General features: G+C 70.5%; 52 protein-coding genes and 1 pseudogene (2 of these 53 running past the window's edge). 16 read left to right on the top strand and 37 right to left on the bottom strand.

What is annotated here, in order from left to right:
• From dcp to FHR56_RS20730, 3 genes and pseudogenes are all read right to left on the bottom strand, one after another.
• Nucleotides 1-1,727: the 5' portion of a peptidyl-dipeptidase Dcp gene (gene dcp / locus FHR56_RS19390; RefSeq protein WP_184502833.1), read on the bottom strand. Its footprint begins 433 nt before the window's first position; the window shows 1,727 of its 2,160 coding nt (coding positions 1-1,727); the start codon lies at nt 1,725-1,727; its stop codon lies beyond the left edge, outside the window.
• Between the two features lie 236 nt (nt 1,728-1,963).
• Nucleotides 1,964-2,929 carry an isoaspartyl peptidase/L-asparaginase gene (locus FHR56_RS20735; protein WP_237473338.1) on the bottom strand — a complete coding sequence of 322 codons (966 nt, stop codon included), beginning with the start codon at nt 2,927-2,929 and terminating at the stop codon, nt 1,964-1,966.
• A 216-nt stretch (nt 2,930-3,145) separates the two neighbouring features.
• Nucleotides 3,146-3,757: pseudogene (locus FHR56_RS20730) on the bottom strand (cyanophycinase); the annotation flags it as partial.
• 310 nt (nt 3,758-4,067) lie between these two features.
• Here FHR56_RS20730 and FHR56_RS19380 point away from each other — a divergent pair.
• From FHR56_RS19380 to FHR56_RS19370, 3 genes are all read left to right on the top strand, one after another.
• On the top strand, nt 4,068-4,640 hold the full coding sequence (locus FHR56_RS19380; protein WP_160947882.1) for a sigma-70 family RNA polymerase sigma factor: 573 nt from the start codon (nt 4,068-4,070) through the stop codon (nt 4,638-4,640).
• Nucleotides 4,621-5,676: a FecR domain-containing protein gene (locus tag FHR56_RS19375; RefSeq protein ID WP_160947883.1), complete on the top strand. Its 1,056-nt coding sequence runs from the start codon at nt 4,621-4,623 to the stop codon at nt 5,674-5,676. The genes FHR56_RS19380 and FHR56_RS19375 overlap by 20 nt, the downstream gene beginning before the upstream one ends.
• 113 nt (nt 5,677-5,789) lie before the next feature.
• Nucleotides 5,790-8,825: a TonB-dependent receptor gene (locus FHR56_RS19370; protein ID WP_237473333.1), complete on the top strand. Its 3,036-nt coding sequence runs from the start codon at nt 5,790-5,792 to the stop codon at nt 8,823-8,825.
• 660 nt (nt 8,826-9,485) lie between these two features.
• Here the strand turns inward: FHR56_RS19370 and FHR56_RS19365 are convergent.
• Together FHR56_RS19365 and arfB are read right to left on the bottom strand one after the other, a co-directional pair.
• Nucleotides 9,486-10,040: a lysophospholipid acyltransferase family protein gene (locus tag FHR56_RS19365; RefSeq protein WP_160947945.1), complete on the bottom strand. Its 555-nt coding sequence runs from the start codon at nt 10,038-10,040 to the stop codon at nt 9,486-9,488.
• 51 nt (nt 10,041-10,091) lie between these two features.
• A complete protein-coding gene (gene arfB, locus FHR56_RS19360; RefSeq protein WP_010340085.1) occupies nt 10,092-10,523 on the bottom strand; it encodes an alternative ribosome rescue aminoacyl-tRNA hydrolase ArfB in 432 nt (143 codons plus the stop codon).
• Nucleotides 10,524-10,685: 162 nt separating this feature from the next.
• Between arfB and FHR56_RS19355 the strand changes: the two genes are divergently transcribed.
• Complete coding sequence (locus FHR56_RS19355) at nt 10,686-11,210, top strand: DUF2059 domain-containing protein (protein ID WP_160947885.1); 525 nt, start codon at nt 10,686-10,688, stop codon at nt 11,208-11,210.
• A gap of 276 nt (nt 11,211-11,486) precedes the next feature.
• On the opposite strand, the gene FHR56_RS19350 is transcribed toward FHR56_RS19355, so the two are convergent.
• The 7 genes from FHR56_RS19350 to oleC form a co-directional block, all read right to left on the bottom strand.
• Nucleotides 11,487-12,254, bottom strand: coding sequence for a pseudouridine synthase (locus tag FHR56_RS19350; protein WP_343160768.1), 768 nt, complete (start codon nt 12,252-12,254; stop codon nt 11,487-11,489).
• Between the two features lie 171 nt (nt 12,255-12,425).
• Complete coding sequence (locus FHR56_RS19345) at nt 12,426-13,043, bottom strand: class I SAM-dependent methyltransferase (protein WP_160947887.1); 618 nt, start codon at nt 13,041-13,043, stop codon at nt 12,426-12,428.
• A complete protein-coding gene (ubiB, locus tag FHR56_RS19340) occupies nt 13,028-14,686 on the bottom strand; it encodes a ubiquinone biosynthesis regulatory protein kinase UbiB (protein WP_160947888.1) in 1,659 nt (552 codons plus the stop codon). The genes FHR56_RS19345 and ubiB overlap by 16 nt, the downstream gene beginning before the upstream one ends.
• Entirely contained in the window at nt 14,683-15,324 is a 642-nt protein-coding gene (locus FHR56_RS19335) for an SCP2 sterol-binding domain-containing protein (RefSeq protein ID WP_160947889.1), read from the bottom strand. The genes ubiB and FHR56_RS19335 overlap by 4 nt, the downstream gene beginning before the upstream one ends.
• Nucleotides 15,325-15,594: 270 nt before the next feature.
• A complete protein-coding gene (locus tag FHR56_RS19330; protein WP_003468167.1) occupies nt 15,595-15,753 on the bottom strand; it encodes a DUF1328 domain-containing protein in 159 nt (52 codons plus the stop codon).
• 62 nt (nt 15,754-15,815) lie between these two features.
• Nucleotides 15,816-16,826 carry a 2-alkyl-3-oxoalkanoate reductase gene (gene oleD / locus FHR56_RS19325; RefSeq protein WP_160947890.1) on the bottom strand — a complete coding sequence of 337 codons (1,011 nt, stop codon included), beginning with the start codon at nt 16,824-16,826 and terminating at the stop codon, nt 15,816-15,818.
• A gap of 100 nt (nt 16,827-16,926) precedes the next feature.
• Complete coding sequence (gene oleC / locus FHR56_RS19320) at nt 16,927-18,588, bottom strand: olefin beta-lactone synthetase (RefSeq protein ID WP_160947891.1); 1,662 nt, start codon at nt 18,586-18,588, stop codon at nt 16,927-16,929.
• Between the two features lie 146 nt (nt 18,589-18,734).
• On the opposite strand from oleC, the gene FHR56_RS19315 reads away from it, so the two are divergent.
• Nucleotides 18,735-19,109 (top strand): YkgJ family cysteine cluster protein, encoded by a 375-nt coding sequence (locus tag FHR56_RS19315; RefSeq protein ID WP_043095431.1) that lies wholly within the window; start codon nt 18,735-18,737, stop codon nt 19,107-19,109.
• Between the two features lie 186 nt (nt 19,110-19,295).
• Here FHR56_RS19315 and FHR56_RS19310 read toward each other — a convergent pair whose 3' ends face one another.
• From FHR56_RS19310 to FHR56_RS19285, 6 genes are all read right to left on the bottom strand, one after another.
• Nucleotides 19,296-19,775 (bottom strand): hypothetical protein, encoded by a 480-nt coding sequence (locus FHR56_RS19310; protein WP_160947946.1) that lies wholly within the window; start codon nt 19,773-19,775, stop codon nt 19,296-19,298.
• Nucleotides 19,776-20,024: 249 nt separating this feature from the next.
• The gene (locus FHR56_RS19305; RefSeq protein ID WP_160947892.1) at nt 20,025-20,930 is read right to left on the bottom strand and encodes an alpha/beta fold hydrolase; all 906 of its coding nucleotides are present in this window, start codon (nt 20,928-20,930) and stop codon (nt 20,025-20,027) included.
• Nucleotides 20,931-21,018: 88 nt separating this feature from the next.
• Complete coding sequence (locus FHR56_RS19300) at nt 21,019-22,191, bottom strand: Fic family protein (RefSeq protein ID WP_184502830.1); 1,173 nt, start codon at nt 22,189-22,191, stop codon at nt 21,019-21,021.
• 120 nt (nt 22,192-22,311) lie between these two features.
• Complete coding sequence (locus FHR56_RS19295; RefSeq protein ID WP_160947948.1) at nt 22,312-23,328, bottom strand: 3-oxoacyl-ACP synthase III; 1,017 nt, start codon at nt 23,326-23,328, stop codon at nt 22,312-22,314.
• 102 nt (nt 23,329-23,430) lie between these two features.
• Nucleotides 23,431-23,748 carry a DUF4156 domain-containing protein gene (locus FHR56_RS19290; protein ID WP_160947893.1) on the bottom strand — a complete coding sequence of 106 codons (318 nt, stop codon included), beginning with the start codon at nt 23,746-23,748 and terminating at the stop codon, nt 23,431-23,433.
• A 123-nt stretch (nt 23,749-23,871) separates the two neighbouring features.
• Nucleotides 23,872-26,748: a pitrilysin family protein gene (locus tag FHR56_RS19285; RefSeq protein WP_160947894.1), complete on the bottom strand. Its 2,877-nt coding sequence runs from the start codon at nt 26,746-26,748 to the stop codon at nt 23,872-23,874.
• A gap of 415 nt (nt 26,749-27,163) precedes the next feature.
• Here FHR56_RS19285 and FHR56_RS19280 point away from each other — a divergent pair, with 415 nt between their 5' ends.
• From FHR56_RS19280 to FHR56_RS19265, 4 genes are all read left to right on the top strand, one after another.
• On the top strand, nt 27,164-27,640 hold the full coding sequence (locus FHR56_RS19280; RefSeq protein ID WP_160947895.1) for a hypothetical protein: 477 nt from the start codon (nt 27,164-27,166) through the stop codon (nt 27,638-27,640).
• A 40-nt stretch (nt 27,641-27,680) separates the two neighbouring features.
• The gene (trmL, locus tag FHR56_RS19275; RefSeq protein ID WP_160947896.1) at nt 27,681-28,160 is read left to right on the top strand and encodes a tRNA (uridine(34)/cytosine(34)/5-carboxymethylaminomethyluridine(34)-2'-O)-methyltransferase TrmL; all 480 of its coding nucleotides are present in this window, start codon (nt 27,681-27,683) and stop codon (nt 28,158-28,160) included.
• A 188-nt stretch (nt 28,161-28,348) separates the two neighbouring features.
• Nucleotides 28,349-29,206 carry an AraC family transcriptional regulator gene (locus FHR56_RS19270; protein ID WP_160947897.1) on the top strand — a complete coding sequence of 286 codons (858 nt, stop codon included), beginning with the start codon at nt 28,349-28,351 and terminating at the stop codon, nt 29,204-29,206.
• A gap of 56 nt (nt 29,207-29,262) precedes the next feature.
• On the top strand, nt 29,263-29,670 hold the full coding sequence (locus FHR56_RS19265; protein WP_019796909.1) for a DUF2000 family protein: 408 nt from the start codon (nt 29,263-29,265) through the stop codon (nt 29,668-29,670).
• 24 nt (nt 29,671-29,694) lie between these two features.
• Here the strand turns inward: FHR56_RS19265 and FHR56_RS19260 are convergent, their stop codons facing one another.
• On the bottom strand, nt 29,695-30,399 hold the full coding sequence (locus tag FHR56_RS19260; RefSeq protein WP_160947898.1) for a DUF1349 domain-containing protein: 705 nt from the start codon (nt 30,397-30,399) through the stop codon (nt 29,695-29,697).
• On the opposite strand from FHR56_RS19260, the gene FHR56_RS19255 reads away from it, so the two are divergent.
• Nucleotides 30,392-31,090, top strand: a complete 699-nt coding sequence (locus FHR56_RS19255; RefSeq protein ID WP_237473334.1) for a TetR family transcriptional regulator — start codon at nt 30,392-30,394, stop codon at nt 31,088-31,090. The two genes, FHR56_RS19260 and FHR56_RS19255, sit on opposite strands and share 8 nt — an antisense overlap.
• Before the next feature lie 373 nt (nt 31,091-31,463).
• Nucleotides 31,464-32,036 carry an Ax21 family protein gene (locus FHR56_RS19250; RefSeq protein WP_010340063.1) on the top strand — a complete coding sequence of 191 codons (573 nt, stop codon included), beginning with the start codon at nt 31,464-31,466 and terminating at the stop codon, nt 32,034-32,036.
• Nucleotides 32,037-32,215: 179 nt separating this feature from the next.
• Here the strand turns inward: FHR56_RS19250 and FHR56_RS19245 are convergent, their stop codons facing one another.
• From FHR56_RS19245 to FHR56_RS19225, 5 genes are all read right to left on the bottom strand, one after another.
• Nucleotides 32,216-33,241, bottom strand: a complete 1,026-nt coding sequence (locus FHR56_RS19245; RefSeq protein WP_160947899.1) for an NAD(P)H-dependent glycerol-3-phosphate dehydrogenase — start codon at nt 33,239-33,241, stop codon at nt 32,216-32,218.
• An 18-nt stretch (nt 33,242-33,259) separates the two neighbouring features.
• Nucleotides 33,260-33,778, bottom strand: coding sequence for a protein-export chaperone SecB (gene secB, locus FHR56_RS19240; protein WP_160947900.1), 519 nt, complete (start codon nt 33,776-33,778; stop codon nt 33,260-33,262).
• A gap of 88 nt (nt 33,779-33,866) precedes the next feature.
• On the bottom strand, nt 33,867-34,301 hold the full coding sequence (locus FHR56_RS19235) for a rhodanese-like domain-containing protein (RefSeq protein ID WP_019797227.1): 435 nt from the start codon (nt 34,299-34,301) through the stop codon (nt 33,867-33,869).
• A 53-nt stretch (nt 34,302-34,354) separates the two neighbouring features.
• Nucleotides 34,355-34,774, bottom strand: coding sequence for a hypothetical protein (locus FHR56_RS19230; RefSeq protein ID WP_184502829.1), 420 nt, complete (start codon nt 34,772-34,774; stop codon nt 34,355-34,357).
• 45 nt (nt 34,775-34,819) lie between these two features.
• Complete coding sequence (locus FHR56_RS19225; RefSeq protein WP_160947901.1) at nt 34,820-35,290, bottom strand: YiiD C-terminal domain-containing protein; 471 nt, start codon at nt 35,288-35,290, stop codon at nt 34,820-34,822.
• 42 nt (nt 35,291-35,332) lie between these two features.
• On the opposite strand from FHR56_RS19225, the gene FHR56_RS19220 reads away from it, so the two are divergent.
• The 3 genes from FHR56_RS19220 to FHR56_RS19210 all read left to right on the top strand — a co-directional run bounded on the left by FHR56_RS19220 (nt 35,333) and on the right by FHR56_RS19210 (nt 38,466).
• A complete protein-coding gene (locus FHR56_RS19220) occupies nt 35,333-36,106 on the top strand; it encodes a uroporphyrinogen-III synthase (RefSeq protein WP_160947902.1) in 774 nt (257 codons plus the stop codon).
• 114 nt (nt 36,107-36,220) lie between these two features.
• Nucleotides 36,221-37,201 carry a uroporphyrinogen-III C-methyltransferase gene (locus FHR56_RS19215; protein ID WP_160947903.1) on the top strand — a complete coding sequence of 327 codons (981 nt, stop codon included), beginning with the start codon at nt 36,221-36,223 and terminating at the stop codon, nt 37,199-37,201.
• Entirely contained in the window at nt 37,198-38,466 is a 1,269-nt protein-coding gene (locus FHR56_RS19210) for a heme biosynthesis HemY N-terminal domain-containing protein (protein ID WP_160947904.1), read from the top strand. The genes FHR56_RS19215 and FHR56_RS19210 overlap by 4 nt, the downstream gene beginning before the upstream one ends.
• Nucleotides 38,467-38,923: 457 nt before the next feature.
• Here the strand turns inward: FHR56_RS19210 and FHR56_RS19205 are convergent, their stop codons facing one another.
• Nucleotides 38,924-39,493: a hypothetical protein gene (locus FHR56_RS19205; RefSeq protein WP_019798286.1), complete on the bottom strand. Its 570-nt coding sequence runs from the start codon at nt 39,491-39,493 to the stop codon at nt 38,924-38,926.
• Nucleotides 39,494-39,668: 175 nt separating this feature from the next.
• Nucleotides 39,669-40,949 carry an acetyl-CoA C-acetyltransferase gene (locus FHR56_RS19200; protein ID WP_160947905.1) on the bottom strand — a complete coding sequence of 427 codons (1,281 nt, stop codon included), beginning with the start codon at nt 40,947-40,949 and terminating at the stop codon, nt 39,669-39,671.
• Nucleotides 40,950-41,054: 105 nt separating this feature from the next.
• On the opposite strand from FHR56_RS19200, the gene FHR56_RS19195 reads away from it, so the two are divergent.
• Nucleotides 41,055-41,942 (top strand): hypothetical protein, encoded by an 888-nt coding sequence (locus tag FHR56_RS19195; RefSeq protein WP_160947906.1) that lies wholly within the window; start codon nt 41,055-41,057, stop codon nt 41,940-41,942.
• A 169-nt stretch (nt 41,943-42,111) separates the two neighbouring features.
• On the opposite strand, the gene FHR56_RS19190 is transcribed toward FHR56_RS19195, so the two are convergent.
• The 7 genes from FHR56_RS19190 to glnA form a co-directional block, all read right to left on the bottom strand.
• Nucleotides 42,112-42,750 (bottom strand): superoxide dismutase family protein, encoded by a 639-nt coding sequence (locus tag FHR56_RS19190; protein ID WP_160947907.1) that lies wholly within the window; start codon nt 42,748-42,750, stop codon nt 42,112-42,114.
• Between the two features lie 78 nt (nt 42,751-42,828).
• Nucleotides 42,829-43,404 (bottom strand): superoxide dismutase family protein, encoded by a 576-nt coding sequence (locus tag FHR56_RS19185; protein WP_160947908.1) that lies wholly within the window; start codon nt 43,402-43,404, stop codon nt 42,829-42,831.
• A 338-nt stretch (nt 43,405-43,742) separates the two neighbouring features.
• Nucleotides 43,743-45,173, bottom strand: coding sequence for a nitrogen regulation protein NR(I) (gene ntrC, locus FHR56_RS19180; RefSeq protein WP_160947909.1), 1,431 nt, complete (start codon nt 45,171-45,173; stop codon nt 43,743-43,745).
• Nucleotides 45,174-45,183: 10 nt separating this feature from the next.
• Nucleotides 45,184-46,221 carry an ATP-binding protein gene (locus tag FHR56_RS19175; protein WP_184502828.1) on the bottom strand — a complete coding sequence of 346 codons (1,038 nt, stop codon included), beginning with the start codon at nt 46,219-46,221 and terminating at the stop codon, nt 45,184-45,186.
• Between the two features lie 328 nt (nt 46,222-46,549).
• On the bottom strand, nt 46,550-47,989 hold the full coding sequence (gene amt / locus FHR56_RS19170; protein WP_160947911.1) for an ammonium transporter: 1,440 nt from the start codon (nt 47,987-47,989) through the stop codon (nt 46,550-46,552).
• Nucleotides 47,990-48,008: 19 nt separating this feature from the next.
• Nucleotides 48,009-48,347, bottom strand: a complete 339-nt coding sequence (locus tag FHR56_RS19165; RefSeq protein WP_010341076.1) for a P-II family nitrogen regulator — start codon at nt 48,345-48,347, stop codon at nt 48,009-48,011.
• Between the two features lie 325 nt (nt 48,348-48,672).
• On the bottom strand, nt 48,673-50,082 hold the full coding sequence (gene glnA, locus FHR56_RS19160) for a type I glutamate--ammonia ligase (protein WP_160947912.1): 1,410 nt from the start codon (nt 50,080-50,082) through the stop codon (nt 48,673-48,675).
• A gap of 226 nt (nt 50,083-50,308) precedes the next feature.
• On the opposite strand from glnA, the gene FHR56_RS19155 reads away from it, so the two are divergent.
• Nucleotides 50,309-51,100: an undecaprenyl-diphosphate phosphatase gene (locus tag FHR56_RS19155; protein WP_010341074.1), complete on the top strand. Its 792-nt coding sequence runs from the start codon at nt 50,309-50,311 to the stop codon at nt 51,098-51,100.
• Between the two features lie 77 nt (nt 51,101-51,177).
• Here the strand turns inward: FHR56_RS19155 and FHR56_RS19150 are convergent, their stop codons facing one another.
• The 4 genes from FHR56_RS19150 to FHR56_RS19135 form a co-directional block, all read right to left on the bottom strand.
• Nucleotides 51,178-51,789, bottom strand: a complete 612-nt coding sequence (locus tag FHR56_RS19150) for a YbhB/YbcL family Raf kinase inhibitor-like protein (protein ID WP_019798258.1) — start codon at nt 51,787-51,789, stop codon at nt 51,178-51,180.
• A gap of 20 nt (nt 51,790-51,809) precedes the next feature.
• A complete protein-coding gene (locus FHR56_RS19145; protein ID WP_160947913.1) occupies nt 51,810-53,885 on the bottom strand; it encodes a tetratricopeptide repeat protein in 2,076 nt (691 codons plus the stop codon).
• Between the two features lie 349 nt (nt 53,886-54,234).
• Nucleotides 54,235-55,227 carry an alpha/beta fold hydrolase gene (locus FHR56_RS19140; RefSeq protein ID WP_160947914.1) on the bottom strand — a complete coding sequence of 331 codons (993 nt, stop codon included), beginning with the start codon at nt 55,225-55,227 and terminating at the stop codon, nt 54,235-54,237.
• 67 nt (nt 55,228-55,294) lie between these two features.
• Nucleotides 55,295-55,410: the 3' end of a lysophospholipid acyltransferase family protein gene (locus tag FHR56_RS19135; RefSeq protein WP_160947915.1), read on the bottom strand. The gene runs 679 nt beyond the window's last position; the window shows 116 of its 795 coding nt (coding positions 680-795); its start codon lies beyond the right edge, outside the window; the stop codon is at nt 55,295-55,297.

Below are 55,410 nucleotides of genomic sequence, written 5' to 3'. Positions count from 1 at the left end.
TTCTTGATCTTCTCCACCAGGTCGGCCGGCATCGCCTCGCCGGTCTGGTAGTGCTTGGCGTAGTGCGCGAACACCTTCGGATCCGACGCCCAGTGCTCGTTGAACTGCGAGGGGAACTCGACGAAGTCGCGCGAGGTGGCGGTGCCGGCCAGGGTCGGGTACTTCACGTTGGAGAACATGCCGTGCAGCGCATGGCCGAACTCGTGGAACATGGTGGTGACGTCGTCGAAGCTCAGCAGCGCCGGCTGGCCCGGGGCGGGCTTGGTGAAGTTGCAGACGTTGTAGACCACCGGCTTGGTGCCGGTCAGGCCGTTCTGGCCGACGAACTCGTCCATCCAGGCGCCGCCGGACTTGCTGTCGCGCTTGAAGTAGTCGGTGTAGAACAGCGCCAGCGACTTGCCGTCCTTGTCGAACACTTCATAGACCTTCATCCCGTCGTGGTAGGTGGGGATGTCGGCGCGTTCCTTGAAGGTGAGGCCGTACAGCTGGTTGGCGGCGTAGAAGACGCCGTTCTGCAGCACGTTGTCCAGTTCGAAGTACGGCTTGATCTGCGCTTCGTCGAGGTCGTACTTGGCCTTGCGCACCTGCTCGGCGTAGAAGTCCCAGTCGGCGGCGGTGAGCTTGAAACCGCCCTTCTGCGCGTCGATCACCTTCTGCATCTCCGCGGCTTCGCTGCGCGCCTTGGCGGTGGCGGCGGGCACGGTGTCGGTGAGCAGCTTCAGCGCCGCGGCCGGGGTCTTGGCCATCTGGTCGCTGAGGCTGTAGGCGGCGTAGCTGTCGAAGCCGAGCAGCTTGGCCTTCTGCGCGCGCAGCTGCGCCAGGCGCTGCACGGTCTGGCGGGTGTCGTTGGCATCGCCCTTCTCGGCGCGCGACTGCGAGGCGGCCATCACCTGCTGGCGCAGGTCGCGGTCCTTCAGCGAGGCCAGCACCGGCTGCTGGGTGGTGTTCTGCAGGGCCAGCAGGTACTTGCCGTCGAGCTTGCGCGCGGTGGCGTCCTGCGCGGCCGAGGCGATGTCGCCGTCGGACAGGCCGTCGAGCTTGGCCTTGTCGTCCACCACCACCGCGCCGGCGGCGGTGGCCGCGACCAGCTTGGTGTGGAACTGCGTGGCCAGGGTGGTCTCTTCGACGTTGAGCTTGCGCAGGGTGGCCTTGTCGGCATCGGACAGCTGCGCGCCGGCGCGCACGAACTCCTGGTATTCGTACTCGACCAGGCGCTTCTGCTCCGGGTCCAGGTTCAGCGTGTCGCGCTGGTCGTACAGGCTCTTGATGCGCGCGAACAGCTTGGGATCCAGGCTGATCTCGTCCTGGTGCGCGGCCAGCTTGGGCGCGATCTCTTCCTGGATCTTCTGGCGGGCATCGTTGGTGTCGGCCTGCACCAGGCCGAAGAAGATGCGCGACACGCGGGTCAGGGTCTCGCCGCTGCGCTCCATCGCTTCGAGGGTGTTGGCGAAGGTGGCCGGTTCCGGGTTGTCGGCGATCTTGCGGATCTCGGCCAGGTGCTGCTTCATGCCTTCTTCGAACGCCGGCAGGTAGTCGCTGTCCTTGATCTTGTCGAACGGCGGCGCCTGGAACGGCAGCGTGCTGGGGGTCAGCAGCGGGTTGGCGGCGGCGGCGGGCTGCGCGGCGGCCGGAGCAGCGGGGGCGGCGGGCACGGGGGTGGACTCCTTACCGGAACAGGCGGCCAGCGCCAAGCTGATGGCAGCGGCCAGAACGACGTTACGCGACATGAGGTGGAACTCCTGGGAGGACCTGGGGCCAAGACAGCCGTGCACGTTACCGGGTTTGGATGGCAGCGGCATGTGCCATTGGCTCGGCCCGGCGCGGCAGCCAGCCGGCGTACAGATCGCCGGGCGCGGGCACGCGCGCGCCGCTGCATCGGCGGGCTGGCCGCGGTGGGACGCACCGGGCCGGATGGATCACGCACGCGCCCGGGCCGGCGGCACCGCCGGCCCGTGAGCACTCCTTACTGCCCGCCGGGCAGCGGCAGCGCCTCGTCCTTGAAGATGGCCACGTGCGGCACGCCGTCGGCGCCGATCCAGCCGCGGTACATGCCCTCGGTGTTGAACGGGAAGGCCACGCTGCCGTCGGCGCCCAGCGCGATGGCGCCGCCGTCGCCGCCGGCCTTGGGGATCTGCTGGTCGATCACCGCATCGGCGGCCTCGGCCAGGCTCTGCCCGGCGTACTTCACCCGCGCACAGATGTCGTAGGCGGCCACCGCGCGGATGTAGAACTCGCCCCAGCCGGTGCCGGACACCGCGCAGCGGCTGTCGGCGAAGGTGCCGGCGCCGATGATCGGCGAGTCGCCGACGCGGCCGTAGCGCTTGTTGGTCATGCCGCCGGTGGAGGTGCCGGCGGCCAGGTTGCCCTGCAGGTCCAGCGCCAGCGCGCCGACCGTGCCGAAGTGCTTGGCGGTTTCCAGATCGGCGTGCGCCTGCTTGTTGGCCTCTTCCTTCAGCGCCTGCTGCAGTTGCTGCCAGCGCTTCTCGGTGCGGAAGTAGGACGGGTCGACCAGGGCGATGCCGTGCTGCTTTGCGAAGACCTCGGCGCCATCGCCGACCAGCATCACGTGGTCGGACTGCTCCATCACCGCGCGCGCCAGTGCGATCGGGTTCCTGACCCGGTGCACGCCGGCCACCGCGCCGGCCTTGCCGGTGCGGCCGTCCATGATCGCCGCGTCCAGTTCGTTGCGGCCGTCGTGGGTGAACACCGCGCCCTTGCCCGCGTTGAACTGCGGCGAGTCCTCCAGCTCGGCGATCGCCGCGGCCACCGCATCCACGGCCGGCTTGCCCTGCGCCAGCAGCGCCTGCCCGGTGCGCAACGCCTGCTCCATCGCCGCACGCGCCTCGGCCAGGTCGGCGGCGCTGCTGCTGGCGCGCTCGACGCCGGCACCGCCATGGATCACCAGCGTGGTGGCGGGAATCTCGCGCATGCGCCCGTCCTGCACCGCGTAGTAGCGGTGGAACACTGGCGCCTCGACGCGGCCGTCGGGCAGGTGCAGGGTGGAGCCGGGGCCGACGCCAACCGTCTCGATGCGCGCGGCCTGCAGCGGCTGCCCGGCCGGGGTCGGCGGCGTCAGCGGCCCGGCGACCACGGTGGCCACGGCCTGCGGATCGGTGGCATAGACGCGCGCGGTGCCGTCGCCCTCCACCGCCACTGCGGCGCTCTCGTCCACGCCGAGACCGATCAGCGGCTCCCCCTTCGGCGCCAATGTGGCGGCCTTGGCGCGGAACGCGAACAGGCGGCCGAGGCGGTCGCGCTCGCGGAAGTGGGTGTCGGTGATGACCCGCTTGAGCAGGTCCAGGTGCAGGAAGTCGGTCTCGAGGGTGACCGCCGGCCCCAGCGGATCGGCCAATGCCGCCGGGCTGGTGAGGCTGCCGCCGTCCATCGCGCCGTACAGGTACTCGCCGAGCATCGCCAGGCCGGCGCTGGTGCCGCCCAGAGGCTTGCCGGCGCGCACGTGCGCGTCCAGCGCATCGGCCACCGGGGTGTTCTTCCAGTAACGCACGTAGCGCGACTGGTCGCCGCCGGCGATGAAGATGCCATCGGCGCGCGCCAGCGCGCGCAGCAGCGCCGGATCGCTGGAGGCGCCGCGGCCGCTGAACACGAAGGTCTCCACCGAAGCCACGCCGCCGACCTTGCGGTAGAACTCCTCGCCTACCTCGCCCGCCTGCGAGGCGCGCAGCACCACCACGTGGCCGTGCCCGGCCTTGGCCAGGAACCAGCGCAGCGCGTCATAGTTGCGGTCGCCGCCGCCCATCAGCAGCAGGCCGGGCGACACCGGACCGGGCGTGGGCGCGGCCGGGTCGCCGACCAGGTACTGGCGGTACTCGCGCGCGACGGCGGGCGTGGCCAGACACAGGCCCAGCAGCAGGGAGAGCCAGGGCCGGAACAGGCCGACGGAACGGGTCATGCGGATCTCCTCGGGAACGGGACGGGCAGGCGAGCGTGCGGCTCGCTGCTGAGAGGGGACGAACGGCGGCACGGTTTCCCCCCGCCACCGCCACCCTCCCACGTTCGCCTGCGCGGCACTTGCCCGCAGCTGCCGGCGATCGGCTAATGTGGGATCCATGTCCGCTTCCCTCGACGATTGGTTCGTCCAAGAAATCCTGGTCCACGAGCAGGCGCTCAGCGGCTACCTGCGGCGCTGCTGGCCGCATCGCGAGGAATGGCACGACCTGCGCCAGGAGATCTATGTGCGCGTCTACGAGGCTGCGGGCAAGTCCCGGCCGAGCCTGCCCAAGTCGTTCCTGTTCGCCACCGCGCGGCACCTGATGACCGACCGCCTGCGCCGCAATCGGGTGGTGTCGATCGAGGCGGTGGGGGATCTGGAGTCGATGCACGTCCTGGTAGATGAGCTGTCGCCGGAACGCTGGTGCGGCGGACGCCAGGTGCTGGGCCGGCTGGCCGCGGCCTTCGACCGCTTGCCGGACCGCTGTCGCAGCGTGGTCTGGTTGCGGCGGGTCGAGGAACTGCCACAGAAGGAGGTGGCCGTGCGCCTGGGGATCAGCGAGAAGAGCGTGGAGAAGCAGGTGGCCCGGGGCATGCGCTTGCTGGCCGATCATTTCCATGGCGACGAGGGCGCGACGGCGCCGGCGGCGCCGTTGCAGGCGCGCGCACGCGATGGACAGCAAGTGGATTGAGGCGCGTGCGGCGGCCTGGCTGGCGCGGCGCGACCGCGGCGACTGGACCGACGCACGGCAGGCGCGCCTGGACGCGTGGCTGGCCGCGGCCACCGCGCACCGGGTGGCGTTCCTGCGCCTGCAGGCGGCCTGGCAGGAAAGCGGGCGCCTGCAGGCGCTGGGCGCAGGCCAACGCGACGGGCAGGTGCCCGAACGCGGCCGCTGGCAGGGCCTGGGCGGCCGTAGCGCGGCGGCGCCGCCCGCCGCGGCGGCGGCCGCACCGGATCTGCGCGACCTGCGCTTCGCCCCGCGTTCGCCCGCGCGCCCGCGACGGCGCTGGCCGGCCGCGCTGGCGGCGACGCTGCTCGGTGCCGCGGTGTTGTCCCTGGTCTGGCGCCATGCCGTCGAACCGGTGCCGACCGCCTACGCCAGCGTCACCGGGCAGTTGCGGCCGGTGGCCCTGGCCGACGGCTCGCAGGCCACGCTGAGCAGCGACAGCCGCATCGCCGTGGCGCTGTCGCGCGCGCAGCGGCATATCGACCTGCAGCGCGGCGAAGCGTTCTTCGCGGTGAGCAAGGACCCGGGCCGGCCGTTCGTGGTCGCCAGCGGCGCGCGCCAGGTGGTGGCGGTGGGCACGCGCTTCGCGGTGCGCCGCGACGCCGACGCGCTGCGCGTGGTGGTGACCGAAGGCACGGTGCGGCTGGAGTCGGCCGATGCACCGCACGCGCCACCGTTGCTGCTGCCTGCCGGCAGCATCGCCCAGGCCGGCCCGCACGGGGTGCTGGTGCGCCGGGTGGCGCTGGCCGAGGCCGAGCGCGCGCTGGACTGGCGCAGCGGCTACCTGAGTTTCGACGACACCCCGCTACAGGCGGCGGTGGCCGAGTTCAACCGCTACAACACGATCAAGCTGCAGGTCGCCGATGCCGGCGCCGCGGCGCTGCGGGTCGGCGGCAACGTGCGCTGGTCCAACGTCGACGCCTTCGTGCGCCTGCTCGAACAGGGCTTCCCGATCCGCGCCGAGCGCCGCGGCGACACGGTGCTGTTGCACAGCCGGTAAGCCGCCCGCGCCGGCGTGCGCGATGGCGGGGGGATTTGCCGGTCTCGTTCGTCCTGGAGCTACGAAGGCGCGCTCCGCGCCCGTTTGGGGGAGAAAACTCGATGCGGTATCCGATGCGTGCCCTGCTGCTGAGCATGGCCTGTGCGAGCGCCTGCGCGGCGCAGGCGCAACCCGCTGCCGTGGCCGCCACCGGCACGGTGGACGTCCCCGCCGGCCCGCTGCGTGCGGCGCTGGACGCCTTGGCGCGGCAATCCGGCGTGCAATTGCTCTATCGGGCCGACCAACTGGGCGAAGCACGCAGTGGCGGTGCGCACGGCCGCCTGGATACCGCGCAGGCGCTGCAGCAGGTACTGCGCGGCAGCGGTTTCGTCGCCGAGCGCGACGCCTCCGGCGCGTGGCTGGTGCGGCGTCAGGCGCCGGCTCCGGCGCGCACGCCAGCGGCCCGTGTCGCCACGCCGACGCCTGCAGCTGTACCTGACGCCCCGGTGGCGCAACTGGACACCCTGCGCGTCACCGGCTCGCGCATTCCGCGCACGCAGGTGGAAGGCCCGGCGCCGATCAGCGTGATCAGCGCCGAGCAGATCAAGGCCAACGGCTTCACCTCGGTGCCGGACGTGCTGCGCGCGATGACCCAGAACGGCGGCGAAACGCAGAGCCCGCAGTCGGCCAGCGGCGCCGACTTCTCACCCGGCGCGCAGCAGGTGGACCTGCGCGGACTCGGCCCCAACCACACGCTGGTGCTGGTCAACGGCCGCCGCATCGCCGACTTCCCGATGCCGTTCAAGGGCCGCAGCAACTTCACCGACATCTCCAACATCCCGCTGGGCATGATCGACCGCATCGAGATCCTGACCGGCAGCGCCTCGGCGATCTACGGCTCGGACGCGATCTCCGGCGTGGTCAACTTCATCCTCAAGAAGCACGCCGACGGCACCACGCTGGACTACCGTTTCGGCGACACCACCCGCGGCGGCGGCGAGAGCTTCAACCTCAGCCTCAGCAGCGGCTGGTCGCGCGGCAACTTCGACGCGGTGTTCGGCGCCGAACTGGTGTCGCAGACGCCGCTGTGGGCCTATCAGCGCGGCCGCCAGGACAGCACCCTGGACGGCCCCACCGCACGCGCGCAGGTGCCGCGGCGCACCTTCCTGCGCACCGATTACGACGACAACTATCTCGATCCGGGCGCGGACACCTGCGCGGCGGTGTCCGCGCTCAACGGCGGCAGCACCGGCTACGCCACCCGCCCGGGCTATGGCGCGTTCTGCGGCAGCAGCGCCTCGATCGGGTACGGCACCATCACCAACAAGCGCCGCGGCCTCAACGGCTACGCCTCGCTGCGCTACGCCTTCGACAACGGCAGCGAGTGGTTCGCCGACGTGCAGGTGGGCTACCACGAGCTGTCGCTGTTCCGCGACGTGACCCAGTGGGGCTACATGGCCCCGGACGGCAACGAGCAGGGCTATTTCTACAACCAGGCCACCGGCCAGGTGGAAGCCTGGGGCCGCCAGTTCAGCCCGGAGGAAATGGGCGGCCTCGATGCCGGCACCATCCGCACACGGCAAAAGACCTTCAGCGTCACCACCGGGTTCAAGGGCCGCCTGGGCGCGGACTGGGACTACGAAGCCAGCCTCAGCCACTCGCAGTACCAGGCCACGATCAGCTGGCCGCAGATCGTCGCCGCGCGCGCCAACGCGCTGTTCCTCGGCCCGCAACTGGGCGTGGACGAGGATTCGGGGCTGCCGATCTTCGACGCCGACCCGCAGCGCCTGTACACGCCGCTGAGCCGTGCCGAGTACGACAGCATCGCCCGGCGCACGGTGTACCAGCCGCGCTCGCGCACCGACACCCTCGCCTTCACCGCCACCAACACCGCGCTGTTCTCGCTGCCCGGCGGCGATGCCGGCATGGCCGCGACCGCCGAATTCGGCAACCAGGCCTACACCCTGCGCCCGGATCCGCTGGCCACGCAGTACTACTACTACAGTTGGAAGGACTCCGACGGCCACGGCAGCCGCAACCGCTGGGCACTGGCCAGCGAGCTGCGCCTGCCGGTGCTGTCGACGGTGTCGCTGAGCCTGGCCGGGCGCTACGACCAGTACCGCTTCGCCGGGCGCTCGCTAGGCAAGTTCACCTACAGCGGCGGGCTGGAGTGGCGGCCGGTGCAGTCGCTGCTGGTGCGCGGCTCCTATGGCACCGCGTTCCGCGCGCCCGACCTGCACTACGTGTACGCCGGCCCCGGCAACGACGAGACCACCGGCGTGGACTACTACCGCTGCGCCAGCGAGGAGCCGGGCGTGGCGATCCAGGACTGCAGCTACAACGAGGAAGCGGTGATCCGCGGCCGCAGCGGCAACCGCGCGCTGGACCCGGAGAACAGCACCTCGTGGACCGCCGGCCTGGTGTGGTCGCCGATGGCCGACCTGGACCTGTCGCTGGACTACTTCGACATCGACATGCGCGACCAGGTGCAGGACCTGCGCGTGGACCAGGTGCTGCGCGACGAGGCCGATTGCCGCCTTGGCGTGCTGCAGGCGGCCTCCACCACCTGCCAGCAGGCGCTGGCGCGGGTGACCCGCAGCGCCGACGGCCGCCTGTACGGGGTCTACGTCAACCCGATCAACATCGCCCGCGAACGCACCAACGGCGTCGACCTGAGCGCGCAGTACCGTCTCGACACCGGCATCGGCACCTTCCGCCTGAGCGGCAACTACACCTGGGTGCGCCGCCACGACATCCAGGTGTATGCCGGCGAAGCGATGGTGGACGAGTTCGCGGTCAACAGCGGCTACGACATCCCGCGCACCAAGGCCAGCGCCAGCGTGTCGTGGGAGCGCAACGCCTGGACCGCGACGCTGCACGGCGAACGCCTGGGCCGGCTGCCGAGTTCCGATTCCTACGATCAGGTCTACGACCCGGAGAGCGGCGACAGTCCGTGGATCGGTGCCACCTACCGCTACAACGCCTCGCTGCAGTACCGCTTCACCGACCACGCGCAGCTGTCGCTGACGGTGACCAACCTGTTCGACACGATGCCGCCGCACGACCGCACCTACACGGCGTATCCGTACTACGACGTGTCCTGGTTCGACACCGTGGGCCGCAGCGTGTACCTGCAGTACACGCAGAAGTTCGGCGGCAGCGCGTTGTAGCGCGGGGCGTCCAAGCGATGATGTAGGAGCGGCTGCAGCCGCAACAGGCGTTACCGAAGGCCTGTCGCGGCTGCAGCCGCTCCTACAACAGACACTCGGCCTGTGCGTGCAGGCGCAAGGTCCAGCGCATTGGCACCGACGCGGCACCGATGCACTGCAGGGCGCATGTGGGAGCGACTTCAGTCGCGACGCATGGAACCGAAGCGGGCTGACCCCGTCAGTCGTCGGGACTGAAGTCCCTCCCACAAGGACGCCCGATCAATACCCCCGTAGGAGCGGCTTCAGCCGCGACCGGAGCGTTCCCGATGTCCCGGTCGCGGCTGAAGCCGCTCCTACGACATCGGTTGGTGCTGTTGAGTAAAACGACAGATGCGCGTCGGGACTGAAGTCCCTCCCACAAGCGCGCCCTCTGCTGGCGCCGCACCTGTAGGAGCGGCTTCAGCCGCGACGGGTAAAGCCCAAAGCTAACTGACCACCTTCATGCTTCGGGACTGAAGTCCCTCCCACAAGGGCGCCCGACCATTCCCCCCGTAGGAGCGGCTTCAGCCGCGACCGGGCCGTTCCCGATGTCCCGGTCGCGGCTGAAGCCGCTCCTACGACATCGGTTGGTACCGTTGGTCAAGGCGGCGGATGGGCGTCGCCGTCAGCCGCCGCTGCCGCTCACAACGTGTCGCGATGCTTGCCGCGCCATGGCCGGTACCAGGTGCGGATTGCGGCGATGTCGGCCTGCATGTCCTCGCTGGTGTACACCGGCTCGCCGAGGCCGACGGTACGGCTGGGATAGTCGAAGTACACCGGAAAAATCGGGACCTGCGCGCCGTGGGCGATCTTCCAGAAGCCGGTCTTCCACTTCTCCACGCGCTTGCGCGTGCCCTCGGGGGTGATCACGTACCACATGCGCTCGGCGCCGCGGATCAACGCCACCGCCTGTTCCACCACCCCGCGCGGCGAGGTGCGGTCCAGCGGAATGCCGCCGAGCTTGCGCAGCAGCGGCCCCAGCGGCCACCAGAACAGCTGGGTCTTGCCCAGCACGCGCACCTCGAAGCCGACCGCGAACTTGACCGCGAAGCCCAGGAACCCGTCCCAGTTGGACGAATGCGGCGCCACGATCATCACCAGCTTCGGCACGTTGGGGAACTCGCCCACGACCCGCCAACCGGTCACCCGCAGGGCGGTGCGGCCGAGCCAGCGCATGAAGCGGCTGGGCTTGACCATCGGCATGTTCGGCGGCGCTGCGGGCAGGCGGTAATCGCGTTCGGTCAAAAGTCACTCCCAGCGGCCGGGCGACCGGCCGCGTTTGATCTGGCTGCGCTCGCGCTTGGCGTCCAGGCGTCGCAACTTGGCGCCGTGCGAGGGTTTGGTGGCGATGCGCCGCTTCGGCACCGACAGCCCGGCGGCGATGAACTCGGCCAGGCGCTGGCGCGCATCGTCGCGGTTGCGGTCCTGGGTACGGAAGCGCTGCGCATCGATCACCAGCACGCCCTCGGCGGTGATGCGCCGATCGCGCCGCGCCAGCAGCCGCGCGCGCAGCGGCTCCGGCAACGACGGCGAGCCGGCCAGGTCGAAGCGCAACTCGACCGCGGTGGCGACCTTATTGACGTTCTGCCCGCCGGCGCCGCTGGCGCGCACGAAGCGCTCGACGATTTCGTCCTCCGGAATCGTCAGGCTGCTCGAGATGTGGATGGCCCCATTACCCATGGCGCGGATTGTAGGGCATCCGCCGGACCGCCTGATTTCCGGGCCGGGGAAGACTGAACGGCGCAGCCGGCGGTCGCCGGCCCGCGGCGCCCCGTCGGGCGACGGCAGGGCCGCGGCGATTGCCGTATTCTGGCCGCCGGTCATCGTCCTGCAGGATGCTCCATGTCCCCGACTCCGCGTTTCTTCCGTTGGCCGCAGCGCCTGCTGCTGGTCCTGCTGCTGGCCCTGGCCGCCGTCCCGGCGCTGGCCGAACCGCCCACCGATGCCGACGTCAACCGCCTGCTGTCGGCCTCGCGCGCGCAGAACATGCTCGACACCATGCTGCCGCAGATCGAGGCGATGCAACGCCAGCAGTTTGCCCAGCTCACCGCGCAGCACCCGCTCGACGCCGCCCAGCAACAGAAGCTGCAGCAGATCCAGGAGCGCACCCAGGCCACCGTGCGCAAGGCGCTGTCCTGGCAGGAGATGCGCCCGCTCTACGTCAACCTGTACAAGCAGACCTTCTCCAAGCAGGACGTGCTGGCGATGGCCGAGTTCTACGAGAGCCCGGCCGGCCAGAGCCTGCTCGACAAGACCCCGCAGCTGATGCAGAACCTGATGGGCGCAATCCAGCAGAAGATGACCCCGCTGTTCGCCGACCTGCAGAAGGACCTGGAACAGACGGTCAACACGCCGCCGGCGAAATAACTAAAACCGATCTTGCCGTCGTAGGAGCGGCTTCAGCCGCGACCGGGCGTTATCGAGGAAGCCCGGTCGCGGCTGAAGCCGCCCCCACGACAGCCGTCAGGCTTGCGGCGTTCCCTGCTGACATCGCATCCGGATGCATCACCCTCTCGATGCTGTGCCAGTTCCGACGTGGAAGCGCGATCACTTCCGGGTGAGCGACGTCGATCGTGACAGTGGCCGGTAAAAACGCGCTTACCGACGTCGCTCGCACACCCCACGCGCAGCATCAGGCAGCCGCTATCCTCCCGCATCCACCTGCCACGGCGCAGGATCCCAGCCGAACAACCCGAACGCCCGCACGAACGCCGCATCCAGCGGCGCCGTCACCGCGATCCGATGCCCGTCCGGGTGCGGAAACGCCAGGCGCTCGGCGTGCAGCAACATGCGGTGCACGCCTTGCATGCGGAAGATGCGGTTGTGGCGGCCGTCGCCATGGCTGGTGTCGCCGATCAGGTGATGCGAAAGATGCTTGAGGTGGCGGCGGATCTGCCGGAAGCGCCCGGTCACCGGGCTGCAGCGCAGCAGCGCATAGCGCGACGTCGCGAACTCGCCCGACGGCACCGGCAGTTCGCCGCAGGCCAGGCGCGCGAAGCGGGTCTGCGCCGGTTTCTTCAGCGGCTTGCCGGGGCCGCCGTCGAGATCGTGGTCGACGTCGAAGCGCTCCTCGGCCGGCCAGCCGCGGCAGATCGCCAGATAATCCTTGTCCACTTCGCCGCCCATCAGCGCCTTGCCCAGCGCACTGGCGGTGTCGCGGTCGAAGGCCAGCAGCAGGCAACCGCTGGTGGCGCGGTCCAGCCGGTGCACCAGGAAGATCGGCCGACCCAGCTGCGCACGCAGGCGGTCGGCGAGGAAATCGTCCTCGCCGCGGGCGAGCTTGCTGTCGTGGACCATCAGCCCGGCGGGCTTGTCGACCACGGCCAGCAGCGCGTCCTGGTACAGGATCTGCAAAGGAGGTTCGGCGGTATTCACCTGCGGATTATCCGTGCCGCACCGGCGCGCCACAATGCGCGTGGCGTGCCTGGAGTCCAGGCGCGCGACGCGTCGGCGCGCGACGACGCGGACACGCCCGCATGGCGGCGGATGCTAGATCGCGATCCCGCGCCTGCGCGGCGTGCCGCTGCGCCGCGGCGGCGGTCGCCCCTGCGCACCGGAAACCGCGCCTCACGGCGCCGATACCTACGCGTCTTTGACCGCCAGCAGTTCGCCGTTGCCGACCGGCAGCGTGGTGCAGGTGAAGGCCGCATCGGCCTGCAGCAGCGCCGCGAACGGCGCCATCTCCGCCGCGTGCGACAGCGCGTTGTCCACCACCAGCAACCCGCCTGGCCGCAGCACCCGGCGCAGTTGCGGCCACCAGTCGCAGTACAGCGTGCGCTCGGCGTCCAGGAACACCAGGTCGAACGCGGCCGACGCCGCGTCGGCCAGCCATGCGCCGGCATCGGCGTGGACCAGTTCGACGCAGCCCTCCACGCCGGCACGGGCGAAACTGCGCTGCGCCAGCGCGATCTTGTGCGCGGCGTACTCGAGCGTGACCACCCCGCCGCCAAGCGCCGCCGCAGCCTCGGCCAGCCACAGGGTGGAATAGCCGTTGGAGGTGCCGATCTCCAGCACCCGCCGCGCCCCCGTGGCGCGCACCAGCACCGCCAGCAGTTCGCCGGTTTCCGGAGTGATGTTGAGCAGGCGCTGCGCGCGCTCGGACTCGCCGGCGTCGTGGCGCGGCCCCTCGGCGCCGAGTTCGGTCCGCACCGCCTGCAGTTGCGTGCGGTCGAGCGTGGCCGCGGTCAACGCCGCCACCATGCCGACAGCAAGGCCGCCACGCCGGCACCGCCGCTGATCCACGCCCACAGCGACACCCCGCCCAGTTGCGGGCCGCCGGCGTCGAGCGCGTACAGCAGCGTGGCCACCGTGAGCAGGCCGACGCCGGCGATCGCCGCGACCACCCGCCGCTGCATGCGCCGCACCAGCAGGTTGAGTTCGAACAGGTCGCGCGAGCGCATCGACAGCTCATGCCGGCCCTCGACCTGCTGGCGCAGCCAGCCGTGGATCAGCCGTGGCATGTCCGGCGCGTGGGTCATGATCTCCGGCAGGCGCTTGCGCAGTTCGTGCAGCGCCCGCTGCGGGCTGTAGCGCTCGATCAGGATGCGTTCGAGCACCGGCCGCGCCACCGCCCAGATGTCCAGCTCCGGGTCGAGCTGGCGGCCGACGCCTTCGATGTTGAGCAGGGTCTTCTGCAGCAGGATCAGCTGCGGCTGCAGGGTCAGCTGGTAGCGCTGGGCCACGCGGAACAGCTTGATCAGCACCTCGGCCAGCGAGATCTGCGACAGCGGCCGGGTGAAGTACGGCTCGCACACCGAGCGCGCCGCGGCCTCCAGTTCGTCGATGCGCACGCTCGCCGGCATCCAGCCGGCCTCCACGTGCAGCTCGGCCATGCGCCGGTAGTCCTTGTTGAAGATGGCCATGAAGTTCTCGGCCAGGTAGTACTGATCTTCCTGCGAGAGTTGGCCCATGATGCCGAAGTCCAGCGCGATGAAGCGCGGGTTGTCGCGGCGCGCCGGGTCGCTGTCGACCCAGATGTTGCCGGCGTGCGCATCGGCATGGAAGAAGTTGTCGCGGAACACCTGGGTGTAGAACACCCGCACGCCCTTGGCCGCCAGCGCGCGGCGGTCGATGCCGGCAGCGTCCAGCGAAGCGATGTCGTCGGAGGGAATGCCGCGCACCCGCTCCAGGGTCAGTGCACGCTCGGCGGTGTGGGTCCAGATCACCTCCGGCACGTACAGATCGTCCGAATGCAGCCAGAAGCGGCGCAGCACGCTGGCGTTGGCGCCCTCGCGCTGCAGGTCCAGCTCCGCGGCCAGGGTGGTCTCGATCTCGGCCACCACCTCGCGCGGGCGGATCTTGTCGGCGCGCGGATGGGTGCGCTCGACCAGCGCGGCGGCCGATTTCAGCAAGGCGATGTCGGCGTCGATCTGCCGTTCGATGTCCGGGCGCAGCACCTTGACCACCACTTCGCGGCCGTCGTGCAGCGTGGCCGCATGCACCTGCGCGATCGAAGCCGAGGCCAGCGGCGTGGTGTCGAAACTGGCGAAGGCGACGCCGATCGGCTGCCCCAGCGCCTGCTCGACGATGCGCCGCGCGGCCTCGCCGTCGAACGGGCGCACCCGGTCCTGCAGCAGGGTCAGCTCCTCGGCCACGTCCGGCGGCATCAGGTCGCGGCGGGTGGACAGGATCTGCCCGAACTTGACGAAGATCGGCCCCAGGTCCTGCAGCGCCAGGCGCAGGCGCGCCCCGCGCGACTGCGCGGCGATGTCGGGGCTGGCGCGCGGCACGAACGGCTTGGCCAGGCGCAACCAGCGTTCGGCCGGGGTGCCGTCGAGCAGGTCGTCCAGGCGATAACGCAGGATCACCCGGCCGATCCGGCTGGCACGGAACATCGCCTTCATGCGCCGCGCTCCGGCTGCAGCCGCGCCACCCGCGCAGCCAAGCGTTCGATATCGTCGCGCAGCACGTCGACGTCGTCGTAGAAGGCCTCCAGCTCGGCGCGCGCGACCACGTCGCGCGACTCCTCGGTGACGTACTCGGCCGCGCTCTGCGCCAGATCCTGCGCACTGCGCCGGGCCTGCTGCAGGGCCGAACGCGCGGTGTTGGCCACCTGCACGCCGAGCACCTCGCCGAACACCTGCACGAACGGCCGCTGCCAGTCCGGATCGAAGCGCGTGGCCAGGTGCTGCAGGCGCCGCGCCAGTTCGGCGTCGCCGGAGACCCGCACCCGCCCACCGGGGCCGCCGGTGCGCCGCGCCTGCGCCAGGAACGGCAATTGCGCGAGCAGGCCGCCGAGCGTGCTGCGCACCGCCAGTTCCGGCTCCTGCGCCGGATCCACCGGTCCGACCCGCAGCTGCGTGCCGTCGACGCGGATCTGCAGGGCCAGCGCGGGCGCCTCCAGGGTCAGCGCCACGCGCTGGCCATCGAGGTCGCGCAGGGCATCGCCGGTTTCCGGGTCCAGCGCCAGCGCGCGATTGAGCGCCGCTTCCAGCGCGCGGCCGGCCAGGGGCTTGAGAGCATCGAAGGGGGATCCAGACATGCCCGCATTCTAGCGGCAGACACGTCGCAAGGCCGTGCGCAGGGCGAGACAGATGCTGCACCCGTGCCACCGCTCGCCGCTACTGCGCCTGCGCACCGCCCAGGTGCCTGCTCAGGAAGGCCAGCAACTGCGTTTAGCTGGCGCGCCGATGCGCTCTATCGGCGGCCACGTCGGTGGGGCCGGCACGCCGCAGCACGCCCTCCAGAAACGACTTGCCCGCGGCGCAGGGCACCGCGGGCAAGAAATCGACGTTCGATCGTCGCGGAAGGACTACACCTTGCCGCGGCGGAACATCGAGATCACCGCCAGGATCAGGAACACCACGAACAGGATCCAGGCGATGTTGGTCGCCGCACCGGCGATGCCGCTGAAGCCGAGCACGGCGGCGATGATGGCGATCACGAAGAAGATGATGGCGTAATGCAGCATGGCAATATCCAGAAGTTGTCGTGCCGAATCGGCGCGGCATCATCTTCGGCAAATAGCGGTCGTCAGCGGGTGACGGACGTGTCGTGGCGCCATGAGGACGCCAACCGCTGCAGGCCCTGCTCGATCGTCACCTGCGGCACGTAGCCGAAGTCGCGTCGCGCCGGTTCCATGCTGTACCAGTGCGGGGTGCACAACTGCTCGGCCAGAAAGCGCGTCAGCGGCGGCTCGCCGCGCAGGCGCAGCAGCGGCCACAGGGTCTCGCACGTGGCGCCGATGCGGTAGGCGGCCTTGAACGACAGCGTCTTGGTCACGGTCGGTGCACCGACCGCGGCGAGCAGCTTGTTGAGCAGTTCGCGCATCGGCAATGGCTCGCCGTTGGAAATGAAGTAGGCCTTGCCGGCGCAGGGCGCCCCCACCGCCAGGTGCTCGAAGGCGTCGAAATGCGCCTGCGCGGCGTTGTCGATGTAGGTGGAATCGACCTTGTTGTCGCCGCCGCCGACCAGGCGCACGCGCCCCGCCCGCGCGCGTGCGACCAGCTTGGGCAGGATCTGGTTGTCGCCCGGCCCCCAGATCAGCCGCGGACGCAGCGCCACCACGGCCAGTTGCGCGTCGTTGGCGGCCAGCACCATGCGCTCGGCGATCGCCTTGGTCGCCGCGTACGGCGCCTGGAACTCCTCGCCGTAGGGCACCTGGTCCGCGCCCAGGCCTTCGACCGGATGGGTGGCGCGGTGGGTCACGCTCGGCGTGGAGGTGTAGACCAGGCGCCCCACGCCACGCGCGCGGCAGGCGGCCAGCACGTTCTCGGTGCCGACCACGTTGGGCTGGTAGTAGCTGTCGTAGCTGCCCCAGGCGCCGGCCTTGGCGGCGTTGTGGAACACCGCATCGGCGCCGGCCAGCGCATGCTGCAGCGCCTGCGCGTCGGCCAGGTCGCCACGCACCTGGGCCACGCCCAATGCCTGCAGTTCCGGGTAGTGGCCGCGGTTGAAGCTGACCACCTGGTGCCCGCGCGCGACCAGCCCGCGGCACAGCGCCTGGCCCAGGAATCCACCGCCACCGGTCACCACGATCTTCATCGCCACACTCCATTGTCAGGGCGGCCATTCTGGGGCCGGCCTTGCTGCACGCCAACGTCGCCCAGCAGCACAGGCACGCCAGACCAGCTGCCGCGTGCACTCATTTACGCTGTTCCGCCGCCCACAGCGCCAGCTTTTCGCGGCCGATCTTGGCGTTGTGGCGGATGTCCACCGGGAACCCCGGGTGGCTCAGGAAGTCGACGATGCCGGCCGTGTGCGCATGCGCGGCGGCGGTGTCGCGCAGTTGCTGCTGCAGCGCCTGCAGTTCCGGGCCGCTCGACAGCATGGCGTTCACTTCGAGCTCGTAGCACAGCACCGGACGCTGCCGGCCCGGCTCGCCGATGCCGACCAGGGCGGTGCGGCCGATGCCCGGCAGCGCGTTGAAGATCGGCTCCACCTGTTCGGTATACAGCGGCCCCTGCGCGGTTTCCACGCGCTGGGTCTTGCGCCCGCAGAACCACAGACGGCCCTTCGCGTCGAAATAGCCGACGTCGCCCATGCGGTGCACGATGCGCTCGCTGCCGTCGTCCAGGCGCTCACGGATCTTGGCCAGGCGCGTGGCCGCGTCGCGGTTGAAATAGGTGTCGGTGGCAGTCGGGCCGGCCACGGTGATCTCGCCGACCGTGCCCACCGGAACTTCGCGCACGCCGCTCCACTCGGGAATGGCGGCATCGTCGATGGCGATGATGCGCACCTCGTTGGGCGGCACCACGGTGCCGATGCAGGTGCCGGCGCCGTTCTCAGTGGCCGCGCGCGTGTCCTGCAGCTCGCGACCCTCGATCACCGCCACCGGCAGGCACTCGGTGGCGCCGTAGGGCGTCCAGAACCGTCCATCCTCCGGCAGCAGGCTGCGGATCCGCGCCACCACGTCCGGCGGCACCGGCGCGCCGGCCGAGGTGGCGCAGCGCACGTTGGTCAACGGCTTGCCGTAGTCGGCCAGCACCCGCATCAACGCGGGCGACCCGAACAGTTGGGTCACGCCGAAGCGCTGCATCGCATCGTGCAGCTTGCGCGGATCGACCTTGGCCGGACGCGTCGGGTCCATGTCCGGGATCACCGAGGTCAGTCCCAGCGCCGGGTCGAACAGCGCGAAGGGCGGGAAGGTCGGCAGGTCGATGCCGCCCGGCTGCATGTCGAAGGCATTGCGCATCAGCTCGATCTGGCCGACGAAATGCCGGTGCCGGTAGACCACGCCCTTGGGCACGCCGGTGGAGCCGCTGGTGAACAGGATCGCGGCGACGTCGGCGGCGGCCGTATCGGCCAGTTGGCTGCCGGCGCCCTGGCCGGCGCGCTCGATCCGCGCCAGCGTGGTGCCGCCCCAGGCCCAGCGCCGGCCGACGGTGACGATCCGTTTCGCCGAGCGCGCCCAGCCGAGCAGGCATCGCGCCAGCTGCGCCAGCGGAATGCCGATGAAGGCCTCCGGCTGCGCCTCGTCCAGGCATTGCTTGAGCGCGCGCCGGTCGATGCCGGGGTCCACCAGCACCGGCACCGCGCCGGCCTTGAACAGCGCGAACATCAGCAGGAAGAACTCGGGCGACGGCCGCACCATCACCACCGTGCGGGTGCCGCGGCCGATGCCGTAAGCGCCCAGGCCGGCAGCGATGGCATCGCTGCGCGCATCCAGCTGCGCATAGCTCAGGGTCACGTCGTAGGCCGCCATGCCGCCGGGGCCGGGCCGGCCGGGGCAGCGCATGGCGATCTGGTCCGGGCGCTCGCGCGCCAGCCGCGGCAGCGTGGCCGCGATGTTGCAGGTCGTGGTCATGCGCCGATTATCGCCGATGCGCCGGGCCGCAGCCGACAGCGCGCCCGTGACGGCCACGGCTGAATGCCGCAGTGCTTGCAGCGCGCGCCGGTTCGGTCAGAATGCCGCGCCCCCCACCGCTGTTCGCCGCGCAAGGCCCGGCTGCCATGTCCCATCCCTGCCTCACCTGCGGCGCCTGCTGCGCCTACTTCCGCGTCAGTTTCCACTGGAGCGAAGCCGATCCCGCGCTGGGCGGCAGGGTCCCGTTCGAGCTCACCGAGCCGTTGCGCACCCATGAGCGGGTGATGCGCGGCACCTCGCAGGCGCAGCCGCGCTGCATCGCCCTGGACGCGGACATCGGCCGCTACAGCCGCTGCAGCATCCACGAGCGGCGGCCATCGGTGTGCGCGGCGGTGCCGGCCTCGCTGGAATTCGGCGAACGCAGCGCGCAATGCGACAAATCGCGGCTGGCGCACGGCCTGCCGCTGCTGACCCCGGCCGACTGGGACGGCGTGGTCGAACGCAATCTGCCGGACGCCTGAGCGGCGGCGGTCGCCAGGAGGGCGGGGAGGCCGTAGGAGCGGCTCTTGTTCCCGTCTGTGGGACCAGCGGCGAGCGGCGTTGCCGGAAAGCCAGGTCGCGGCGGAAGCCGCTCCTACGAGACGACGAGCCCCTGGCAGCATCCGGCGAGCGGCGCGACGCACGCGGCACCCGCGCGCCGCCTCGGCTCAGCGATGTTTCCAGGCAGTCGGCACCGGATTGGTCACCGTGTTCTTTTCCAGGGTGTAGGTGCCGTTCTGCTGGGCGATGGCCTCGCCGGTGTCGACGATCGCATTCTGGATGAAGACGTTCTTGTCCTCGCCGCGGATGAAGGTCAACTGGTGGAAGGCGGTCTTGTTGCCCCAGTCCTCGGACGGCAACGAGATGAAGCGGATCGTATAGGTCTGCTCGTCGAAGCTGCCCTGCAGCACGTACACGCCGTAGTGGTTCTCGCCCTGCGAGATGATCTTGTACATGCCGTTGCTGTAGTAATAGATCTCCGCATCGGGGAACGGCTTCTTGTCGTACAGCTTGCGGTAGTGCAGCACCTGCTTCCAGGTGGGCTGGCCGAATCCCACCGCCAGCGTCTTGCCGTCCGCGGACGTCGTCAGGTCCTCCGCATGCACGCCCGGCACGCTCATCGCCATCAGCAGCATCGCCATTGCCATCGCTTTCACTCTCGGTCTCCGGTCGGATTGCGTGCATCGTCCGCTTCGACGCAACGCGCACGTCGGCGGCGACTGTACACAGCCGCACATGTTGCAGCACGGCAATCGGTAGCAGTTTGCGTGCGCCCGTGTAGACGATGCACGGCGCAGCGGCGCCGTCATCGCGACGCATGTCGCGGCAATGCTCTCCGCATCGCTGCACGCCAATGCGGCGCACGGCTGCACGCCGGCACCCGCCGCGTAGCGCGCTCACGCCAGCGGATGCGCGTCCAGAAAGCGGCGGATCGCCGGCACCAGCACCTCGTGCTTGTCTTCCAGCACGTAGTGGTTGGCGTCCTCGAAGGCCATCACCTCGGCCTGCGGCAGCGCGCGGCGGAAGCCCTCCAGGAAATGATGGTCGAAGCAGATGTCGCGCAGGCCCCAGCCGATGAAGGCCGGTCGATCGGCGAACGACGGCAACGCCTGCTCGGCCCGCGCCAGCAGCGACCAGGCCTTGTCCGCGGGCGACAGCGGGATGTCCTGCATGAAGCGGATGGTGGAGATGCGATTGGCCCAGCTGTCGTACGGTGCCACGTAGGCGCGACGCACGTCGGCGGGCATGCGCCGCGACACGCCCAGCCACGACGCGCCCGAGGAGAACGCATTGAAGGTGCGGATGAACCACTCGCCCATGCGCCAATGCCGGCCCATCGCGATCTGCCACGGCATCGGCTTGGCCGCCGGCAGCGGGAACGCCGCGGTATTGGTGATGACCAGGCGCCGCACCTGCGCATGGTGCGACAGCGCCCAGCCGAAGCCGATCATGCCGCCCCAGTCGTGCACCGCCAGCGTCACCGGTCCGTCGATGCGCAGATGCCGCAGCAGCGCGTCGAGGTCGTCCACGCGCGATTGCAGGGTGTACTCGTAACCCGGCTGCGCGCCCGGCGCATCGTCCGGCTTGTCCGACAGGCCCATGCCGATGTGGTCGGGCACGATGCAGCGGTAGCGATCCGACAATCCGCTCACCAGCGTGCGCCACAGATAGCTCCACGACGGATTGCCGTGCAGCATCACCACCACCTCGCCATCGCGCGGGCCCTCGTCGAGATAGGACATGTGCAGCCCCGGGCGAACCTGGAAGCGCTGCGGGATGAAGGGGTAACCGGGGTAGTTCATGCGGGGGACCGATGCGATGTGGAGAGGGATGAGAACGGCGGCGCCGCGGCGCGTGGCGCATCGCCGTCGGCGTGCGGCACCGGAGGGCTCATAGTGGCTGCGCACCCTCGCTGAGGATGTCCAGATAGGCCTGATAGGCGAACACGCGGTGCCGCTGCTGTCCGGTGAGTTCGTTGACGATATCCAGATCCTGCAGGGTGCGGATGGCGGCACGGATCGTCGGTGCGCTGAGCGGCAAATGCGGCAGGACCTGCGGCACGCCGAGCAGCACACGACGCGCGAACTGCTCAAACACCAGGCCGACGTTGCCGGCGCGCGTTCCCAACCCGGCGATACGGGCACGGTCGGCCGCCAGCAGCGCCAGCAGGCGCTGCGCGGTGGTGACCGCCTGTTGCGCCGTGTCCGCCACGCCCTCGAGAAAAAAATCCAGCCAACCTTCCCAGTCGCCCTCGGTGCGCACCGCATTGAGGCGCTCGTCATAGCGCGCGCGATGACGCTTGAAGAACAGGCTCAGATACAGGCTGGGTGCGCGCAGCACACCTTCGTTGCACAGGATCAACGCGATCAGCAGCCGGCCCAACCTGCCGTTGCCGTCGCTGAAGGGATGGATGGTTTCGAACTGCACATGCGCCAGAGCCGCCTTGACCAGCGGCGAGACATCGCGGTCCGGCGCGTGCAGGAAACGCTCGAAGGCAGTCAGCGCCGCATCCAGCGCCTCCGGCGGCGGCGGCACGAAATGCGCCAACGCCGGCGAGGCACCGCCGATCCAGACCTGGCCCGAACGGAACTCGCCCGGACGTTTGCCGGCACCACGCCCACCTTGCAGCAGCAGGGCGTGCATCTCGCGGATCAGGCGCAGCGACAGTGGGAAGTCGTCCTGGCGCAAGCGTCGCAACCCGTGGTTCAACGCGGCGACGTAATTGGAGACCTCCTCCACGTCGTCCAGGGGAACACCCGGCGCCTCGTCCAGCTCGAACAGCAGCAAGTCGGACAGCGACGACTGCGTGCCCTCGATCTGCGAGGACAGCACCGCTTCCTTGCGCACGTAGTGGTAGAGGAACAGCTCCGGGTCCGGCAGCATCAGGGTGATGCCATCCAGGCGACCCAACGCCTGGTCGGCCTGTTCCTTGCGCGCGATCAACGGCGGCGCCGCCAACTGCAGCGGCGGCTCGGGCGGCAGCGGGTCAGGAACGAACGCCTGATAACGGCTGCCGGCCAGCGATCCGGGGACGTAGTGTCCGGTACAGCGTCGAAGCGACATCGGGCAATCCTTGCCGTGGCTGGGGAAGGCTCTTAGGAAAGAAATCTAGCAAATTTCTTTCTAAACACCCAACTTGAGGCGCGCAAGGAAAATCCGCGCGCCTGCCCTGCGCCCTGTCGCTTACCAAACCACCTCGGCCATCGAGCAGTTCAGGCCCGAGCCGATGCCCATCAGCGCGATCCGGTCGCCCTTCTTCAGGCGGCCCAGCTCGCGCAGCTTGCTGAGCACGATCGGCACGCTGGCCGGGCCGATGTTGCCGTATTCGCCGAAGATGGTCATGACCTTCTTCTGGTCGATCCCGAAGCTCTTCATGAAGGCCTTGGTGTGCGGAAGGCTGACCTGGTGGATGACGAACTGGTCCAGTTCGTCCACGGCCCAACCCAGCGCCTGCCGGGCAGCGGCGAAGGTCTTCTGGCCCAGCTTGAGGCCTTCGATCAGCAGCATGCGGGTGTCGGTGACCATGCGGTCCATGTTGCCCCGGCACAGGGTGTTCCACTGCGTGGCCGAGCGGGTCACGCCACCGCGGTAGCGCGGCGCATCCGGTGCCAGGTCGGTACGCGCCATCACCATCGCCACGGCACCGCAACCCAGGGTCAGGGTCGCCATCTCGTCGCGGAAGGCGTCAGCGGTCAGGTCCTGCGAGGCCATCCGCTCCAGGGTCTTCTCGTACACCAGGTTGGCGGTCTCGCCATCGACCACCATCGCGTAGTCGATCTCGCCACGCTCGATCATCCGCGCCGCGATGTCCATGCCGTTGATGAAGGCCAGGCAGGCATTGGCGACGTCGAAGGTCATGCACTGCTCGCTCACGCCCAGGTTGCCGGCGACGATGCTGGCGGTGGACGGCTCCAGGTAATCGCGGCTGACCGAGGTGTTGACCAGCAGCCCGACCTGCCCAGCCTCGATGCCCGCATCGCTCATCGCCTTGCGCGCCGCCAGCGTCGCCACGTCGGAAGCCTGCAGGTCCTGGTCCCACATGCGCCGCGCGTGGACGCCGGCGATGTCGCCGAGCACGTCGGCACGGATCCGCAGCCGGTCCAAGGTAGGCTGCAGGCGCGCGTTGATCTGCTTGGAGGTCAGCGTGTGCGGCGCGTCGATATGCGCCAGTCCCGCGATCGAGACGTTGGTGAAGAGCATCGAGGTGTACGCCAGGGTCAGGCGAGGGGGCGCCAATTCTAGCGGTTACACCGTTTTACCGCATCTTTAACAAATCCCCGGAAAGCGTATGGTCTGAGCGGTTCAGCGACCGCCGCACTGGTAGGCGGTGAAGCTCTGGTCGCCGTCGACCGGGTCGCCCATCGCCTGCACGGTATTGGCGCCCACGCCGGGCGCCTCGTTGCGGGCCAGGGTCTCCAGCTCCTCGCGCACCCGCAGCGGGTTGCGTTGGTAGAAGCCGACGCTGCTCTTCACCGACACCACCACCTCGCCGCGCTTCTCGCAACCGCTGGCGGCCTGCCCGGGCGGCAGGACCCGCACCCCTTTGCCTTCCGGCGCCATCGGCACCCAGGTGCAGCCGGCGAGCATGGCAAGCAGGACGAAGGCGATCGGTAGACGCATGGAGGGGCCCATTGGCAGGTGAATCCGGATTGTGCCGCAAAACGCTGAATCGGCCATGACACCGTCGGCGCGCCGCCACCCGCAGGCGGCGCGCCGGCCATCGTCGATGTGCACCTGCTCCGATCAGCGCGGCGCCGGGGCCGCCGCCGCACCGCCCTGCGGCACCCCGTCGGCATCGATCACCGTGACCTCGCCCAGCTTCAGCGCGCGCACCGGCGCCTCGATCTGCTTCAGGTCACCCACCACCACCCAGGTCAGGCTGTTCGGGTCGAGCATCGACGCCGCCTCGCGCACCTGCGCCGGGGTCATCGCCTCGATCTCGGCCTTGCGCTTGAACACGTAGTCGTCGGGACGACCATAGCGGACGATGCCGCCGATCGCCCCCATCACCGAACTGGCGGTCTCGTAGGCACCGGGCAGGCTCAGGGTCTGGATGTTGCGGATGCGCGCCACCTCCTCCGCCGTCGGCGGCGCCTTGCCGTTGGCGAAGGCGCTGATCTCCTTGGCCATTTCCTGCAGCGCCGGCGCGGTCTTGTCGATCTGCACCGGCGCCGAGGCGGTCCACGGCCGCTGGCCGAGCGCGCTGGCCGCGCCGCTGCGCGCGCCGTAGGACCAATGCTTGTTCTCGCGCAGGTTCATGTTCAGGCGCGAGGTGAAATCGCCGCCGATCACGCCGTTGGCCATGTCGAAGCGGACCGACGCCGCATCGGTGGTCGGCGGCACCAGTTCCGAGGCGAACAGGTTGGCCTGCACGGCGCCGGGCTGGTCGATCAGGTACACGCGCGGCTTGGCCGGCCGCGCCACGCCGGCCGCGGCCGGCACCGACGGCGCCTGGCCCTCGCCCTTCCAGTCGCCGAACTGCGCGTCCAGCAGCGGCACGATCTCGCCCAGGGTGGTGTCGCCGACCACGATCAGGGTGGCGTTCTCCGGACGCACCCAGTCGCGGTGGAAGTCGACCAGGTCCTCGCGCTGCAGGACCGCGATCGCCGCTTCGGTGCCGGTGCCGCTGAACGGGATCGCGTACGGATGGCCGGCGCCGTACAGCAGCGGCGGCAGCACCCGCATCGCCACGCCGTTGGGCTGCGCCTTCTCCTGGCGGATGCCGGCGATCCAGCTGGCGCGGATCCGCTCGATCTCGTTCGGCGCGAAGCGCGGCCGCCGCAGCATGTCCGCATACAGCGCCAGCGACGGCGCCAGGTTCTCCTTCAGCGCCGACAGATAGGCATTGCTGCCGTCCAGCGAAGCGCCGGCGGACAGCGACGCGCCCAGGGCATCGGCCGCATCGGCGAACGCCAGCGCATCGCGCTCGCCGGCGCCCTCGTCGAGCATGCCCATGGCAAAACTGGCCGTGCCCGGCTTGCGCCCCTGGTCGGCGCTGTAGCCGCCGCGGAACTCGTAGCTGAACTGCACCACCGGCACGTCGTGGCGCTCTGCCAGGATCACCGTGCTGCCGTTCTTCAGCGTGGCGCGCTGCAGCGCCGGGAACTTCAGCTGCGGGAACTGGGTGGTCTTGGGCGGGCCGGCGCTGCGATCGACCACGCTGGGCAGGACGCGGTATTGGGGATCGACCGGCGGCGGGTTCAGCGGCGCCGGTTGCGCCGTCGGTTCCTCGGCCAGGGCCACACGTTCGCCCGGCTGGATCAGCAAGGTGTAGTCGCCCTTGCCCAGCCATTTGCGGCCGACCGCGGTGAGATCGCGCGGGCGGGTGGAGGCGATGGTCGCCAGCGAGGTGCGGAAGCAGCCGGGGTCGCCGGTGTAGACCGCGCACTCGGCCAGCACGTCAGCCTTGCCGCCGAAGCCGCCGATGCGTTCCACACCGCGGATGAAGCCGGCGCGGAACGCGGTCTTGGCGCGCGCCAGTTCCGCCTTGTCCGGGCCCTTGTCCAGCAGCCGGCGCACTTCCTCGTCGATCGCCGCCTCGACCCTGGCCGGGGCCACGCCCTGCTTGACCATGGCGATGATGCCGAAGCCGGAGCCGAGTTGCGACGGCCACACCGAGGCGCTGATCTGGTCGACCAGCTTGTCCTCGTGGACCAGGCGCCGATCCAGCCGCGAGGACTTGGCGCCGCCCAGCACCTGCGCCAGCAACTGCAGGCGGTCGACATCCTCGGTGCCGGTCTGGGCCACGTTCCAGACCCGGTAGATCCGCGTCTGCGGCACCTTGTCGGTCATGGTCTCGCGGGTGGACTGGCTGCGCTGGGCCACGTCGACCTTGGGCTGGGCCATGGTCGGGCCGGCGGGAATGTCGCCGAAGTAGCGCGCCACCTTCTCCTTGGCCGTGGCCACGTCGATGTCGCCGGCCAGCACCAGCACCGCGTTGTTGGGCCCGTACCAGGTGCGGAACCACTGCTTCACGTCGGCCAGCGAGGCCGCATTGAGGTCGTTCATCGAGCCGATGACGGTGTGGTGGTACGGGTGGCCGGCCGGGTACAGCGCGCGGCTCAGCCGGCTCCAGGCCTGGCCGTATGGCTGGTTCTCGCCCTGGCGCTTCTCGTTCTGGACCACCCCGCGCTGTTCGTCCAGCGCGGCCTGGTCGATGGCGCCGAGCAGGTGGCCCATGCGGTCCGACTCCATCCACAGCGCCATGTCCAGCGCAGTGGTCGGCACGTTCTCGAAGTAATTGGTGCGGTCGCTGTTGGTGGTGCCGTTCTGGTCGGTGACGCCGACCTGCTTGAACGGCTCGAAGAACTCGCCGTGGTGGTTCTCGCTGCCCTGGAACATCAGGTGCTCGAACAGATGCGCGAACCCGGTGCGCCCGGCCGGCTCGTCCTTGGCGCCCACGTGGTACCAGAGGTTGACCGCCACGATCGGCGCCTTGCGATCGGTGTGCACCACCACCCGCAGTCCGTTGGGCAGGGTGAATTGCTCGTAGGCGATATCCACCGACGTGGCGGCGGCAGGCCTGGCCGCCGCCGAAGGCGGCGCATAGCTCAGTGCGCCGAGCGCGGCGGACAGGGCGAGGGCCAGCAGGGTGCCACGCGGGCGGGTCGAGACGGTCATGCGGATCCTTCTTCCTTGGGGGCCAATGAAACAGCCGGTGAACGCCGATCGTACCGGGCGTCCCGCACGGCGCGTATTCCGCCGTTGTCGCTGAGGTCCTGCTTCGACGGCATCGCGACCGCACCGCCAGCGGGTCGACGGCCGCCACCACGGGCACCGCGGTGTCCGTGTCCGGCGTACGCGAGCGCCCGGGTGCCCGCCCGCGGACACCCCAGGGAGATTGATTATCCTTCAAATACAGGCACTTGGAGTTGGCACGCGGCCTGCTTGAACACCCTCGAACGCAAAAGCCGACACCGCATCAGTGAATGCAAGCTTAACGAATCAAAACAACACGAAAAAGTTCTTGCAGCCCCTGATTAGGTGTACTACCTTACTACCACACCACTGCTCAACAACACCAACGAGGCCCGCCATGAAAACCACCACCCTGCTCCTGACCGCCGCCATCGCCGCCCTGTTCGCCGCCCCGTCCTTCGCCGCCACGCAGATCGCCACCCTGGACACCCTGCAGGTGCGTCCGTCGGCCGAACAGATCGCCCAGCGCAACGTCGAGCAGACCAGCGGCATCGCCACCCTCCCCGCCGTGCAGGTGCGTCCCTCCGCCGAGCAGATCGCCCAGCGCGAGGCCGAACTGTCCAGCCACATCGCCACTCTGGCCGCGGTGCAGGTGCGCCCGTCGGCCGAACAGCTGGCCGAACGCGACCTGGAACAGGCCGCCGGGCAGCACGTGGTGACCCTGGCCACCGTGCAGGTGCGTCCGGACGCGGACATGGGCAGCATGCTGGCGATCGGCGATGTGGTCGGCGAGACGCTGGACACCGCGATGCTGCAGCTGCAGCCGAGCCTGCAGAAGCTGGGCCAGGACCTGGCGGTCGGCCTGGTGCGCTGACCCGCCCCAAGCCCGCCGCGCCGGCGCGTACACTGCGCCGATGATCGCCACCCCAACGCTGCACGTTCTGCTGTACCAGCCCGAGATTCCGCCCAACACGGGCAACGTCATCCGCCTCTGCGCCAATACCGGCGCGCAATTGCACCTGATCGAGCCGCTGGGCTTCGACCTCGGCGACCGCCAGCTCAAGCGCGCCGGCCTGGACTACCACGAATACGCCCGACTGCAGGTCCACGCATCGCTGGAAGCGGCCCTGCAGGCCATCGCCCCGCGCCGCCTGTTCGCCCTCAGCACCCGCAGCAGCACCCGCTACGACACGCCCGCCTTCGCCGACGGCGACGCCTTCCTGTTCGGCCCGGAAACCCGCGGCCTGCCAGACGCCGTGCTGGAGCAGGTGCCCGACGCGCAGCGCCTGCGCCTGCCGATGCAGCCGCACAACCGCAGCCTCAACCTGTCCAACGCGGTGGCGGTGGTGGTGTTCGAGGCATGGCGACAACTGGGCTTTCCCGGCGCCGAGTGAGCGCCGGGCACGCAGCGCCCTCAAGCGAAGCGCTTTGATCCGTGTGGACGAACAGATCCGCAGCCTGCCCCTGGCAATCGCGTCGCGCCTCGCTCGAAGCCCGCTGACGCTTCTACACTGGGTCCCGGCGGCGCAACCTCTGCATGCAGCGAGAACGCCGCCTGTCGTGCTCCTACTGGACTCCGCCAATGGCACCGCACACCCACCCCAACGCCAGTGACTGGGTCAGGATCCGCCGCGACCGGGAGACCGGCATAGAAAGCGTGCATGCGCACTTCCACGGGCATGCCTACGATCCGCACGATCACGATGAGATGCTGGTCGGCGTGACCCTGCAGGGCGTGCAGCGCTTCCGTTGCCATCGCTCGCTGCACACCAGCACGCCCGGGCGTGCCATGCTCATCGAACCTGGCGCGGTCCACGACGGGCATGCGCCCGCCGAGGACGGTTTCACCTACGCGATGCTCTACCTGCCGCAGCGCTGGGTGGCGGGGGCACTGCAACGCCTCGGCCAGCAGGACGGTTCCGCGCTGCATCCGGCGTTCCGCACGACTCTGGCCGACGACGCCGCACTGAGCGCGGCGATACGCCAGGCCTTCCTGGCGATCCATCAGCACGAAGGCCGGCTGGCGCGGGACCAGAGCCTGGACCGCATGATGCGCCTGCTGTCCCCGCAACTGTCGGCCGAGGCGCAGCGCCCTTGCGCGTCGACGCCGGCGGTGGCGCGCGCCAGGGATTTTCTGCACGCGCAGATGGAGCGCGACGTCGGCCTCGATGAGCTTGCCGACTGCGCCGACCTGGATCGGTTCCGCCTCACCCGGCAATTCCAGCGCACCTTCGGCCTGTCGCCGCATGCCTACCTGGTCCGACTGCGCTTGCGCGCGGCCCGTGCCCTGCTGGCGGATGGACAGGAACCGGCGGAGGTGGCGCTCAAGGTCGGATTCGCCGATCAGAGCCATCTGGGCCGCTGGTTCAAGCGCGCCTATCGGCTCACGCCGGCCGCGTACCGGCGGCAGTGCGCCGGCGGTGCTGCACAGGCGTTCTAGAACGCAGCGACGGCGCCGCGGACCATGGCCGCAACGTCCCCACCGCGGAGTTTCCCGTGTTCGACACCAAAGTAGCCCTGATCGTCCGCAACGACCTGGCGATCTGGCAACGCCTGAACGTCGCCGCCTTCCTGGCCACGGGCATCGCCGCGGCCGCTCCCGACGCGATCGGTGACCCTTACGTCGATGCCAGCGGCCAGCGCTACGGTCGCCTGCTCGGCCAGCCGATGCTGATCTTCGAAGCCGATCTCGGCGGGCTTCAGGCCGCGCACCGCGTGGGGCTGGCACGCGAGATCACCGTGCTGCCGTACGTGTTCGCCATGTTCTCGACCGGCCACGATGCGGCCAATCGCCAGGCGTTCGCGGCGGAAGATCCTGGCGATCTGAACCTGGTGGGACTCGGCCTGCGCGGACCGAAGAAGGCCATCGAAAAAGCCACCAAGGGCCTGGCGCTGCATCGTTAGGCGCGCGCAGGCACACGCGCAGCGTCAGGAGAGATCGTGCAGATCCTTGCCCAGCACCGGCCCCAGGCTCCAGTCGGAGAAGCGGACCTTCAATCCCTCGCGTTCGGGCGTGCACGTCATCGGGCCGACGAGGTAGGAGGACGCCACCGGGAACGGGCACAGCCGCACCAGCGGCCAGTACTTGCCGTCGCGCGAGACCTGCAGGCGCAGCACGCCCTTGTCCACGGTCGCGCGCATCCAGAAATCCGAGGCGTCGGCTTCGTACGGGCCGGTGGCCCAGTCCGAGCGGCCATCGGTCAACACGCTACTGAGCATCGGCCGCCCATCGCTCAATTCGATGCCGGCCTTGACCCAACGGCGCTCGTCGATCCGGACCATGAGGCCGGCCTGATCGTAGAGCTGTTCGAACTTCCCACGGATGCGCAGCTGGCAGGTGAAGCGCGCGGGCGCGGCGATGCCGAGGAAATGTCCGCTGTCGCGGGTGAATCCGTAGTGGGTTTCGCGCCAGAAGTCGCTGCCCTTGTCGGTGACGACCTCGAGCACGCCGCCGGGCAGGATCCGATGGACCTTGGGCGCGTTGAGCCAGGTGCCGGCCTCCCAACCGGACGCCGGCGCAGCGCGCGCCCCGGCGGCAGGCGCCCCGGTGGCCAGCACGACGCCACCGGCGGCAAGCCCGCCCAGAGTCGCCCGGCGGCCGATATCCACGTCCCGCTCCCCGGTATTGGCCATCGCCCTGCTCCTCGCGTCGCTGTTTTCGAGGCGCCATCGCGGCGATGGCCTTCGTCGACCTCATCGGCCAATTTGTACATCCGTACCAATTGAGGTGTCAATCGCGAACTGCGATCATCGGCCTTCGTCGAAACAGCGCTGGACAGGCATGAGCGGCAGGACCTGGCGGCAGGATCCGCACCGGAAGGACGCGATCGAGCAGGCCGCGCTGCGGGTGATCCTGGACCACGGCGTCGCCGGCACCACCTTCCGCAAGGTCGCCGAGGAAGCCGGCGTTCCGCTCAGCGCCACCACCTATTATTTCGGCTCGATGCACGAGCTGCTGGTGGCCGCGTTCACCCGGTTTTCCCAGGAAGTGTCCACCGACTTCGCCGCCGAAATCCGCGCCGCGCAAAGCCACACGCAGGCTCTGGACGCGGTGGTGAACATCATCTTCGCCGAGGGCACGGCCTCCCCGCGGGTGCTGCTGCTGAGCTACGAGCTGTACGCCTTCGCCCGCCGGCATCCGGAGATGACCGCGATCATGCAGCAGTGGATGGCCAGGAGCCGGGCGGCGCTGGAAACGCATTTCTCCGTGGCGGCGTCCGCCGCCATCGACGCCTTCATCGAAGGCGCGACGATCCATCGCTCGGTCGTGCCCATGGACAGGCAGCGCGTGCGCGATGCGATCGAGAAACTCGCCGCGTTGTAGGCGACGACGGGGACGTGGATATCCGCGCCATCCCCGGCAAGGCGCAGCACCGCCTTGAGGACACCGAGCCCTGCAAGCCACCGACCGGCGTTGCCGCGGTGACGGCCCCCCCCGCCCGGCTGATCCGGCGCACGGCGGCCATGAGCAGAAGCACGCTCTGGATGAGGAGCATCACTGCCTGCCGGCAGCGCTCGCAGAGCGGTGTGAACTGCATCCCTGCAGCGCGCCGCCGTTCCTGAACAAGGCGTTTAATTTATGTACTAGTCAGTTCGGGATTCAGGGCGAGTTCGGGTGACTAACGGATAATTTACATATCGGCAGCGAACGGCCCCACGCCTCAGCGCCGACAAACCAATAACGAAGGTACCCGATTATGAAGACCTCTCTGCTTGCTCTCGGCCTCCTGGCCACCCTGCCGTTCGCCGCTTCGGCTGCCGAAGGCCTTTCCTACAACTATGTCGAGGGCGGCTACGTCAAGACCGACGCCAGCGGCGGCGACGCCGACGGCTGGGCTGTCAAGGGTTCCTACGCGTTCCACCCGAACTTCAGCGTGTTCGGCGACTTCAACCGCCAGAAGACCGACTTCGGCGACGTGCGCGTTGACCAGTGGCGCATCGGCGCCGGCTACAACCACGAGATCGCGACCAGCACCGACCTGGTGACCCGCGTGGCCTACAACCGTTTCGACCCGGAATACGGCACCAAGTTCAACGGCTGGAGCGCCGAAGCGGGTATCCGCACCGCGTTCAACCCGTACCTGGAAGTCTATGCACTGGGCGGCTACGAGGACTACGCGAAGAAGGACGGCATCAATCCGGAAGGCCAGTTCTACGGCCGCCTGGGCGCCCAGGCCAAGCTGAACCAGAACTGGGGCCTCAGCGCCGACCTGAAGATGGACCGCCACGGCGACAAGGAATGGTTCGTCGGCCCACGCTTCAGCTGGTAAGCGTTCGCTAGCGCCGCGCGCGTCGTCTCTCTCTCCCGCCGCGCGCGGTTCGGAAAGCCCGGTCCAACGACCGGGCTTTTTTTTGCCTGTCGATCCGGCCGTCGTCGATGACACGCCGACGCGCTGACACGAAAACGCCCGGCCAGGCCGGGCGTTCGCGTTTCCGGCAGTTGGCCGGATCAACTGAACAGGGTGGTCGGGTACTCGGGCTTCTGCTCGCGCGCCAGCAACTGCTGCAGGCCCACCGCCGGAGTCAGTTCGCCGTGCAGGACCGCGCGCACCGCGTTGGAGATCGGCAGGTCGATGCCGTGGCGCTCGGCCTGGCGCATCACCTCGTCGGCGGTCTGCACCGACTCGACCACCTGGCCGATCGCGCGGACCGCCTCCTGCAATGGCTGCCCGCGGCCCAACGCCAGGCCTAGCCGGCGGTTGCGCGACAGGTCGCCGGTGCAGGTCAGCACCAGGTCGCCGAGCCCGGCCAGGCCCATCAGGGTTTCCGGCTTGGCGCCGATCGCCGCGGCCAGCCGCAGCATCTCGTTGAGGCCGCGGGTGATCAGGCCGGCGCGGGCATTGAGGCCCAGCTCCATGCCGTCGGCCACACCGGTGGCCACCGCCAGCACGTTCTTCATCGCTCCGCCCAGTTCGGCGCCGACCATGTCGTCGCCGGTGTAGGCGCGGAAGGTCGGGCCGTGCATGGCGTCGGCGACCTGCTGCGCGAACGCGGCATCGCCGTGCACGGTCACCGCGGTGGGCAGGTCCAGGGCCACTTCCTTGGCGAAGGACGGGCCGGTCACCACCGCCAGCGGGACGTCCTCGCCCAGGATCTCCTGCGCCACTTCGTGCAGGAAACGCCCCGACCCGGGCTCGAAGCCCTTGGTCGCCCAGGCCACGCCGGCCTGCGCCGGGCGCAGCGGCGCCAGCTGGCGCAGGGTCTCGGTGAACGCATGCGACGGCACCACCACCAGGATCCAGTCGGCGCCGTCGATGGCCACGGCCAGGTCGGTGGTGGCCTGCAGGCCCTCCGGCAGCGCGATCCCCGGCAAGTAGCGCGGGTTTTCGTGGTGCTGCCCGATGGCCTCGGCGACCACGGCATCGCGGCCCCACAGCACGGTCGGATACCCGTGCCGTGCGGTCAGCGACGCCAGCGCCGTGCCCCAGGAGCCGGCGCCGAGGACGGCGATCTTCTTCTTGGCGTTATCGCGCATGCGCAACGGCGGACGCGCTCAGGCGTTGCCGGCCGGCTCCGAATCGGCCAGCGACTGGCCCTCGCCCTGCTGCGCGCGCTGGCGCAGGGTCTCGGCGTACAGGGCCTCGAAGTTGATCGGCTGCAGGAAGAACGGCGGGAAGCCGCCGGCCTGGATCAGGTCGCTGACCAGCGAACGCACGTACGGGAACAGGATGCTCGGGCACTGGGTGCCGAGCAGCACGTCCACCGCCTGCGGGTCCAGGCCGACCAGGCCGAACACGCCGGCCTGCTGCACTTCGGCCACGTACGCGGTCTTGCCGCCGGCGGTGCAGGTCAGGGTCACGGCCAGCACCACTTCGAAGGCCTGCTCGTTGAGCTGCTGCACGCGCTGGTTGAGGTTGAGCTGCAGTTCCGGCTGCGCGTTGTCGTTGAACACCGACGGCGCGTTGGGGGACTCGAAGGACACGTCCTTGACGTAGATCTTCTCGATGGTGAAAGCGGGGCCGGCCGCGGCTTCGGCCGGCGCCGCGGCGCCGTTGTTGGTGACGTCGGACATTGCTTGACTCCGGTGGATTCGGTAACAGAAAGAAACGGGATTATCACACGCCGGCCGCGACCCTCGGAGGGCCGGCCGGGCGCGTGTCTCAGCGGCCCTTGACCAGCGGCAGCTCGGCCTGCTGCCAGGCGGCGATGCCGCCCTCCAGCACATAGACCTGCTCGAAGCCGGCCTTCTTCAACTGCTTGGCGGCGCCGTCGGCAGTGGTGCCGGTACGGCAGACCAGCACCACCGGCTGCGCCTTGGCGTTGGCCACCAGCTTGTGCTCGGGACCGAACTGGCTGGCGGTGGCGTTGCGGCTGCCGGCGATGTGGCCCTTCTCGAAATCGGCCGAGGCCGACAGGTCGACCAGCACCGCGTTGCCGGCGTTGATCAGGCGGGTCAACTCGGCCGGCCGCAGGCTCTTGTAGCCACGGAACAGGCGCGCCACTTCGGTGACGATCAGGGCGATGGTGAGGCCCACCAGGGCCAGGGCCAGCATCGGGTTGCGGCCGGCGAAGGCCAGCAGTTCTTCGAAGTTCACGGGACTCGGGGGCGGGAAGCGGGCGCCGATTGTCGCACAGCTCGGCGACCGCGCTACTGGCCGTTCCACAGGTCCGGCAGGCCGTCCTGCAGCCACCAGGTCTTGGCCTCGGGATCCCAGCGCCAGCGCTCGCGGTAGCGGACGACACGCTCGGCCTGGGTATTGCGGTTGATCACGCCCAGCTCGATCTCGCGCAGCGCCTCGCCGTCGCCCACCGCGCCGCCGCCGACCTTGTAGGAGGAGACCTGGATCTGCCGGTAGCGCTCCAGTTGCAGATCGGTCAGCGGGTGCGCCTGGCGGTAGGCCGGATCCACCGCCTGCCAGGCGGTTTCGAACTCGCTCCAGCGCACCGCGGCGGCGTAGGCGGTCTGCAGGTCGTCGAGCTTGCGCTGTTGCGCACGGGTGCCGGCCACGGCCGCGCCGGCCCAGCCCAGCAGCAACAGCAGCGCGAGCGCGCGGAACATCGAAGGCATGGCGGCGTCCAGGTGGCGGCGCGCGGCGCGCGCGATCCGCGCATCCTACCCTTTGGCGATGGCCACGAAGCGACCGCCCAGGGTCGCCGCCGCCGCCGCGCCGGGCGCACCGACCTGGGCCTGGATGCCGATGCGGGCGCGGCCGCGCTGGCGGAAGGTGTGCACGAACACGTCCCAGTCGCCCTCGGCGTCGGCATTGGCCTGGGCGTGCAGATCGGCGTACAGCGGCGCCAGGTAGCGCACCTGGCTGTCGGCGACATAGACGTCGGCCTGCAGCCCGGCGCGGTGCAGCTCGCAGTTGACCAGCCCCCAGCCGGCCAGGGTCATCACCGATCCCAGGCTGCCGCCGAAGGCGTTGCCCTTGTCGTTGATGTTGGCCGCCAGCGGCGCGACCACATGCAGACGCCGGTCGGCATAGGCGTGCACGGCGACCTGGAGCGCCGCCACCGGCGGCATGGCCTGGAACTGGCGTTGCAGCTGCTGCAGGAACGCCTCGAAGGAAAGATCCGCTGCCATGGTGCGATTGTGCTGCCGGTGGGGGCTCGCATAATGCCTAGCATGAGCGCGCATGCAACCGCCGCCCCGGCCTGGACCCTGATCTCGCTGCGCCCGCAGGGCGAGCACGCGCCGCTGCGGCGGGCCGCGGCGCGCTGCGGCGGGCGCGTGCTGGCGCTGTCGCCGTGGCGGCTGCGGCCGCGCACCGATCCCGCCACCCGTGCGGCCCTGGCCGCGGCATTGGCTGCACCGCGGGTCATCGTCAGCAGCCCGGCGGCGGTGCGCGCGGCGGCGGCGCTGCAGCCGCTGGCGGCACGCCCTGGGCAGTGCTGGCTGGCGGTGGGCGCGGGCACGGCGCGCGCGTTGCGCCAGCACGGCATCGCCGAGGTGGCGACGCCGGCGCGGATGGACAGCGACGGCCTGCTGGCGCTGCCGAAACTGGCCGCGCCAGACGTGCCGGTAGGCCTGGTCACCGCGCCCGGCGGCCGCGGCCTGATCACCGCGCACCTGCAGGCACGCGGCACCCCGCTGCTGCGCGCCGACGTCTATGTCCGCGAACCGGTGCCGTTACGCCCGGCCGACCTCGCGCGCCTGCGTGCGGCGCCGCCCGGGGTGCTGGCCGTGAGCAGCGGCGAGGCGCTGCACCAGTTGCTGGCGCAGTTGCCCGAGGAATTGGCGCAGGCCTGGCGCATGCGCCCCGTCGTCGTCGCCAGCGCGCGCCTGGCGGCGCTGGCAGGAGACCTGGGATTTACCGAGGTGGTGCAGGCCGCCGGACCGATGCCGCAACAGATGGTGGCCGCCGCGGTCGCAATCGTGACGCGCTCGCCACCTCGCTGAACGCGGGCCAGCGCCCGGGTTGCGGCCGCAGTGCCGCTCACGCCATGCTCCGGCGGTGCCGCGCCACCCGCCGCCTTGCTCGCGACGGGGCGTCGGCCCCCCAGGACGCTGCCGATGACCGACGAAATCCCGATCACGCCTCGCCGTTCCACACGCTGGATCTGGTTGCTGCTGGTACTCGCCACGCTGGCCGCGTTGGCGTTTGCCGGCTGGCGTGGCTGGGACTGGTGGCAGGCGCGCAGCGCGCGCGAGCTGGCCCAGCAATCGGACCTGCAGCAGCAGCTGCAGGCGTTGCAGCAGGCCCAGGACAGCCTGCGCCGCGACCAGCGCGCCACTGTGCAGCGGCTGCAGGATGCGGCCAGCACCAACCGCGTGCTGCGCGATGAAATGCTCGGCCTGAGCCAGCGCAGCGCGCTGCTGGAAGCCAATGTCGCCAAGCTCGCCGATTCCAACCGCCACGGCGCGCAGGCGCTGCGCCTGGACGAGGTCGAACTGCTGCTCAACCAGGGCCAGCAGCGCTTGCTGCTGGCCGGCGACGCGGCTGGTGCGCGCCGCGCCTACGCCCTGGCCAGCGGCGTGCTGGACGGCATCGACGATCCGCAGTTCCTCAACCTGCGCCAGGCGCTGCTGCAGGAACGCACCGCCCTGGATGCGCTGGGCGACGGCCCGCAGGCGCGCCTGGCGGCGCAACTGGATGCCTTCGCCGCCAGCCTGGACAAGTTGCCGACGCAAGTGCCGGACAGCGCGCAGCCGCCGCTGTGGCAGCGCCTGCTGGCGCCGCTGGTGAAGATCCGCCCGTCGCAGGGCGGCGTACTGGCCGCCGGATCGGAGCGCGTCGCCGCCCACGATGCGCTGCAGCTCGACCTGACCCTGGCGCGCGCGGCGCTGGAGCGCGGCGACACGCGCGGCTATCGCAGCGCACTGGCCGGCGCCGGGCGCTGGCTGTCGCGGCTGTGGCCGGAATCGCCGCAGCTGCGCGAACGCCGCGCCGCGTTGCGCACCCTGGCCAACGCCGATCTGCGCCCGACCATTCCCGAACTTGGCACCACCCTGCAGCAGTTGCGCGCGATGCGCGACGCAAGGAGCCCGTCATGAAATCGCTTCGTTCCCTGATCGTGCTGTTGATCGTCATCGCGCTGGGCGTGATCGGTGCGCAATGGCTGGGGCAGGACCAGGTCCGCCAGCTGGGCGAGGTGATCGTGCGCGTCGGCGGTACCGACTACATCGCCTCGCTGCCGCAGGCCTCGCTGCTGCTGGTGATCGCGTTCCTGGCGCTGTGGCTGGTGTGGAACGTGCTCAGTTTTCCGTTCCGCGCCTGGGGCCGGCGCCGCCGCAAGCAGTCGCGTGCGCGCCTGCTCGACGGCCTGGCCGCCGCCCACGCCGGCCAGTGGACGCGGGCCGAGAAGCAGCTCAACGCCGCCGCCGAGGATCCCGAGGTCAGCGCCATCGCCTTGATCGCCGCGGTGCGCGCGGCCGATGCGCGCGGCGACCGCGAGGCGACCGAACGCCACCTGCGGCGCCTGGCCGAACGCGATGCCGCCGCGCACGCGCTGCTGCAGGCCGAACTGCACCTGGAGCAGCAGCGCCCGGTCGATGCGATCAACGCGCTGGACGTGGCCGCGGCGCAGCCGCTGCCGCCGCGCGGGCTGTTGCTGCGCACCGAGGCGCTGGCCCGCATCGGCCGCGCCGGCGAGGCCTACGGTCAGCTCGGCGCGATCCGCCAGCAGCAGGCCTTGCCGCTGGAGGCGATCGCCACGCTGGAAACGCGCCTGGCCGCGGCCTCGCTGGACCAGGCCGGCGATGCCAATGCCCTGGCCGAGCGCTGGGAAAGCCTGCCCAAGTCGCTGCGCAGCGAGCCGGCGGTGGTCGCCGCCTATGCGGTGCGCGCGGCGGCGCTGCGCTGGGACGATGCGGCGCTGCGCAGCCTGGAGCAGGCGCTGGACACGCGCTGGGACGAAGGCCTGGCCGCGCTGTACGGACGCCTGCCGGTGGAGAAGTACGATTCGCGCCGTGCCAGTGCGCAACGCTGGCTGCAGGCGCACCCGGACAGCCCGGCGCTGCTGCTGACCCTGGCGCGCCTGGCCCGGCACCAGCAGCAATGGCCGCAGGCCGAGGAATTCCTGCATCGTGCGCTGGCGCTCGGCGCCGGTGCCGAGGCCTGGGAAGTGTTCGGCGACGGCTATGCCGACGCCGGCGACATGCTCGCGGCGCAGCGTTGCTACGCCAATGCGCTGCGCGTGCGGCGTGGCGAACCGGCGCAGCCGCTGCCCGAACCGGTCGCTCCGGTCGCCCCGATCGCACCGGATCCGGATGGTACCGAGCGCCGCGACGCGCATGGGTTTCCGAGGCTCGAGGGCTGAGTCCGGGACGAACGCGGGAGTAGGCGCGGCTTAGTGGTCCCTGTTTGGGCTCGGCCGCGACGCGCGATCTCGACTGCCCAACGTGGCTAACCGGCAGCGCCGATCGCCGGCTTTTGCCACGTTGCGCCGAATGCCGTTTGCCCCGTAGGAGCGGCTTCAGCCGCGACCGGGCATTCCCAGGAACCCCCGGTCGCGGCTGAAGCCGCTCCTACAGGATGCTTCCCCTCGTTGTCGGAGAGGCGCTCAAGGCCTGCCTACGAGACAAGGCTGCATGGCGCTGATCCGCGGCGAAGCGCGTCATAGGCGTTACCGACGCGAGAGCACACGCGCATCGCCCCCGGGACCGCTGCGCGGCCGGCGAGATCCCGGAAGCCCGGCGGGATTCAGCGATTCTCGCCATGTGGCCACGCCCGCCGCGCGGCGCTCACCCCATCCAACGGTGCACTGACCCGCCCGCTCAGCGCCGCAAGGCCGGCGGCAACGCCGGCAGGCGCGACAGGAAGGCAGGCGCCAAGCCCTTGTAGCGCGCGTAGCGCTCGTCCATGCGCCGCGGCACCAGGATGCGCGCACCGAGCATGCCCCAGATCAGCATCACCAGGAACACCAGCGGCCCCACCACCCATCCGAGGTCGTCGCCAGCGGCAAATCCCAGCAGCGGACCGGCGAGGAAGGCGCCCACGCTCAACAGCACGAAGCGGTTGCGCCGGCGCCGATGCTCGGCACACATCCCGAGCACATGGCTGCTGCGCTTGCGCGCGACCAGCGCCGCGATCAGGTAGATCACCACGCTCACCAGGATCAGCGCATACCAGCCCGGCGCATGCCAATAGAAGGTGCGCTTCTTCAGCTCGTCGTTGCGGAGCGCCACTCCGCACTTCACGCAATGCGGCGGGAACGGCGTATCGCGCAGACACAGCACCTCGTTGCCGTCGCGCCAGAGCGTCTCGCCCGGCAGGGGCGGCGGCAGGCTGGACGCGGTGGCGACGCTGGGTGCCTGGTACGGATTGAAACTGCCCTGCTCGGTCATGGCCTGCGCCCCCTGCGCGCGGTGTCGCCCGCATGGCGCAGGCGAATCGGCCGGCATGGTAGCGCGGCGCGTGCAGGGCGGTCAGCGCCGGCGGCGCAAGGCCCGGTGGTCGCGCCAGCAGGGCGCATCCCCAGCGGGGCCGGTCGCACGCGTGCGTGCACGCGCGCGGCCAGGCTTAGCGTTCGACGATCGCCACCACGCCCATGCCGCCGGCGGTGCAGATCGAGATCAGCGCGCGGCCACCGCCGCGTTCGACCAGTTGCTTGGCGACGGTGGCGACGATGCGCGCGCCGGTCGCGGCGAACGGGTGGCCGGTGGCCAGCGACGAGCCCAGCGGGTTGATCTTGGCCGGGTCGATCTGCCCCAGCGGCGCGTCCAGGCCCAGCCGGGTGCGGCAGTAGTCCTCGCTCTCCCAGGCCCGCAGGGTGCACAGCACCTGCGCGGCGAAAGCCTCGTGGATTTCGTAGATGTCGAAGTCCTGCAGGCGCAGGCCGTGACGCTTGAGCATCTCCGGCACCGCGATGGTCGGCGCCATCAGCAGGCCTTCGCCGTGCACGAAATCCACCGCCGACACCTGCGCATCGCGCAGATAGGCCATCGGCACGTGGCCGTGCGCCTGCGCCCAGTCTTCCGAGGCCAGCAGCACCGCGGCGGCGCCATCGGTCAGCGGGGTCGAGTTGGCCGCGGTCAGGGTGCCGCGGCCGCTGACCTTGTCGAACGCCGGCTTCAGCGTGGCCAGTTTCTCCAGCGAGGTGTCCGCGCGCAGGATGTTGTCGCGCTCCACGCCGCGGAACGGCGCGATCAGGTCGGCGAAGAAGCCGCGCTCGTAGGCGGCGGCCAGCTTCTTGTGCGAGGACACCGCCCAGGCGTCCTGCGAATCGCGCGAGATGTTCCACTGCTTGGCCATGTCCTCGCAGTGATCGCCCATGCTCTTGCCGGTGCGCGGCTCGGCCACGCCGGGGAACTCGGGCTTGAGCTCGGCGAACTTGAAGCCGCGGGTCAGCGCGCGCAGCTTGTCGCCGGCGCTCTTGGCGCGGTTGGCCGCCAGCAGCCGCGCGCGCAGCTTCTTGCCGTAGACGATCGGCACCTCGGAGGTGGTGTCCGAGCCGCCGCCGATGCCGGACTCGATCTGCCCCAGCGCGATCTTGTTGGCCACGGTGATGATGCTGTCCAGGCTGGTGCCGCAGGCGCGCTGCAGGGTGATGCCCGGGGTCAACGGCGACAGCCCGGAGGACAGCGCCGCCTCGCGACCCAGGTTCCAGTCGCTGGAATGCTTGATCACCGCGCCCATCGCCACTTCGCCCAGCTGCTGCCCGTGCAGTCCGTAGCGCTCGACCAGCGCGCCCAGCGTGCGCACCGACATGCCGAGGTTCCCGACATCCGCGTACGCCGTGTTCTGCCGGCAAAACGGAATGCGGACGCCGCCGAGAATGGCGACGGGACGGGCTGCTGGCATGGGATTACCTCGCGCGAGGGGAGTCGGGGACATGGCCTGCACGTTAGCGCAGGCATAATGAAGCGAGTGTAGCTATGCGCCCGCGACGGGCCAACCGCCAATCCCATGACCGAAGCCTTCGCCAACAGCCACGCCCGCGGGGTGATCGCCCTGGAACTGTCCTCCGGGCGCGAACCGACGCATCCGGCGCTGCCGCACACGCAGGCCGCCGAGCTGGCCGAGAAGGTCGGCCGCGACCTGGCGCAGCTGGTACCGACGGTGCGCGAGCTGGAGCTGAGCCTGGCCGGCGCACATTTCGACCCGGCCGAAGCGCTGCGCCCGGGCTGGCCGCTGCACCGGCGCCTGGAGGAACTCGCGGCCCGCGCGCCCGGCCGCGATGACGGCCCGCGGCTGCTGGCCTTCGGCACCGATGCCGACGGCAGCGTGCCGCTGCCGTTCCAGGCCGATAGCGGCCTGCGCGGCGGCGCGTTGCGGGTGGTGCCGTTCCTGCTCAGCGGCCCGGCCGACACAGTGCAGGCGGTGGCCGAGGCCCTGGAGGAGGTGCTGCTGGCGCAGGGCATGGCCCAGGCCGATACCGCGTTGCTGGCGCAGCAGGGCTTCGGCGCGCAGATCGAGCACGCCCGCTATCTGACCGGCAACGACCTGGCGGCGATGATGTCGATGCAGTACGACAACCAGGGCCTGGCGCCGCTGTGGCCGCTGATCGAGACCGCGCTGCTGGCACCGGACCAGGAAGAGTGGCTGCAGGCCCCGCCGGAGCCGTTGCTGCGCTACCGCGGCGGCGAAGTGCGCATGGCCCTGTTCGACCCGGCCAGCTGGTGCGCGCACTACGCCTACGACCGCCAGGACTGCGAGCGCCTGCAGCGGGTCTACGAGCAGTACCTGGCACGGCAACGGCAACTGGCCGCGGTGCTGGAGGCCCACGGCCTGCCGGTGCTGTACGTGCATTGCGAGAGCGGGCAGGACGCGAAGCAGGCGTTGCTGGCGGCCTGAGCCGCAATGCGCCTGACGCATCGGCGCACAGTCGCCGTGCGTCATCGCTAGGAACAATCCCGATCCTGGGAACACAACTGCATTGGCAGCGTGCCGCTGCGTCCTGAGCACGACAGGACGCGACACCGGCGGCGGTATGCCTGACGCCGCCGGTGCCGGGAGCGCTGGCTTAGTGGCTACCGGCCGCAGCCGGCGCGGCCGCCGCGTCGCCCTTGATCACGCCGCAGGCCAGGCGGCCGCCGGCGTTGCCGGTGGGCTGGCTCTTGTAGTCGTCCGGGTCGGCGTGGACGATCACCGCGTGGTTGAGGATGTCGAAGCCATCGCCCTTGCCGATGTTGACGTTGTTGGACACCGCCGCGTCGATGGTCGCCTTGCCCTCGGCATCGGCCTTGAGGTTGGGCATGTCGCCGCCGTGGTGCGGATCGCTGCCGACCTGGCCGTGCTCGGTCTTGGCCGGGTTGAAGTGGCCGCCGGCGCTGCTGCCGTCGGGCGCGCTGCAGTCGCCGAACTCATGGATGTGGAAGCCGTGCTCGCTGTTGGGCTTGAGCCCGGTGATGGTGCCGGTGACGTGCACGGCGCCGTTGACGGTGGTGAACTTGACCTCGCCGGCCACTTCGTTGCCCTGGGTCGGGCTGAGCGAGGCGCTGGCGCTGCCGGTGGCATTGGCGGCGGCCGGCGGCGCGCTGGCCGCGGGAGCGGCGGCAGGTTCCGGGGTCGGCGCCGGCGTGGCCGCCGGTTCCTCGCGCTTGCAGGCGCTCAGCGCCAGGGTGGTGGCCAGGAACAGCAGACTGGGAAGGGTACGACGCATGGGGTTCTCCTTCGTTGCAGAGCCGCGGAATGCGGACGGACCTCCCAGGCGGACCCGGGCGGAAGTAGCGATGCGAGGTCAGCGCAGCGGGCGGATCACGCCGCAGGCCACGCGCGCGCCGGCATTGCCGGCCGGTTGGCTGCGGTAGTCGTCCGGGTCGGCATGCGCCACCAGCGCGCGGCCGACGATATCGTTGGCCGCGCCGCCGCCCAGCACCACGCCGTGCAGCAGCACGTCGATCTGCGCGGTGCCGTCGGCGTTGGCGTTGAGGTTGTCCATGTCGCCGGCGTGGTGCGGGCCGTTGCCGGCGCGGCCGTGCGGGGCGCCGAGTGGATTGAAGTGGCCGCCGGCGCTGCTGGCGTCGGCCGCGCTGCAGTCGCCGCGCTCGTGTACATGGAAGGCGAAGCTGCGGTTGGGCTGCAGGCCGCCGAGCGTGCCGGTGATGCGCACGCCGCCGGGCGCGGCGACCAGCGACAGCTTGCCGCTGACCAGGCTGCCGGAGGCCGGTGCCAATACGGCCTGCGCCTGCTGCACGGTGCCGGCGCTCGGCAACGGCGGGGCCTTGGGCGGCGGCGGCGGGGCCTTGGGCGGCGCGCTGCTGCACGCGGCCAGCATCAACAAGGCGCTCGCGGCGAGGGGCAATCCATAACGCATCGACATCGACTCCTGTGGCAGGGCGAAACTAGAGGGGCAGCCGTGCAGACCTCATGAAGGCGCACGGCGCGCAGTCTAGCTGGCCGGAGGCGGGGCTTGGTGTGCGGTGGCGGTCGGGATCCGGGACCCGGGACCCGGGACCCGGGACCCGGGACCCGGAAAGCGTAGCGACGCGTCAGCGCAGCGGCGCATGAGGCAATGCCAGATCGAATTCCCTGGCCTGTAAACGAGCGCGAACCGGAAATTGCCGTCCCAAGTCCAGCAAGCGCATGTCGCACATCTGTCCGCTCCCGAGTCCGCGCTGTCCCGGGCCCGGGTCCCGGGTCCCGGCTCCCTTCTCAGCGCCGCCGGCGCCCGGGCCCCAGCTTGCGGGTGACGGTGTTGCGGCCCACGCCCAGGCGGGCGGCGGCCTCGGCGCGGCGGCCCTGGGTGAAGCGCAGCGCCACTTCCAGCAGTGCCTTGTCGAAGCGCTCGCGGGCCTCGGCGTGCAGGCCTTCGGCGCCGTCGGACAGGCGCTGCTGCGCCCAGGCCGACAGCTGCGCGTCCCACTCGCCGCCGTCGCCGCTGCGTTCGCGGCGGCCGCCGCGCAGCAGGGCAGCCTCGACGTCGCCGGCGTCGATGATCTCCGCCGGCGCCAGCGCCGCCAGGCGCCAGCACACGTTCTCCAGCTCGCGCACGTTGCCCGGCCACGGATAGGCGCGCAGTGCGTCCAGCGCCGCCGGCGCCAGCCGCTTGGGCGGGGTGTCGAGCTTGCGTGCGGCCATCGCCAGGAAGTTCTCGGCCAGTTGCGGCACGTCGGCGCGGCGCTCGCGCAGCGGCGGCAACTGCAGCCGCACCACGTCCAGGCGGTGCAGCAGGTCGGCGCGGAAGCGGCCCTGCTCGACCAGCGCTTCCAGGTCCTGGTGGGTGGCGGCGATCACCCGCACGTCGACCCGGATCAGTTCGCGCCCGCCGACGCGGAAGAATTCGTTCTCGGCCAGCACGCGCAGCAGCCGGGTCTGCAGCGGCAGCGGCATGTCGCCGATCTCGTCGAGGAACAGGGTGCCGCCGTCGGCCTGCTCGAAGCGGCCGATGTGGCGGCGCTGGGCGCCGGTGAACGCGCCGGCCTCGTGGCCGAACAGTTCGCTCTCCAGCAGCTCGGCCGGGATCGCGGCGGTGTTGAGCGCGACGAACGGTTTGCGCGCGCGCGGCGACTCGGTGTGCAGGGCGTGCGCGACCAATTCCTTGCCGGTGCCGGTCTCGCCGTTGATCAGCACCGACAGCGGCGCCTGCGCCAGCCGGCCGATGGCGCGGAACAGCGCGCGCATCGCCGGGGTGTCGCCGATCAGTTCGGTACTGCCCTGCCCGGCCGGCGCCACCGTCGGCGTCGCGGCGATGGCGCTGCCGGCATCGGGCAGCGCGCGCGCGGCCAGCGCCACCGCGTCGTCCAGGTCGAACGGCTTGGACAGGAACTCGTGGGCGCCGCCGCGGAACGCGCCGGCGGTGCTGGCCACGTCGGTGTAGGCGGACATCACGATCACCGGCAGTTGCGGATGCGCGGCCTTGAGCTTGTCCAGCAGCACCAGGCCGTCGTCGCCGGGCATGCGCACGTCGGTGAACAGCAGGTCGGGCATCGGTCGCTGCGCCAGCGCCTGCAGCGCGGCGGCGGCACTGTCGAAGCCGTCCACGTTGTAGCCGGCGTCGCGCAGCGCGGTGGACAGCACGAAGCGCACCGAACGGTCGTCGTCGACCACCCAGATACGTTGCGTTCCTTGCAGGGAATCGGTCATCGCAGTGCTCCTAATCGGTGTCCGCTGCGCGCTGCGGCAGCAGCAGGGTGAACACGGTGTGGCCGGGGCGGGAGCGGTAGGTCAGCGAGCCGGCATGCTCGCGCGCCACCTGCTGGGCCAGCGCCAGGCCCAGGCCGCTGCCCTCGGCGCGACCGCTGACCAGCGGCAGGAACAGGTGCTCGGCCAGTTCCTCGGGCACGCCACGGCCGTCGTCGACGATCTCCAGGCGCAGGCCGCGCGCATGCACGCGGTCGCCGATGCGCTGGCCGTGCTCGACGCGGGTGCGCAGGGTCACCTGCGCGGCGCCGGCCTGGATCGCGTTGCGCACCAGGTTCCACACCGCCTGGGTGAGGCGGTCGGCATCGCCGAGGAATTCGGGGATGCTGGGGTCGTAGTCGCGCTGCAGGCGCACCGACCAGCCGCCTTCGTTCTCGGCCAGGCGCAGCACCCGCTCCAGCACCGCGTGGATGTTGAGCATGGCGTGCGGGCGCGCCGGCGCCGGCGACAGCAACTGGTCGAGCAAGCTGTTGAGGCGCTCGATCTCGGCGCCGATCAGTTCGATCAGTTCGCGCTCGTCCTCGTCGCGGTGCTGGGCGCGGCGCGCCAGCAGCTGGGCCGCGCCCTTGAGCCCGGCCAGCGGATTGCGCAACTCATGGGCCAGGCCCTTCAGCGCCGCGCTGAGCGCGTTCGGCAGGGCCTGCGCCGGGTCCAGCGTGGGGAATTCGTCGACCGGATGCGCTTCCAGCAGCCAGCCGCCGTCGTCCAGCCGCGACAGCCAGCCCTCGGCGAAGCGCGGGGGCTCGCCGGGCACGGCCAGGGCCATGCGGTGCAGGCGCAGCACGTCGCGCTCGTCGTTGCGCAGGAACCGCGCCAGCGCATCGCCCTGCACTTCCAGCGAGGCCAGCGGCTGGTCGAGCAGGCGCCGCACGCTGACCCCGAGCCAGCGCGCGAAGGCGGGGTTGGCGCCACGCAGGCGGCCGTCGGCATCGGCCCAGACCACCGGGGTACCGAGTGCGGAAAGTGGGGGCGGCGTGGTGTTCATGGCCATTGCACCAATGTAGTGCAAAGCCAGGCAGGCGACACGAGCATGCGGCGCATGGCGCGGCCCCTGCCCTTGCCGGCGGCGCGGCGGGCGGCCGCCTGCGGACCGGTGGGCACTGCTCCCCGGCCTTGCATCACGACGCAGCCAGGACTCTTGCGGAAAGCCGGGGGTGTGGCGAGGCGAATGGCCACGCGGAATACCTCGATCTTTTGAGAATGGCCGGCGCTTCCCCCCAGGAAGCGCCGGCGAAGGCCGCGGTCGCGAGGGCCGGCCACCAGCACCGGTCACACGCGCTGCGACAAGGCCCGCGACCGCCGCCGCGGGCCGGCGAACCTCAGGACTCGTAGGCGGATTCGCCATGCGAGGTGATGTCCAGACCCTCGCGCTCGGCGTCTTCCGGCACGCGCAGGCCGACCACCAGCTTGGCGATCAGGAAGCCGACCACCGAGACCACGCCGATCCAGCCGACGGTGATCAGCACGCCTTCGGCCTGCACCAGCACCTGGTGGCCCATGGTCACGCCCTCGGCGTAGCCCATGCCGCCCAGCGCCTTGTCGGTGAACACGCCGGTGAGGATCGCACCGACGATGCCGCCGACGCCGTGCACGCCGAACACGTCGAGGGTGTCGTCGGCATTGAGCAGCTTCTTCAGCCCGGTCACGCCCCACACGCAGATCACGCCGGCGGCCACGCCGATCGCGATGGCGCCGAACGGCCCGACGGTACCGGCAGCCGGGGTGATACCGACCAGGCCGGCGACCATGCCCGAGGCCACGCCCAGCGCCGAGGACTTGCCCTTGACCACCTTCTCGGTCAGCGACCAGGCCAGCACCGCCGCGGCGGTGGCCAGCAGGGTGTTGAGGAAGGCCAGCGCCGCGGTGGCATTGGCTTCCAGCGCCGAGCCGGCGTTGAAGCCGAACCAGCCCACCCACAGCAGCGAGGCGCCGACGAAGGTCAGGGTCACGTTGTGCGGCTTCAGCGCGGTGTGGCCGAAGCCCAGGCGCTTGCCGACGAAGTAGGAACCGACCAGGCCGGCCACGCCGGCGTTGATGTGGACCACGGTGCCGCCGGCGAAGTCCAGCGCGCCCTTGCCGAACAGGAAGCCCGGGGCCGACCACACCATGTGCGCCAGCGGCAGGTAGCCGAAGGTGAACCAGATGACCACGAACAGCAGCACCGCGGCGAACTTCACCCGCTCGGCGAAGGCGCCGACGATCAGCGCGCCGGTGATGCCGGCGAAGGTCAGCTGGAAGGCGACGAACACGTACTCCGGCAGCTTGAAGCCCTTGGAGAAGGTGTCGGCCAGCGTGGTGGTGTCGACCCCGGCCAACAGCGCCTTGTGCAGCGTGCCGATGAACGGGCCGCCGTCGGCGAACGCCAGGCTGTAGCCGTACACCACCCACAGCACCGCGATCAGCGAGAACACCACGCCGACCTGGATCAGCACCGACAGCACGTTCTTGGCGCGGACCATGCCGCCGTAGAACAGCGCCAGGCCGGGCACCACCATCAGCAGCACCAGCAGCGTGGAGGTGAGCATCCAGGCGACGTCGCCCTTGTCCACCACCGGCGCGGGCGTGGCCGCGGCCGGCGCGGCCGCCGGTGCGGGCGGCGGCGTCAGTTGTTCGGTGACCACGTCCGGCGTCGGCGCGGGAGTGGTTTCGGCCTGGGCGAAGGCGTTGCCGGGCACGCCGACCGCCATCGCGCTGACCAGCATCAGCATGCATACCGCGTAGAACCGGGCCTTCCACCCGGCGAACAGACCTGTCTTCATGAAGGGCTCCAAGGTGGGGTTAGAGCGCATCGGCGCCGATTTCGCCGGTACGGATGCGGACGACCTGCTCGATGGCGGTGACGAAGATCTTGCCGTCGCCGATCTTGCCGGTGCCGGCCGCGCCCTGGATCGCCTCGACCACGGCGTCCAGACGCTCGTCGGTCACCACGGTCTCGATCTTGATCTTGGGCAGGAAGTCGACGACGTATTCGGCACCGCGATACAACTCGGTGTGGCCCTTCTGCCGACCGAAGCCCTTGACCTCGGTGACGGTGATGCCGGACACCCCAGCCTGCGACAAGGCCTCGCGGACCTCGTCGAGCTTGAATGGCCGGATGATGGCGGTGATCAGTTTCATGCGCATACCCCGTTGGTGGAAGGAACCGGCCGCCGAAGGCCGACCGGCACTGGGCCCATCGCCCGCGCCGCGAACGGCGCGGGTACTGCTGCGCGATGCGTTCCGTGGATCACGCCGTGGCCCACCGCACCCGAGGTGCGGCGGCGACGGCGACGTGGGAGGGAACGTGGCCCACGGCACGCAAGCGCTGTGTTGCGCGGTACATCCCCTGGACAATCGATGACGCGATCTGCGGCGCGGACCACCTGCGCGGCTCCCCAGCCGGGCAGGTGGCGGCGATGGCGAAGGAGGGAGGGGAAGCCTTCGCCATCGCCGCGCGTGGAACTCAGTTGGCGTAGTACAGCTGGTATTCCAGCGGGTGCGTGGCTGCGCGGAACTTGGTCACTTCCTGCATCTTCAGCGCGATGTAGCCGTCGATGAAGTCGTCGGTGAACACGCCGCCGGCCTTGAGGAACTCGCGGTCGGCATCCAGCGCTTCCAGCGCCTGGTCGAGGCTGGAGCACACCTGCGGGATCTGCTTCTCCTCTTCCGGCGGCAGGTCGTACAGATCCTTGTCGCTGGGCGCGCCCGGGTCGATCTGGTTCTTGATGCCGTCCAGGCCGGCCATCATCAGCGCGGCGAAGGTCAGGTAGCCGGACTGCAGCGGATCGGGGAAGCGGATCTCGATGCGGCGCGCCTTCGGATTGGACACCCACGGAATGCGGCACGAGGCCGAACGGTTGCGCGCCGAGTAGGCCAGCATCACCGGCGCCTCGAAGCCTGGCACCAGGCGCTTGTAGCTGTTGGTGCCGGAGTTGGTGAAGGCGTTGATCGCCTTGGCGTGCTTGAAGATGCCGCCGATGTACCACAGCGCCAGCTGCGACAGGCCGCCGTAGCCGTCGCCGGAGAACAGGTTGGTGCCGCCCTTGGCCAGCGACTGGTGCACGTGCATGCCCGAGCCGTTGTCGCCGACGATCGGCTTGGGCATGAAGGTTGCGGTCTTGCCGTTGCGGTAGGCGACGTTCTTGATGATGTACTTCATCATCATCAGCTCGTCGGCCTTCTTCACCAGCGAGTTGAACTTGGTGCCGATCTCGCACTGGCCGGCGGTGGCCACTTCGTGGTGGTGCACTTCGACTTCGATGCCGACCTGCTCCAGGGTCTTGCACATCTCGGCGCGCAGGTCCTGCAGCGAGTCGGTCGGCGGCACCGGGAAGTAGCCGCCCTTGACCGCCGGACGGTAGCCGCTGTTGCCGCCTTCGATCTTGCTGCCGCTGCTCCAGGCCGCTTCTTCCGAATCGATCTTGAAGAAGGTGTGGCCCATCTCGTTGCCGAAGCGCACGCCGTCGAAGATGAAGAATTCCGGCTCCGGGCCGAAGAACGCCTGATCGGCGATGCCGCTGGACTTGAGGTAGGCCTCGGCGCGCTTGGCCACCCCGCGCGGGTCGCGGCCGTAGCTCTGCATGGTGGCCGGGTCGAGGATGTCGCAGGTCAGCACCAGGGTCGGATCGGCCATGAACGGATCGACGAAGGCGGTGTCGGCGTCGGGCAGCAGGACCATGTCCGACTCGTTGATGCCCTTCCAGCCGGCGATCGAGCTGCCGTCGAACATCTTGCCTTCCTCGAACAGCGCCGGCTCGATGATGCTGACCGGGAAGGTGACGTGCTGCTGCACGCCGCGCATGTCGACGAAGCGCAGGTCGACGAACTCGATCTTGTTGTCCTTGACCAGCTTCTCAATAGTTTCCGCAGACATTCGATGCAACCTCGGGTTGTGAAGGGCGTGGGCGAGTATCAGCAATCGCCATGCCAAGCGTGTGGCACTCACAAGCCCTTGATTCTGCTGAAGCGTGCACGCGAACGATGCAAATGCACTGCACTTAAGTGGTGCATTTGCAGATGAACGCACCAAATTTGTGCGCAAGGCGGATGCTCTATCCTTGCCCAGCTTCCCCCTCCCCCAAAACGCGACCCTCTCCTCCATGAGCGATCTGTTGTCGGCCCTGCTGCTGGGCATCATCGAAGGCCTGACCGAATTCCTGCCCATCTCCAGCACCGGGCACCTGTTGATCGCCGAGCGCTGGCTCGGCCACCGTTCGGACTTCTTCAACATCGTGATCCAGGCCGGCGCGATCCTGGCCACCACCCTGGTGTTCCGGCAGCGCCTGTGGGACCTGGCCACCGGCCTGGGCGACCGCGCCAACCGCGACTATGCGTTCAAGCTGGGCGCCGCCTTCCTGGTGACCGCGGTGGTCGGCCTGGTGGTGCGCAAGGCCGGCTGGCAGTTGCCCGACAGCGTGCAGCCGGTGGCCTGGGCGCTGGTGATCGGCGGCGTGTGGATGCTGGTGGCCGAATACTTCGCCGCGCGCCTGCCCGAACGCGAGACGGTGACCTGGACGGTGGCCATCGCGGTCGGCCTGGCGCAGGTGGTGGCGGGCGTGTTCCCCGGCACCTCGCGGTCGGCGGCGACGATCTTCCTGGCGATGCTGCTGGGCCTGAGCAAGCGCTCGGCCGCGGCCGAGTTCGCCTTCCTGGTCGGCATCCCGACCATGTTCGCGGCCAGCGCCTACTCGTTCCTGGAGCTGTACAAGGACGGCGGCCTGGGCAGCGAGAACTGGGGCGACGTGGCGCTGGCCTTCGTCGCCTCGATGGTCACCGGCTTCGTGGTGGTGAAGTGGCTGCTGGGCTACATCAAGTCGCACCGCTTCACCGCCTTCGCGGTGTACCGCATCGTGCTGGGCGCGGCGCTGCTGCTGTGGCTGCCGGCGGCGTGAGGGGTCGAGTCCGCTAGGCGCTGCGCGCGCCGACCCTCACCCCAACCCCTCTCCCGGTGGGAGAGGGGCTTTATGGCTCACTTCGCCGCTGGATTGAGGCTGTAGGTGCCATGCAGGCTGGCTTCGGCCAGCACGTGGCCCTGCATTGCGCGCAGGGCGTCGGCGGCGGTGAAGCGTGCCGGGACGTCCAGCCGCGCCACGTCCAGGGCGAACAGGCGGAAGAAATAGCGGTGCACGCGCAGGTCGTTGGCCGGCGGATACGGGCCGTCGTAGCCGTGGTAGTCGCCGCCCATCGCCGCGTCGCCGGCAAACCAGTCGGTGTAGCTGTTCAACCCCTGCCGCGCGCCCGCCAGGCCGGGCGGTTGCCGCTTGCCCTTGGCCACCACACCGTCGCTGGCGCTGCCCTCGGCGATTTCGCGCAGGTCGGCCGGCAGGTCCACCGCCACCCAATGCACGAATTCGGTGCGCGGCTGCTCGACCGGGATCTGCACGTCGTCGCGGCCGACCATCTCGGCCACTGTCGGCACGTCCGGATCGACGCACAACAGCACGAAGGATTGAGTACCGGCCGGCACCGCGTCCCAGGCCAGGTGCGGGTTGCGGTTGCCGCCGAAGCCGTCGGCCTGGCCCATCGCGTAGGTCGCGGCGATGGGCTGACCCGGCTGGATGCTGTCACTGCGAAGACGCATGCATGAATCTCCTTGGGGGATCAGGTTTCAGGGTAGCCAAGGCGGACCGCCACCGGCGTCAGCAGCGCGAAGGCGGCGGACAGCGGGGCGGCGTAGGCGCGCCAGTGGCCGGCGGAAAGGCGCGGCGGGCCGACCGTGGCGATGGTCGGGAACGGCACGCCGAACGCCTGCTCCAGCGCCGCCGCCACGCCGGCCGGATCGTGCTCGGTCCCGTCCAGGCGAACCAGGTGGTGCGGATACAGGTCCTGCTCGTGCAGGTCGGCGACCTGCGCCAGTACCGCGGCCAGCCACTGCGCGCCGGTCTCCGGCGAGGCCAGGCCCAGCGGCGCCGGGGCGCCGTTGGCCAGCCAGTCCAGCAGCATGTCGCGCGGGTCGCGCAGCACCACCAGCAACCGGCCTTCCGGCAGGTGCGGGCGCAGCGCGCGCAGCAGCGCGTTGTCCCACCACAGCAGCCAGTCGACGATGTTGCCGTCGCCGACGCCGCGCGCCGGCAGTTGCGCACGCCACTCGGCGACCAGCGCCGCACCGTCCAGGGCGCCGCTGTCCAGTTCCTCGACGCTGCGGAAGCGCTGCAGGCCGTCGGTCGGCGGCTGCGGGCCGAAGCGGTCGCCGCGCAGCACCGGGCTGGCCGCGTCGATCACCGCAATCACCCGCTCCACGCCGCTGCCCGGGGGACCCCAGACGAACAGCGGGCGCGCCTGGTTCTGCGGGTCGACCGTGCCCAGCGGCGGCCACTGCGCCGGGGCCTGGCCCAGCGGCGGCAGCGGCAGGCGGTGCGGCAACTGTTCCTGCTGGAAGGCCACCCAGGTCGCCAACGCGTCTTCCGGGCGCCCGGCCGCATCCTGCACCGCCGCCAGCCACGGCCGCACCACGGTGCGGTCGTGTTCGGGCATGCGCTGCATCAGGCCGCGCACGTGGGCGATGGCAGCATCGTGCTCGCCGCGCTCCAGCAGCGCCTCGACCAAGCGTTCCTCGCCGCTGAGCCGGCCCGGTTCCAGCGCCACGATGCGCTGCGCCACGGCCTCGCCCTGGTCGCGCTCGCCGGCCATGTCGTGCACGCGCAGCTGCGCTTCCAGCGCCGGCACATGCGCCGGCATCGCCGCCTGCCAGCGCGCGATCAGCGCGCGCGCCTCGGGGCCGCCCACCGGCTCCAGCGCCAGCCGCGCCAGCCACAGGTCGTGGGCATCGGTGGTGGTGGCCAGCGCCGCTTCCAGGGTGGCGCGGGCATCGTCGAGGGTGCCCAATCGCTGCCAGGCGATCAGCGCGGCGTGCAGGGTGCGGCGGTCGGCCGGCGCCACCGCCAGGGTGCGGCGCAGATGCTCCAGCGCCTCGGCCGGGCGGTCGGCCTGCAAGGCGTATTCGCCGGCCAGCCGGCGCATGTTGGGGGTATCGCCGGCCGGAGCGGCCAGCACCGCTTCCAGCGCGGTGATGGCGTCGTCCAGGCGGCCCTGGCGGTAGGCCAGCTGCGCGACCAGCGCCATCATCGCCGCGCCGGTGCCCGGGGTGAGCGCGGCGACGCGGCGGAACGCGGTCTCGGCGAAGGCGAAGTGCTGCTTGTCCAGGTAGGCGAAACCCAGCGCGTAGAGCAGGCGCGGATCGTCCGGCAGGGCATTGCTGGCGCGCGCCAGCAATGCCAGCGCGCGGTCGGCGTCGCCGCGGCGCAGCGCCAGCATGCCGTCCACGCCGAGCAACTGCGGATGCTCCGGCTGCAGGCGCGCGGCGGTGCGACTCAGCCGCTCCACTTCGTCTAGGTCGCCGCGGCCCAGTGCCAGGTGCGCGCGCATCACGTAGGCGAGGAATTCGTTGGGATCCAGCGCCGCGGTCTGCGCCAGCGCGTCCTCGGCCTGGGCCAGGTCGTTGGCGCTGACCAGCATGCCGGCGTGCAGCAGGTGCAGGCTGGCGTCTTCCGGTGCCAGCGCGATCGCGCGGCCGATGCTGTCCAGGGCGGCGGCGGTGTCGCCGTGCTGCTGTTGCGCCAGCGCCAGCCAGCGGAAGGCCTGCGGGTCGTCGGCGGCCTCGGCGGCCCAGGTCTGGGCAAGACGCAGCGCGTCGGCGGTGTCCTGGCGGCGCAGGGCGTCGAGAATGGGCTGGTGCATGTGGGTCCGGCGTTGGGGCAAACCCGCATTGTAGCGGGAGCGTCGGCCCGCCCTGCGCGGGCGTCTGCGGCCACGCGGCGGGCGCGTCGGGCCTCGCTGGAAGCCGCCGTGTCGCCGCCCCTGCGCGGGGCGCAAGCGATGCGGTCGGCGAGGCGCGCCGCGCAGGCCCGGCTGCGCAGATGAGCCGGTGTGCCGAGGCGCGCGATGGGGTGGCGACGGTGATGCGGGAACGACGGAAGGCGCGTCGACAGGTGCCGCACCCGGGAATCGCGGGTGCGCCCACCCTGCTGACCACCTGCCGCACGCCGGCGTGGGCGAGATCGCCCGCCGGCCGGCGCGCCACCGCCGGCTAGGCTTCCACCAGCCCCTCGGTCAGCCGTTCGGCCACCCAGCGTTCGGCGAAGCCGTCGCCGCGCGCATTCTCGATGAAGCCGCAATGGCCGCCCCAGTGCGCGATCTCCAGCCGGGCCACCTCGGGCAGGCGCCAGTTGCGGAAGTCGTCCAGCGGGATCACCGGGTCGTCCTCGGCCATCAGGATGTCGGCCGGCACGCTCAGCCCGAGCAGGCGCTCGCCGGCGATGCAGTAGCTGTCGAAGTAGGCGTCCAGGCTGGCGAAGCCGGCATGGCGCTCGGCCAGCCAGGCCATCAGCCCGCGCATGTCCAGCGCCAGGGTGGCGTCGTCGTAGCCGTGGCGGTCGGGGAACAGTTCGCGCTTGCGCAACAGCGACTCGCGCCACTTGCGGCGGAAGTACCAGTCGTAGAACTGTGGGCCGTTCTCGATCCGCTGCATGGTGGTGGCCGGGTCCAGCAACGGGCACACCGCGGCGACGTGGCGCAGCGGCAGGCCCGCCGCCGGCGCGCGCAGGGCCAGGCGCAGGGCGAAGTTGCCGCCCAGCGAATAGCCGGCCGCCAGCAGGGTCGGCGCGGGGAAGCGCTGCCACAGGTCGCAGGCGGCGTTGACCACTTCGTCCAGGCGCTCGGAGTGGAACAGGTCCACGTTGAGGTGGTGGGTGCCGCCATGGTCGCGGAAGTTCAGCCGGAACACCTGGTAGCCCAGCGCCAGCATCTTCGCCGCGGTCAGGCGCATGTAGCTGGAGTCGGCGCTGCCTTCCCAGCCGTGCAGCAGCAGCACGGTGCCGCGCGGCGGGGCGCCGGCCGGCACGCTGAGCCAGCCCTGCAGGCGCACGCCGTCGCCGCCGTCGAGGATGTGCGAGGTGGTGGTGGCGCCGCTGGCGGCAAGCAATTGCTCGCCGCGGCGCAGCCGCAGCAGGCTGGAACCCAGTACCGATTGGACGTGCGGGTTGCGCAGCCAGCGTGGGGGGGAGTAATCGGTCGCGTTCATGGGCCGCCAGCTTGCACCCGCCGATTGGAGTAATCGGTCAAGCGCGTCAGGATCGGTGTCCCGGTGTTCAGGGTTGTGCCATCGCCGTGACGATGCGCGCGCGCGAGGTCTCGGCGATGCGCCGGCGCCCCTCCACGTCCTGCAGCCGGATCGGCTCCAGGAAATGCACCTCGGCCACCCGCC

The sequence above is a fragment of the Xanthomonas sp. F10 genome (assembly GCF_014206815.1).
GTDB classification, from domain to species: Bacteria; Pseudomonadota; Gammaproteobacteria; order Xanthomonadales; family Xanthomonadaceae; genus Xanthomonas_A; species Xanthomonas_A indica.
The sequence above is the reverse complement of the archived record's forward strand: the minus strand, read 5'-3'. Positions and strand labels throughout refer to the sequence as shown.

Excerpts from the sequence above, each read along its gene's own strand:
- FHR56_RS20735 (WP_237473338.1), bottom strand. The coding sequence starts at position 2,929 with ATGCGCGAGATTCCCGCCACCACGCTGGTGATCCATGGCGGTGCCGGC.
- FHR56_RS19380 (WP_160947882.1), top strand. The coding sequence starts at position 4,068 with ATGTCCGCTTCCCTCGACGATTGGTTCGTCCAAGAAATCCTGGTCCAC.
- FHR56_RS19375 (WP_160947883.1), top strand. The coding sequence starts at position 4,621 with ATGGACAGCAAGTGGATTGAGGCGCGTGCGGCGGCCTGGCTGGCGCGG.
- FHR56_RS19370 (WP_237473333.1), top strand. The coding sequence starts at position 5,790 with ATGCGTGCCCTGCTGCTGAGCATGGCCTGTGCGAGCGCCTGCGCGGCG.
- FHR56_RS19365 (WP_160947945.1), bottom strand. The coding sequence starts at position 10,040 with ATGGTCAAGCCCAGCCGCTTCATGCGCTGGCTCGGCCGCACCGCCCTG.
- arfB (WP_010340085.1), bottom strand. The coding sequence starts at position 10,523 with ATGGGTAATGGGGCCATCCACATCTCGAGCAGCCTGACGATTCCGGAG.
- FHR56_RS19355 (WP_160947885.1), top strand. The coding sequence starts at position 10,686 with ATGTCCCCGACTCCGCGTTTCTTCCGTTGGCCGCAGCGCCTGCTGCTG.
- FHR56_RS19345 (WP_160947887.1), bottom strand. The coding sequence starts at position 13,043 with ATGGTGGCGGCGTTGACCGCGGCCACGCTCGACCGCACGCAACTGCAG.
- ubiB (WP_160947888.1), bottom strand. The coding sequence starts at position 14,686 with ATGAAGGCGATGTTCCGTGCCAGCCGGATCGGCCGGGTGATCCTGCGT.
- FHR56_RS19335 (WP_160947889.1), bottom strand. The coding sequence starts at position 15,324 with ATGTCTGGATCCCCCTTCGATGCTCTCAAGCCCCTGGCCGGCCGCGCG.
- FHR56_RS19330 (WP_003468167.1), bottom strand. The coding sequence starts at position 15,753 with ATGCTGCATTACGCCATCATCTTCTTCGTGATCGCCATCATCGCCGCC.
- oleD (WP_160947890.1), bottom strand. The coding sequence starts at position 16,826 with ATGAAGATCGTGGTGACCGGTGGCGGTGGATTCCTGGGCCAGGCGCTG.
- oleC (WP_160947891.1), bottom strand. The coding sequence starts at position 18,588 with ATGACCACGACCTGCAACATCGCGGCCACGCTGCCGCGGCTGGCGCGC.
- FHR56_RS19315 (WP_043095431.1), top strand. The coding sequence starts at position 18,735 with ATGTCCCATCCCTGCCTCACCTGCGGCGCCTGCTGCGCCTACTTCCGC.
- FHR56_RS19310 (WP_160947946.1), bottom strand. The coding sequence starts at position 19,775 with ATGGCAATGGCGATGCTGCTGATGGCGATGAGCGTGCCGGGCGTGCAT.
- FHR56_RS19305 (WP_160947892.1), bottom strand. The coding sequence starts at position 20,930 with ATGAACTACCCCGGTTACCCCTTCATCCCGCAGCGCTTCCAGGTTCGC.
- FHR56_RS19300 (WP_184502830.1), bottom strand. The coding sequence starts at position 22,191 with ATGTCGCTTCGACGCTGTACCGGACACTACGTCCCCGGATCGCTGGCC.
- FHR56_RS19295 (WP_160947948.1), bottom strand. The coding sequence starts at position 23,328 with ATGCTCTTCACCAACGTCTCGATCGCGGGACTGGCGCATATCGACGCG.
- FHR56_RS19290 (WP_160947893.1), bottom strand. The coding sequence starts at position 23,748 with ATGCGTCTACCGATCGCCTTCGTCCTGCTTGCCATGCTCGCCGGCTGC.
- FHR56_RS19285 (WP_160947894.1), bottom strand. The coding sequence starts at position 26,748 with ATGACCGTCTCGACCCGCCCGCGTGGCACCCTGCTGGCCCTCGCCCTG.
- FHR56_RS19280 (WP_160947895.1), top strand. The coding sequence starts at position 27,164 with ATGAAAACCACCACCCTGCTCCTGACCGCCGCCATCGCCGCCCTGTTC.
- trmL (WP_160947896.1), top strand. The coding sequence starts at position 27,681 with ATGATCGCCACCCCAACGCTGCACGTTCTGCTGTACCAGCCCGAGATT.
- FHR56_RS19270 (WP_160947897.1), top strand. The coding sequence starts at position 28,349 with ATGGCACCGCACACCCACCCCAACGCCAGTGACTGGGTCAGGATCCGC.
- FHR56_RS19260 (WP_160947898.1), bottom strand. The coding sequence starts at position 30,399 with ATGGCCAATACCGGGGAGCGGGACGTGGATATCGGCCGCCGGGCGACT.
- FHR56_RS19250 (WP_010340063.1), top strand. The coding sequence starts at position 31,464 with ATGAAGACCTCTCTGCTTGCTCTCGGCCTCCTGGCCACCCTGCCGTTC.
- FHR56_RS19245 (WP_160947899.1), bottom strand. The coding sequence starts at position 33,241 with ATGCGCGATAACGCCAAGAAGAAGATCGCCGTCCTCGGCGCCGGCTCC.
- secB (WP_160947900.1), bottom strand. The coding sequence starts at position 33,778 with ATGTCCGACGTCACCAACAACGGCGCCGCGGCGCCGGCCGAAGCCGCG.
- FHR56_RS19230 (WP_184502829.1), bottom strand. The coding sequence starts at position 34,774 with ATGCCTTCGATGTTCCGCGCGCTCGCGCTGCTGTTGCTGCTGGGCTGG.
- FHR56_RS19225 (WP_160947901.1), bottom strand. The coding sequence starts at position 35,290 with ATGGCAGCGGATCTTTCCTTCGAGGCGTTCCTGCAGCAGCTGCAACGC.
- FHR56_RS19220 (WP_160947902.1), top strand. The coding sequence starts at position 35,333 with ATGAGCGCGCATGCAACCGCCGCCCCGGCCTGGACCCTGATCTCGCTG.
- FHR56_RS19215 (WP_160947903.1), top strand. The coding sequence starts at position 36,221 with ATGACCGACGAAATCCCGATCACGCCTCGCCGTTCCACACGCTGGATC.
- FHR56_RS19210 (WP_160947904.1), top strand. The coding sequence starts at position 37,198 with ATGAAATCGCTTCGTTCCCTGATCGTGCTGTTGATCGTCATCGCGCTG.
- FHR56_RS19205 (WP_019798286.1), bottom strand. The coding sequence starts at position 39,493 with ATGACCGAGCAGGGCAGTTTCAATCCGTACCAGGCACCCAGCGTCGCC.
- FHR56_RS19200 (WP_160947905.1), bottom strand. The coding sequence starts at position 40,949 with ATGCCAGCAGCCCGTCCCGTCGCCATTCTCGGCGGCGTCCGCATTCCG.
- FHR56_RS19195 (WP_160947906.1), top strand. The coding sequence starts at position 41,055 with ATGACCGAAGCCTTCGCCAACAGCCACGCCCGCGGGGTGATCGCCCTG.
- FHR56_RS19190 (WP_160947907.1), bottom strand. The coding sequence starts at position 42,750 with ATGCGTCGTACCCTTCCCAGTCTGCTGTTCCTGGCCACCACCCTGGCG.
- FHR56_RS19185 (WP_160947908.1), bottom strand. The coding sequence starts at position 43,404 with ATGCGTTATGGATTGCCCCTCGCCGCGAGCGCCTTGTTGATGCTGGCC.
- ntrC (WP_160947909.1), bottom strand. The coding sequence starts at position 45,173 with ATGACCGATTCCCTGCAAGGAACGCAACGTATCTGGGTGGTCGACGAC.
- FHR56_RS19175 (WP_184502828.1), bottom strand. The coding sequence starts at position 46,221 with ATGGCCATGAACACCACGCCGCCCCCACTTTCCGCACTCGGTACCCCG.
- amt (WP_160947911.1), bottom strand. The coding sequence starts at position 47,989 with ATGAAGACAGGTCTGTTCGCCGGGTGGAAGGCCCGGTTCTACGCGGTA.
- FHR56_RS19165 (WP_010341076.1), bottom strand. The coding sequence starts at position 48,347 with ATGAAACTGATCACCGCCATCATCCGGCCATTCAAGCTCGACGAGGTC.
- glnA (WP_160947912.1), bottom strand. The coding sequence starts at position 50,082 with ATGTCTGCGGAAACTATTGAGAAGCTGGTCAAGGACAACAAGATCGAG.
- FHR56_RS19155 (WP_010341074.1), top strand. The coding sequence starts at position 50,309 with ATGAGCGATCTGTTGTCGGCCCTGCTGCTGGGCATCATCGAAGGCCTG.
- FHR56_RS19150 (WP_019798258.1), bottom strand. The coding sequence starts at position 51,789 with ATGCGTCTTCGCAGTGACAGCATCCAGCCGGGTCAGCCCATCGCCGCG.
- FHR56_RS19145 (WP_160947913.1), bottom strand. The coding sequence starts at position 53,885 with ATGCACCAGCCCATTCTCGACGCCCTGCGCCGCCAGGACACCGCCGAC.
- FHR56_RS19140 (WP_160947914.1), bottom strand. The coding sequence starts at position 55,227 with ATGAACGCGACCGATTACTCCCCCCCACGCTGGCTGCGCAACCCGCAC.